Origin of the sequence: Rhizobium sp. CFBP 8762 (genome assembly GCF_014841565.1) — a bacterium.
In the GTDB taxonomy this organism is placed as follows: Bacteria; Pseudomonadota; Alphaproteobacteria; order Rhizobiales; family Rhizobiaceae; genus CFBP-8762.
Genome location: NZ_JACYUD010000007.1, coordinates 57672 through 114328 on the forward strand (window position 1 = coordinate 57672; position 56657 = coordinate 114328).

A 56657-nucleotide genomic window follows, 5' to 3' on the forward strand; every position below is an offset into this window, starting at 1 on the left:
AGTTGCGGGCCACCGCGTTGCCGCCTACGCGCATCCAAACGATCAGCAGTGCGAGGACTAGACCACAGGAGACCGACAGCAGAAACAGCGCCAGCGTCATGGGCAGCGCCGCCAGCAGGGTCTTCATCGTTTGCAGCAGAAAGGGAAAATCCATGATGGTCTCCTCAAGCCTGTCCCATGGACGCGGGCATGCTGCGATTTGCGCGCCGTTCGGCCCGCTGGAACACGCGGTCCGACAGGCTGGTGAGAACCAGGTACAGGCACCCGCCGATGATGAAGAACAGGAAATATTGCCGGGTGGACCCAGCCGCGATCTGTGTTGTGCGCATCAGTTCAGCCAAGCCGGTCACAGACACGAGCGCGGAGTCCTTCAAGCTCAACTGCCAGACATTGCCGATGCCGGGGATAGCAAGGCGCACCACCTGCGGCATGATAATGCGCCGAAAACGCAGCCCCTTTGCCATGCCGATGGCCTGTGCCGCCTCCAGCTCACCACGGGATATGGCCAGAAAAGCACCGCGATAGACCTCTGCCTGATAGGCACCTGAAATCATACCAACAGCAAGCGCGCCCGCCACAAACGAGGGAAGCCCAAGAAACCCGGTGTAGCCGAGAAAGGACCCGACGGCTGTCACCGCCGCTGACCCGCCGAAGTAGATCACGTAGATAATCAGCAGTTCCGGCACGCCGCGAAACACCGTTGTATAGACATGCCCGATCAGGCGCAGACTGCGGCTGCCCGAAAGCTTGGCCGACGCCACCACAGCGCCCAGACACGCACCAATCACCAGCGCCGTAGCTGTCACGCAGATCGTCAGCAGCGCGGCCCCAAGCAACAGACCAGCCCAGCCTTTTTGCCCAAACCCCAGCATTTCAATGAAGGTCATCGATCAATCCCTGAATGGTTCGATTTGCCCTATGCAGGCGCTGCACAAACATATGTGATGCGTTGTGCAGCGCCGATTGTTCAGGGGCTGACGTCTGTCTTGAACCACTTCATGGAAAGCGTCTTGACCGTACCATCGGCCAAAGCAGCCTTGATCGCTTCGTTGAACAGATCACGCAACTCCGGATCGGACTTGCGAATACCCAGTCCTTCACCAATGCCGAACAGGGTTCCGCTGATCTCCGGTCCGGTAAAGCCCAGAGTGCCGCCAGCCGTTTCAAACGCCGTCATCAAATAAACGGCGTCATCGAATGCCAGATCGATACGACCTGTTCCAAGATCCAGATCACGCTCTGCGCCGGTCTTGTACTCGCGAATGGTCGCAACGGAGCCGAAATTGTCATAGATGAACTTGGCGTAGACAGTTGCAGCCTGAATGCCGATTGTCTTGCCGGCGAACGCAGTTTTCAGCGCTTCCAAATCGGCGCCGAGGGCATCGCCGGGCGCAAGCTTGACCACGGTTCCGGTTCCTGCGGCGTTGGCAAGCGGGCTGTCCTTAAGCGTGGCGAAGGCCGCATGGGTGTGTGCGTAAGGAATGGTAAAGTCGATAATCTGCTTGCGTTCTTCGGTAATCGACAGCGCGTCCATGATCACGTCGAACTTACCGGCATTCAGCGCCGGGATCATGCCATCCCAATCGGACGCAACCAGCTTGCACTCCACTTTCATATGCTTGCAGAGATATTCAGTGAGTTCCGGCTCAAAGCCGCCGAGCGTGCCGTCCGGGTTGGTCAGGTTCCATGGTGGGTAGGCACCTTCCAGCGTAATGGTAACCGTTTTCCACTCTTTTGCATGCGCCGCGGGCGCAAGAACGATAGAGGCCGCCATAGCGGCAGTTGCAAGCCAGCTCGATACTTTCATTGTGCTGTTCCTCTCAGTTGAACCCTTGTGACTGCCGCTCTTCGTCGGCTTATGTTGTATAGGGTACCTTATGAAATATTTCTTGTTTTGCAAGCGTAAAGACGATTTAATCAGCAAAATTCTGAGTGCATAAGGTTTGAGCAATGGCATCGCCACGCGCGGGCGCTACAGCCCTGAAATTGTTGATGGATGCGGAGCCGGTCACCTCCTATGCTGCGGTCAAGCACCTGATTCTGGAGCGTATCCGCAGTGGCGAGTGGCCGCCGAAACACCGGGTACCGTCGGAAAACGAAATTGTTAGCGAATTTGGCGTCAGCAAGATGACCGCCAACCGGGCCCTGCGCGAACTGGCGACAGAGGGCGAACTGGTGCGCATTCAGGGCGTTGGTTCCTTCGTTGCCGAACGAAAAGGCTATTCCGCCCTGTTTGAAGTGCGCAACATTGCTGACGAGATCGCAGAGCGCGGCAATGAGCACAGCTGCGAGATTTTCGTTCTGGCGCAGGAGAATTGCTCGCCCGAAATTGCCGATGCGCTGGAAACGGAGATCGGCGCGCCTGTGTTTCACTCGCTGATCGTGCACAAGGAAAACGGCGTGCCGGTGCAGCTCGAAGACCGGTTCGTCAATGTGGCCGCAGCCCCGGATTATCTTGAACAGGATTTTACGGCTTTGACGCCCAATGTCTATCTGACAGCGGCCGCCCCCCTGTCTGGTTCCGAACACATGATCGAGTGCGCCATGCCACAGCCGTGGGAATGCAAGCTGCTGGTGATTCTCCAGACCGAACCCTGCCTGACCATTCGGCGGCGCACATGGTCATCCGCCGGAGTCGTTTCTCTGGCGCGGCTGGTTTACCCCGGCACACGCTACCGTCTGGAAGCCCGTAGCGGGCAGACAAGCCCCTCCTAGATGTATAGGGAAGTGACGTGTCGGTCGATGCGGTGACGTTCTCTCAAGCGGTCAGTGACGACAAACCACGCGCCAGATACTGACCCTGTTCCTCACCACCAACCAGACTACCGTCCTTCATAACTGTTTTGCCGCGAAGCAGGAGTTGAACGGGCCAGCCGCGCACTTGCGTACCCTCGTAAGGGGTATAGTCCGCACCGTGTTGCAGCAGGTCGTTGGTAATGGTCACGCGCCTGTTCGGGTCCCACAAAGCAAGGTCCGCATCGGCCCCGATGGCAATCGTGCCTTTTTGCGGGTAGAGGCCGTACAGCTTCGCGTGGTTGGTGCTGGTCACGGCGACAAACTGGTTGAGGCTGATGCGGCCCGTCATCACGCCTTCAGAAAACAAGATTGGCAACCGCGTAGCGACCCCGGGAATACCGTTGGGTATCCACCGGAAGTGCCGTTTGCCGTTCTCGTTCAGCTTCCCTTCGGGATCATCAAACCGGAACGGGCAGTGGTCGGAAGAAAACAGATCGAACACGCCCTGTTCCAGCCCTTCCCAGCAGGCATCCTGACTGGCCTTGTCGCGGGGCGGCGGGGAGCAGACGTATTTGGCACCCTCCATGGCATCCTGATCGAGATCGTCCGCCGTCAGCATCAGATATTGCGGGCAGGTTTCGCCCGCTATCTTCTGGCCTCGCTGTCGCGCGCGTCGGATTTCCTCCATCGCCTCGCGGTTGGAAACGTGCACGATGACGATGGGCACATCAACGATTTCCGCCAGGGACAAAGCCCGGTGGGTCGCCTCCCGCTCGGCGGCAATAGGCCGGGTCGTCGCATGAAATTTCGGAGCCAGCTGGCCCTCCTCCTCATGGCGACCGATCAGATAGCGGATCGCATCCTCATTTTCACAATGAACCATGACCAGCGCACCGGTGCGCCGCGCCGTGTCGAGCGTTGCCAAAATCTCATCGTCGCGCAGGCGCAGCCCTTCATAGGTCATGAAAACCTTGATGGAAGTGTACCCATCCGCCACCAGGGCTGGAATTTCCTGCCCCAGAACGTCCGCCGTCGGATCGGTTATGACCATGTGGAACGACACGTCCACATGACACTTGCCCTCGGCCTTGGCGTGGTAGATTTTCAGCGCTTCCCGTAGGCTCTGGCCCTTTTCCTGCATGCAAAATGTCATCACTGTGCTGTTGCCGCCCAGTGCGGCAGACCGCGTTCCGCTGTCAAAATCATCCGCCATAACAATGCCTTGGCCGGAGGGCTGATCCAGATGCACATGGCTGTCGATACCGCCGGGCATGACATAGAGGCCAGTTGCATCAATTACCTCGTCAGCGTCGGTCAGTTCTGCCGCAAGTGCGACGATCTTGCCGTTGAGAATACCGACATCGCTGACAAAGGTGTCACTGGCCGTTACCACCGTTCCGTGGCGGATTACCGTATCGAAACGCATCATGCGCCTGCATCCTCCATCACTTTGCCCACATCGGTCGCGAGGATATGGTCAAGTGCGGCTGTGAAGCGGTCCACCTCTTCAACCGTGTTGTAATGCACCATGGACACGCGCAGCATTCCGCCATGGTCCGTCAATCCCAGATATTCCGCAAGCCTGCGCGAGTGGAAGTCTCCGAACCGCATGGCAATCCTGTGCTCATCCATGGCCTTGCAGAGTTCACCGGCCTCGCGCTGGTCGAACCGGAAGGCGATGGTGGGCACGCGTGCGCTGTTGCGGTTGGTGCTTTGCCCGACAATCTGGCAATCATTTCTGGAGCGCAGATAGGTCAGCAGCCGGTCCGTCAGCCGGTTTTCCTGCTCGGTGATCGCGGCAAAGGCAGCCTCGATTTTTTGGCGAACCGAACCGGTTTCACCCGCCTGCTCGCCAAGCGTGGCAAGGTAATCGACAATTCCGCACGTGGAATAGGCAAGCTCGTAGTTTGGATTGCCCGGCTCCAGCTTGCCGGGAACTTTGTCTTTGCCGTAAAAGTAGTGGTAGAGCGTATCCTGTTCCAGCAGCAGATCGTATTTGCCATACATCAGCGCGTAATGGGGGCCGTAGGTCTTATAGAGGCTGAACACGTAGTAATCTGCATCGAGCGCCTGCACATCCACCGCCCGGTGCGGTGCGAACGCCACGGCATCCACACAGAGTTTCGCGCCACGGGCGTGGACAAAGTCAGCGATGTCGCGAACGGGATTGATGGAGCCCAAGATATTGGACGCATGGGTAACGCAGACGAGCTTCGTCCGCTCGCTCATCAGCGGCGCCAGATCGGCAATATCGAGCGTCAGCGTTTCCCGGTTCAAAGGCCAGATTTTCAGAACGATACCAGCCGCCTGCAAGCGATCCCACGGGCCGATATTCGACTCGTGATCGCTGATGGTGATGATAATCTCATCTCCCGCCGTCAACTGGCTCTGCATGGCGCGGGCCAGATTTTGTAGCAGCGCCGTGGTGGAACTGCCGAAGACAATCTCCTCCGGGCGGGAGGCGTTGACGAGGTGCATGGCAGCCGTGCGGGCTTCATACAGAGCGGCCGCGGCGGCCTGCGAGACCGCATAGCTGCCGCCAATCTGCACGTTCTTTTCAATCAAAAACGTATTGATGCGCTCCAGGGCGCTGGACAGAATTTGTGACCCGCCGGCATTGTCGAAAAAGGTCCAGCCGCGTTTGAGACCGGGAAACTGGCTGCGCACATAATCGAGATCCAGCGGCAAAGGGGTATGCATGCGTCTTTCCTCCAAGGCAATGATAATCAGTGGTTGAGAACGGCGCGCAGAAACCCGCGTGTCCGCTCCTCTTTCGGTGTGTCGAAAATGTCTGTAGGCGTGCCGGTTTCCACCAGCCGTCCGCCATCCATGAAGATGACGCGATCGGCGACCTGTCGGGCAAAACCCATTTCGTGGGTAACGATCACCATGGTGACGCCGGTGCCGGCAAGCTTTCGCATCACATCCAGCACTTCGCCCACCATTTCCGGGTCGAGGGCGGATGTCGGCTCATCAAACAACAGCACACGCGGCTCCATGGCCAGTGCGCGCGCGATTGCCACGCGCTGCTGCTGGCCACCGGATAGCTGGCCGGGATACTTGTCCGCCTGTTCGGAAATGCCGACCCGGGCCAGCAGTTCGCGCGCCTTACGCTCGGCGTCGGCCTCCGGGGTCTTGCGCACCCGCATGGGCGCCAACATCACATTCCTAAGCACTGTCATGTGTGGAAACAAATTAAAAGACTGGAACACCATGCCGACTTCGGCGCGCACCTTTGCAAGGGCGGGGCCGGGTTCCACCGCGATGCCATCCACGATAATCCTGCTCTGCGGCTCGAATGCCTCCAGATGATTGATGCAGCGGATCAGCGTTGACTTGCCCGAGCCGGACGGGCCGATGACGCAGACCACCTCCCCTTCCGCGATATCCAGATCGATACCGTGCAGAACGGTAAAAGTACCATAAGCCTTGGTGAGGTTACGGATGGAAATAAACGGCGTTTGCGGTGTCAGCATCAGCGTTTCCCCCGGCCAAAATGCTTTTCCAGCCGCGCAACAACCGCAACCATCGGCCACAGCAACAGCACATAGATGATGGCGGCACCGATCAGCGGCGTGGGGTTGGCGGCCAGCGCCTGCGCCTGCGTGGCCTGCTTCAACAGGTCCGGCATGGCAACGACGGATGCCAGCGCCGTGTCCTTCATCACATTGATGCAGTTGTTGGTCAGCGGCGGAATGACGATGCGCACGGCCTGCGGCAGAATAACGTCCACCATCGTATACCGGTTGGACAGGCCAAGCGCTTCGGACGCCTCGAACTGGCCGTGCGGTATCGCCTCGATGCCGGCACGAAAAATTTCGGCCGTATAGGCGGCAGACACCAGTGACAGCGCTGTCACCGCCGAGAAAAAGGCCGAGAGCCGTATGCCGACAAATGGCAGCGCGTAATACACAACGATCAGCAGCACCAGAAGGGGTATCGACCGGAAGATATCGATGTAAACGCGGATCACGCCTTTGACAAAGGCCGGTGCGTAGAGCCGGGCCACGGCCAGAAACAGCCCACCGGCCAGCCCGATCAGAATGCTGGTGATGCCGATCTGCAGGGTGACAACCAACCCCCACAGAAGCTGTGGCATGCTACCAAGCAGCACCGGCACATTGAAGAATGTATTGATGAGATTCATGCCGTCATGGCTCCCTTGGCAAAGGGATGAGCAGTGGAAAAATCGCTCATCCGTCTGCGCATTGGCGGGCGCGGCCCGGTCTTGACAGGGGCCACGTTTACGCATCGCTGGTGTTACTTGGCCTTTGGCATATCCAGCACCGCAACAGTGGAGGTCGTGTCTTCTGCCTTTGCGCCGAACCATTGCTCGTGCAGCTTGGCAATAAAGCCTTCGCCCTTCAGCGCGGTGATCACCGTATTGACCTCGGTGGCAAGCGGATCGTTCTTGTTAAACATGATCGAGTATTTTTCGCCGGTCGGAATACGCTCGACAACCTTCAGCTCCGGCTTGTCCTTGACGTAATACAGAAGCGCCGGAATATCCGAAATGTAGCCGTCAACGCGGCCAGCGACCAGATCAAGCATGGCCGGTTGAAGGCCCTCGAACCGGCGGATCTCGCCAAACTTGTACTCAGCGTTGTGCGCCTCCGCCCACATATCGCCGGTGGAGCCGGTATCGGCGCTCACCACCTTGCCAGACAGGTCTTTCAGTCCCGTAATGCCGGAGGCGGCGGTCACCGTTAGCGACTGGTCACTATCATAGTACGGCTGCGCAAAGGATACCGACTCCAAACGCTTTTCCGTAATGGTGATGGACGAAATCGCCATGTTGATACGGCCCGACTGCACAGCCGGAAACAACCCGTTGAAAGGCGTATTGACGAACTCGACCGATTTGCCAAGACGCTTGGCAATCTCGTTGACGAGATCAACTTCGAAGCCGGTCACCTTGCCGCTGGCGTCTTCAAACTCCCATGGTACGTTGCCAATATTAGCGCCGACGGTCAGGTCCGCCGCGTAAGCGCCGGTTGCGCCGATAATGGCGAGCAGGCCGGTGACAAAAGCTTTTTTCATCGTCAGTTTCGTATTGATCGCTGCGCGTTTCATGACTGTTCCCCTTGTTTTTTGAACATGACTTGAAATAACTGGTCTAACTGGTCAGACCGGTTGAGCCAGACAATCACGACGGACTGACCTTGGCAAGATGCCCCATGAATATTTATGGTTATCGGGTTCGGTCCAGGCAGTTGGAGACATAGGCCTATGCTAGAAAAAACACTGGTTCCGCAGTCCGTTGCGCGTGAGATCCAGCGCATGATACAGGCCGGAGCGCTGAAAACCGGTGAAAAAATCCCTTCGCAGCGCGAATTCTCCCAAAAACTCGGTGTTAGCCGCGCATCGCTGCGCGAAGCACTCTTAACACTGGAAACTTTGGGCCTGTTGAAAACTGAAGCCGGGCGCGGCACATTTGTGGCAGCGGGGTCCAATGGTGCCGCTGTCAACAGCGGGGCCATGGCGCCGTGGCGCTACTCCCAGACCTATTCCGTGTTTGATGTTTTCCAGACCCGCATTCTGTTGGAGGGCGAAATCGCGCGGCTGTCCGCCGGGCGTCTGACGCAGTTGCAACTCCAAAGGATGGAAGCTGCTACACAGACCATGGAGGACTGCTGGGCACGCCAGGATCTGTTGACCAATGTAGAGGCCGATCTGGAGTTTCACGCAACCATTGTTTCGGCCTGCGCCAACTCCATGCTTCAGGGGCTGTACCAGACCGTCCGGGATCAGATCACCGAAACGCAACGCCAGCCGATCCCGATGACCGACCCCGAACGCATGCGCGATTCGATTGCGGAGCATCGTCGGATTATTGCGGCTCTGAAAGCCAGTAACGGCGCATTGGCGCGCACGGAAATGGAAACCCACATTCGCAACACAGCACGATGCGCCGGTCTGGCACCGTGACAAATAATGACGTATTTTTCAAAAATTATTACCGCGCACCTATATAAAAGTTGACGCGCGCAAAAAATTATGGTCGATCTGTTGCGCCGAGAGGGAAACGGGAGGCCTTCCAGCTTGGCTTGCAAAGGCAATGGCCCGTCCGCGCGATCCCTGGAGGAACTTATGACATTCACATTGAAATCGCTTATCGCATCCGCTGCTTTTACCCTTGCGGCGACGCATGCATTTGCCGATGGCATTGGCGCGTCGCTTCTGACGCAGCAGCACCCATTTTACATTGAACTAGCAGACGCCATGAAGGCGGAAGCCAAGGACAAGAACGTCGCGCTGGAAGTCGCTATCGCGAACCAGGACCTCAACAAGCAACTGGCCGATGTTGAAGACTTCATCGTCAAGGGCGTTGACGTTATCGTCATTTCGCCGGTCGATAGCCAGGGCGTGCGCGCGGCTATTAACAAGGCGGAAAAGGCTGGCATCAAGGTCATTACGGTCGATGTGCCGGCTGCTGACGCAAAGGTTACGTCCCATATCGGCACCGACAACTACACCGGTGGCGTGCAGGCGGGCGAACTGATGGCCAAGCTGCTCGACAACAAGGGCAAGGTTGCCATTATTGATTACCCGACCGTTCAATCCGTGGTCAACCGCGTTGACTGCTTCAAGAAAGCCATTGGCGAGCACAAGGATATCGAAATCGTTGCCCAGCAGACCGGCATTACCCGCGCTGAAGCATTGGCAGCCGCACAGAACATGCTCCAAGCCAACCCGGACATCACCGGCATCTTCGGCTTTGGCGACGATGCGGCACTGGCCGCCGCTGTTGCCGTGAAGGCAGCCGGACTTGACGGCCAGGTCAAGGTTATCGGTTTTGACGGCATGGAAGAAGCCCGCAAGGCTGTGGACAGCAATCCTGTTATGGCTGCCGTGATCCAGCAGTTCCCGGACCAGATGGGCAAGCAGGCTGTCGATACTGCCGTCAAGGTTATTGCCGGTGAAACGGTGCCTGAAGAACAGCCGATCGTACCGGGCGTTTATACCAAGAAGTAACCGACTCCCAAGGCAGCGTCTTTCCGATATTGGGGAAGACCGCCGCGAAGGCCCACTGTTTCGCCATCTCCGAAACAGTGGGCTAAAGCATTTCCAGCAAGGAACCGGGCATGGATCCCTCCGTTCAAAACAGCGTTCTCACCATTCGCAATGTCACCAAGTCGTTTGGCCCGGTTATGGCGCTTCGCGACATGAACCTGACGGTGCGCCCGGGTCGCGTGCACACCCTGCTGGGTGAAAACGGCGCGGGAAAATCCACGCTGATGAAAATTCTGGCCGGTGTCTACCAGCCAACGTCCGGCACCGTTGAGCTGGAAGGCCAGCCCTATGCTCCCACCAGTCCGCAGGACGCGGCTGCACGGGGCCTTACCATCGTCTTTCAGGAACTGAGCCTGTGCAACAATCTCACCGTTGCAGAAAATATTCTGGCAACCCGCGAGCCCTCTTCCATGGGCTTTATCAACGACAAGGCGCTGGTGCGACAGGCCGCCGAAATCGTCCGCGACCTCGGCCTTCCCATTGATGTTACGGAAAAGGTCGGCAACCTCTCGATCGCGCAGCGTCAGCTGGTAGAGATTGCCAAGGGTTTGAGCATCGATGCCAAGATCGTCATTCTGGATGAGCCGACGTCATCGCTGAGTGACAACGAGGCCGATATCTTGTTTGCCATCATCGAGCGGCTGAAACAGCGCGGCGTTGCCGTTATCTACATCTCCCACCGCATGGAAGAGATCATGCGCCTGTCCGATGACATTACCGTCATCCGCGATGGCGAATATATCACCACGCGGGAACGCGAGAGCGTGACCATTGACGCGTTGATCGCGCTCATGGTTGGCCGCCGCATGGATGAAATCTATCCGCCCCGCGATGTGGATGCGCCTGCCACCAGCATTGCGCCGGTGCTGTCGGTCGACAATCTGACCCATTCGGAAGACTTCCGGAACATCTCCTTCGATGTGCGTCCGGGCGAAATTCTTGGCTTCTTCGGCCTGATCGGATCGGGCCGTTCGGAGGTCATGAACGCGCTGTTCGGCATGAAGCCCGCCACCGGCACCATTCGACTGGACGGCGAAACAGTGTCGATCACCTCGCCTGTCGATGCCATTGCCAAGCGGATCGGCTTTGTGACCGAAAACCGCAAGGAAGAGGGACTTGTTCTCAGCCACAGCGTGGAATGGAATATCTCCATGGTGGCGTTGCAGTCCTACGCCAGCCGCCTTGGCTTCATGCGCGGCCGGGCCGAACGTGCCGCCGCCGTGGACGAGGTCAAGCGGTTGTCGATCAAAACCGGTTCGCTGGATACGGTGGCCGGGGCGCTCAGCGGCGGCAACCAGCAAAAGATCGTGCTGGCGAAATGGCTTTTAACCCACCCCAAGGTGCTGATCCTCGATGAGCCAACACGGGGCGTGGATGTGGGCGCAAAATTCGAAATCTACAAAATCATCCGTCAACTGGCAGCACAGGGAACGGCAATACTGCTGGTTTCATCTGAACTGCCGGAGGTTCTGGGCTTGAGCGACCGCGTGGTCGTCATGCATGAGGGGCGCTTGAGCGCCACGCTTGAAGGCGATGACCGCAACCCGGAAACCATAATGACCTTTGCAACAGGTTTTCAATCATGAGTGAGCAGACCGCATCCAACGCCGCCTTCATCAAGATCATGAAGCAATATGGCGGCATTTTCCTGTCCCTGATCATCCTCTGCGTCATCTTTTCGCTGACCAGCGGGCGCTTCCTGTCGGTAGCGAATTTCACCAACATCCTGCAGCAGGTGGCGGTCATCGCCATTGCCGCCTTCGGTATGACCTGGGTCATTTTGCTGGGCGAGATCGATCTGTCCATCGGCTCCATCATCGCGGTGGCGGGGATGGTGGGCGCGCAATGCTTTGCCTTCGGCCTTGGTTTCGCACCAGCGCTGGCCATTACGGTACTCGCGGGCGCGCTGCTGGGCTTCGTCAACGGCGCGCTAACGGCCAAGCTGCTTTTGCCCTCCTTTATCGTGACGGTCGCGACCATGGGTATTTATCGCGGGCTTGTCAGCCTGCCCACCAACGGCGCGCCTGCGATGATCGACAATGAGACCTGGACAGCCATCGGTTCGGACAGCTTCCTCGGCCTGCCGATCATCATCTGGATCGTAGTGGTTCTGTTTTTGATCAACCACATTCTGTTATCCAAGACCACTTTTGGCCGGCGCGCTTACCTGACAGGCGGCAACCGCGAAGCGGCTGTCTATTCGGGCATCAAGGTGGATCGGCTGAAGATTTCCATCTTCATGATTTCCGGCGTCATGGCCGCTATCAGCGGTGTTCTCCTGTCCTCGCGGTTGTTTTCGGCACAGACGAATGCAGGCATGAGCTATGAGCTGGACGCGATTGCGGCGGCCGTTCTGGGCGGCACCAGCCTTGCCGGTGGCGTTGGCACCATGGTCGGCACGCTTATCGGAGCGCTGATCATCGGCGTCATGAACAATGGCATGAACATGATGTCCGTCCCCTATTTCTACCAGTTGATCGTCAAAGGTCTGGTCATCCTGATCGCCGTCTGGCTGGATGTCCGCTCCAAACGGGCGAAAGCGTGAAGACCATGGCCAAAGTTCTGACAATCGGCGAAATTCTCGTTGAAATTATCGCAACCGAGCGCGGCAACGGTTTTCGCGCGCCCGTGCCGCTGATTGGGCCATTCCCCTCCGGTGCGCCTGCCATCTTCATCGATCAGGTGGGAAAGCTGGGTCAGGCCTGTGCCATGATTTCGCGGGTCGGCGACGATGATTTCGGTCACGTCAACCTCGAGCGCCTGAAAGCCGACGGTGTGGATATTTCCGGCATCGAGGTTGATCCGCAGGGGACCACCGGCAGCGCTTTCGTGCGCTACCGGGAAGACGGTAGCCGCGCCTTCGTCTTCAATATACGCCACAGTGCCTGCGGAACGATCGCTCTGCGCGAAGCCACGCAGACGCTTCTCGATGAATGCACGCATATCCACGTCATGGGCTCGTCCCTATACGCGCCGAGCGTGGTGGACAGCATTCTGGCGGCCATTACCGCCATCAAGGCGAAAGGTGGCACGGTCTCTTTCGATCCGAATCTCCGTGCCGAAATTCTCGATAGCCCCGGCATGAGGGAAGCACTGAATACGGTTCTGGCAAAAACCGATGTGTTTCTGCCAAGCGGTGAAGAGCTTTTCCTGTTTGCCGACGCCAAGACGGAAGATGAGGCTGTTGCCAAGCTTCTGGCAACCGGCATCAAGGCCATTGTGCTGAAACGCGGTGCGGCCGGTGCCACCTATTTTGATGCCGACAACCGTATGTCTCACCCCGGTTTCGCAGTGGATGAAGTGGACCCAACGGGTGCCGGAGACAGCTTTGGCGCCACCTTCGTTACATTCTGGTTGAACGGAGCGGCGCCGCTGGACGCGCTGCGCTTTGCCAATGCATCCGGCGCACGCGCCGTCATGATGTCCGGCCCGATGGAGGGCGCATCCACACGCGCCGAACTGGAGGCCTTTATCGCAGAAAAGGAAGCAACCGCATGACGATCAATGTGCTGAAAGACATCGCCGAATGGGCCAAGCGGCCGGGCATTCGCGGTATTCCGTCGATCTGCTCTGCCCATCCGCTGGTGATCGAAGCCTCCATGCTGCGCGCGGCCAAGGAAGGCACGCCGTTGCTGATCGAGGCGACCTGCAATCAGGTCAATCAGGATGGCGGCTATACCGGCATGACGCCCGCCGATTTCCGCCGCTTCGTTGAGGATATTGCCACCAAGGTGTCATTCCCCGTTGAAAAGCTCATTCTGGGCGGCGATCATCTGGGCCCCAATCCCTGGAAAAATCTTGATCCTGAAGCAGCGATGGACAAGGCGAAGGTCATGATCCGCGCTTTCGCCGAAGCAGGCTTCACGAAACTCCACCTTGATACCAGCATGGGCTGCGCGGGCGAACCCGTGGCGCTGGCCGATGCCGTTACCGCGTCACGCGCTGCAAGCCTTGCCGCCGTGGCAGAAGAGGCAACCAAAAACAGCGCCATCAAGCCCGTCTACATTATCGGCACCGAAGTGCCGATCCCCGGCGGGGCCATGGAAGAACTGGAAGAACTGGAACTGACCAAACCGGATGCCGCACTGGAGACCGTGCGGGTCCACGCCGAGGCCTTTGCTGCCCTTGGGCTGAACGACGCCTTCGAGCGGGCCATTGGTGCGGTGGTGCAGCCCGGCGTGGAGTTTGGCAACCACAACGTCATCCTGTTTAATCAGGCCAAGGCAAAGCCGCTGAGCGCGACCTTGGAGCAGATGCCCGGCTTTGTTTTCGAGGCGCATTCAACCGACTATCAGGGCCGCAAGGCGCTGACGGAACTCGTTGCCAGTGGTTTTGCCATTTTGAAGGTTGGCCCCGGCGTGACTTTCGCGTTGCGCGAGGCGCTCTACGGGCTGGATCACATTGCCGACTTCCTCTTCCCCGGCAAGCGCCAGCAGTCGCTGCGCGAAACCATGGAACAGGTCATGCTGGCAAAGCCCGGCAACTGGGATAAGTATTATCATGGCTCGCCCGACGAACAGCGTTTGCAGCGCCATTTCAGCTATAGCGACCGCATTCGCTACTACTGGCCGGAGCCACAGGCGGCCAGTGCTGTGGCTGACTTGTTTGCACTGTTTGATGGCGTGACGATCCCCGAAACGCTGATAAGCCAGTATCTCTTCCAGTCCTACGACGCCGTGCGCCGTGGTGAAGTAAAACCGGAGGCCAAGGCGCTTGCGCTCTCGGCTGTTGATCTGGTGTTGCAAGATTACTTTGCGGCCTGTGCTGCCTGAGCCGATAAAATACCCGCCTTAAGCGGGCATTTTTATGCGGAGGTGCGCAGCATGATTTCCGCGTTGAGCAGGATGCGCTCATTGTCTGGAAATTCCATCTTGCTGCCCGTGCTTTCACCCAGCTTGTGCAGCAGGAGTTCAATGGCGAGACGACCGATCTCGTTGTGGTTCTGCGCCACGGTCGTCAGCGGTGGGCAGGTGTAGCGTGACAATGGCTGATCGTCATGACCTGCCACCCGCAGGTCGCAATCCTCCGTGCGCCCCACTTTCAAGCCAGCCTGATAGGCCGCCGCCAGCACACCGAAGGCAACACGGTCATTGGCACAGAGTACGGTTTTGGTTGGAAAACCACCATTGCCGAGGGTCCGCAGGGTTTCATCAAAGCCGAACTTTTCAAAGTCCCAGGATGGATCGGAGATCGTTTCCACCACATGTGGTTCTTCGCCCAGCGCCTGCATCGAGGAGGTGTAGGCGTCCAGTCGCTCCAGCGCATTGCTGTTGACGGGCGGCATGCGCAAATAGCAGGGCGGCTTGCCCGAGCGGCAGAGATAATCGACAATCAGATGAAAGCTCTGCCGGTTGTTGGTGCCGACAAAGGGAGATTTATCATCCAGAGGCGAATCCACCGAAATCAGCGGTATGGTCTCACCAAGTTTCAGCAGCTTGTCCTGATGGGATTTGACGCCCAGTGGCGCGATGATAGCACCCGCGACATTGAGCGATTTGAACGTTTCAATTGCGTGTTCCTCCCGCTCCGGCTTGCCATCCGAACTCAGCACAAAGGCCAGAAAGCCCGCCTGATCGGCAATGGTTTCGATACGACGCGTCAGCGCCATGTAGAACGGATCGGTGGAGTTGGGAACAATCACGCCGAGAATATTTGTGCGACGGCGATTGAGGTTGACGGCAAACAGGTTTGGGCGGAAACCCGATGTGGCAATGGCTTGCTCGATAATCTGCCGTGTCTTCTGGCGTACCGACGAGGGATCGTTAAAGTACTTGGATACAGTGGGACGGGACAGCCCGACAAACTCGGAGAAATCCTCCATGGTCTTGATTGTTTTCACCCTGCCACCCCCTGCCCCCATGCGTATTTCATGGAACGATTAGTGGAGCGGTATTTTCATCGTGTCAAGTTTAGATTTTCCATGAGAAAAGGTTTGGCAGCGCCCGTTGGGGCGGGCGCTGACCTGTCAGTTCGAACGGAGCCGCAAACCGGTTGCGGGGTCAAACAGGTGTAGGTCGACTGGCTCCACATTCAGGCCAATCGTCTGGCCTTCGCCAAGAGTTGTCGAAGCAGGAACGGCCACATTGAACTCATGCCGACCGCTTCGCACCGTCACCAGTCGCGTTTCGCCATGGAATTCGTTGCGCTCAACCTGACCCCGGATCGCGCCGCCCGTATCCGTCAGCTTTGCAGAGCCGGGCCGGATACCCACAGTTACTTTTCCGGGACGGACGCTGAACGGAGTGGACAGGTGCACATCCGCATCCGTGAGTGTGCCATCAGCGGCGTCGAGGTCCAGAAAGTTCATGTTGGGCGTGCCGATAAAGCCTGCCGCAAACAGCGTGGCGGGCGCCTGATAGATCTCCTCCGGCGTCCCCATCTGCTCGATACGCCCGTCCTTCATCAGAACGATCCGGTCGGCCAAAGTCATAGCTTCCAGCTGGTCATGGGTGACATATACGCTTGTTGTCTTCAAGTCGCGATGGAGGCGGGCAATTTCCACGCGCAGGCTTCCACGCAGTTTTGCATCGAGATTGGAGAGCGGTTCGTCGAACAGAAAAACATCCGGCGTCTTGATCATGGCGCGGGCAATGGCCACGCGCTGCTGCTGACCGCCAGAAAGTTCTGCGGGTTTACGGCCCAGATAAATCTCCAGCCCGAGCGCATCAACCACCGGTGCCAGGCGGGCGTTGATCGCATCCTTGGCCACACCGGCACGTTCCAGCCCGAAAACGATGTTTTCACGCACGCTCATATGCGGGTAAAGTGCGTAGTTCTGGAACACCATGGCAATGCCGCGCTCGCCGGGATCACGATCATTCATGCGTTCGCCGCCGATGAGGAGATCACCGCTGGAGATATCCTCGAGCCCCGCGATCATGCGCAGCATCGTCGATTTTCCACAGCCGGACGGCCCAAGAAACACGACGAACTCATGATCATTCACATGAAGATTGAAGTCGCGCATGACTTCGAGGGCGCCGTACATCTTATGGATGGAGCGGCATTCGACGGTTGCCATCAGCCCGCCTCCTCATCCAGAACGATCTGCAGTTTGACGTCTTCGGCGCGCCCCTCTGCGGCCCGTTCGAATGCGGCAATAGAGTCCTCAAATCGGTAAGTGTCCGATACGAGAGGCGTGAGATCGACCTTTCCGGCGGCAATCAGCGCCAAGGCGCGGTCAAACACGTTGGCATAGCGGAACACGGTCTCGATACGGCACTCGCGCGAGCACGCCGCAGCGATGTCGACAGCCACCGGCTCCGGAGGAAGGCCAACAAGAACCACGGTTCCGCCGGGACGCACGACCTTGAAAATATCGCGGATGGCGGCAGCAGCGCCGGAGCATTCGAACACGATATCAGCGCCCCAGCCGTCCGTGGCGCCCTCAACGGCGGAAACGATATCCGTTTCGCGCAGGTTGATGCCGGTAATGCCCGCATAGGTTTCCGCAAGCTTCAGTTTTGCATCGGACAGGTCCGAAATCAGCACGCGGGAGCAGCCGCCCGCCAGCGCCGCCAGAGCCACCATGATGCCAATTGTGCCGCAGCCGGTAACGACAGCGGTATCGCCGGGGGTGATGCGTGCCCGCGCAGCCGCCTGCATACCAACGGCAAACGGCTCCACCATCGCGCCTTCGGCAAAAGACACGTTATCGGGCATTTTGTAGGTAAAGCTTGCCGGATGGATGGTTTCCGGGGTCAGAATGCCGTGGACCGGAGGGGTCGCCCAGAACGTGACCGCCGGATCGACATTGTAGATACCGAGGCGAGAGGCGCGCGAGCGCGGATCGGGAATGCCCGGCTCCATGCAAACGCGGTCTCCGGCTTTGAGGTTCGTGACATTCGCCCCGGTCTCGATCACCGTGCCAGCGGCCTCATGGCCCAACACCATGGGCTCATTGACGATGAAATCGCCGATACGGCCATGGGTGTAATAGTGCACATCGCTGCCGCAGACGCCGACCGTATGCAGCCGAATGCGGACATCATCGGGACCAAGCTCGGCTGGCAGGTCAATGTCCCGCAGGTTCAACTCGCCGACACGTTCAAGAACAAGTGCTTTCATTTCATCAACCCTGATTGTTTTTCTTGGAGAAAGCGGCATTCAGTCCGCCTGCCAGCAACCCCAGCAGGATCAGCGGTGGCAGGGACAACAGAACAACCGCAGCGTTGAGGATACCCCACGGCACATTCATGCCGAGTTGGGACATTTCAGATGCGATAATAGGCAGTGTCTTGGCGTTTGACGTGGTCAACATCATGGCCAGAAGAAACTCATTCCAGACCAGAACGAAGGAGAATGCAATGGCACCGAAAATCTGGAACCGCGCAATTGGCAGTGCTATGCGGAAGAAGGTGGCGTACAGCCCCAGACCATCCACCCGCGCGGCCTCCTCCACATGCAGGCTGACGCGCTCAAAGGCAGGCACGGACAGCCAGATGGTAATGGATGCGGTGACGATCAGATAGGTCACGATCAGTGAAAAGCGGGTATCGTAGAGGTCCAGCCCCAGCCAGATGACCAGCATGGGAATAGCAATGGCGACGGGCGGAAGGAACCGAAGCGACAGCACGAAGAACTGCGCTTCCGCCGTCAGGCGGTTTTTGAACCGCGCGATAACGTAGGCCGCGGGAACACCGATCAGCGCACCGATCACCACCGCCACGGAGCAGATGATGACCGAATTCGTCAGTGCACGGGCCACAGAGCGGCGGTTCAGCACATAACTCATATTGTCCCAGACCGGCTGAAAGATCAGCTTTGGCGTGCTGACGAGCAGATCCGCATTGGTTTTGAATGCATTCAGCAAGGTCCACAGCAGCGGCAGCACCACCAGAGCACCGGCCACGACCAGCAGTAGACGCAGAAGGAAAGTCGAAATTTTCATCGGTTCAACCTCTTCCACGTGATTGTAAATGTGACCACTGTCAAAACCATCATGATAACAGCCATCGACGATGCGTAGGAGATCTTGCCGGATTCGATAAAGCCCTGCGAATAGGCATACATATCCAGCGTTTCAGTGGAGATGCCAGGCCCGCCGCGCGTCATAACGTAGACGAGATCGAACGATCGCAGGCTCTCAATGGCTTTTACCAGCAGCAGGCTGATCAAAGGAGCCTTCAGCATCGGCAGCGTTACGAAGCGGTGTATTTCCCAACGCGAAGCACGGTCAATTCGGGCGGCTTCGATCGGCTGGACCGGCAGTGATTCAAGCAGTTTCAGAATAATCACCGCGAAGAACAATCCCCATTGCCAGACATCGACAAAGGCAACGGCCAGAAGCGCACCGAGCGGCGTCGAGAGAATATCGGGAGTTGCGCCCGTCAACTCGCGCGCTGGCCATGTCAACGTTCCGTAAAGCGGATGGAAAGCAAACTTCCAGACGAAAGCCGCACAAACGCGTGGCAGCAGAACCGGGATGATAAACAGCAGACACAGGATATTGCGCATCCGGGCGCTTGCTGCCTCGAACATGGCAATGCCCAGCACGACGCCGGTAATCATCGTCATCGTCACACTCAAAACTTCCCATTTCAGCGATACCCACAGGGCATTCAGAAACCGGGGATCGGACAACAGGGCCAGATAATTGGCAAAACCCACATAGTCTGCCGCAGGCTGTGCGAGCGTACGGTTTTGCAGGGAGATATTGATGGCATAGACCGTTGGCACAAGTGCCAGCACGATCAGGATAAACAGCGTCGGCCCCAGAAAAACGTAGGGCAGCGTGCGTCCGCGTCGCATGGAGCAGATCCTTGTTTGAAAAAAAGTGGCGCGCCCGTCATAAGGCGCGCCGGATACACCAAAGGGAGATCAGAGCTTGCGGGCAAATGCCTCAAGTTCGTTCAAAGCGCCCTTGATGTCGGTGCGGCTGCCGGTGATCAACTCTTCCAGCATGATGCCCCACTGGTTGCCCAGTTCCTGCCAACGCGGGTCCTGCCAGAAGGTTACCTGTGTGCGAGCACCGGTGGCGGCCATGGCATCGGCCAGATTCTGACCGAAAGTCTCGGCATATTTCGGGCTCGTGAACGTGCTGGTGCGCGTCAGTTCGCCGGGCTGTCCCGCAGCAAGGCGGCGGGCTTCCTGCTCTTTAGACGTGGCCCAGGCAACGAAGAGACCGGCGCAGGCCTTCTCCTCATCCGTGGCATTGGCCTTGGATGCAATGGCAAAGCCGTGGGCGTAACCGGCACCCGGCAGCGGCGTGGGCGGCACCGAGAAGGCAACCTTGTCGGCCACCTGGCTCTGTGCCTTGTCCACGGACATACCGCCCAGTGGTGCCGATTCCACGAGAATGGCAACCTTGCCCGCGCGGAATGCGCCGGTCGATTCATCCCACGAGCCGGTTTGCGTGCCCGGTGCGGAATACTTGAACAGGTCCAGATAGGCCTGTGTCGCCTTTACGGCCGCATCGGAGTTGAAGGCAGGCTGACCGTCCTTATACCACTCTCCGCCATTGGCCTTGAACAAGGGCATCCAGCGCCAGACATTGGCGCCCGAGCCGCGCTGGCCGCGCAAGGCCGTGCCGTAGACGCCGTTTTCCGGATCATGCAGCTTTTGAACGGCAGCAATATATTCGTCCCAGGTCTTGGGTGGTTGAATTCCGGCCTTTTCCAGAAGATCGGTGCGATAGACGAGCAGATCGCCCCCGCCCTGAATGGGGGCAAACCACTGCTTGCCATCATAGGTGGCTGCGGCGCGCATACCCGCATCAAAGTCGTTGTAATCATATTCAGCCGGGTAGTATCCTTCCAGCGGAACGATCCAGCCAGACGATGCGAACAGGGCCAGATTGGCTTCATCGACATAATAGACGTTGAAGCTGCCAACGGTGGACGCATCGGCCTGCGACTTGGCGCGGCGATCGTTTTCGTTGAGATAGCTGATCTCGAACCCGGCTCCCGACAGTTTCTCGAACTCATCCACGTAGTCTTCGAGCAGCGTGAGGCCATCACGCGGCTGGGCCAGAATACGAAGATCGGCACTGCATTGTGCAGCGGCAAAAGCGTTGGATGCAGCAAGGAGCGCAACAACCGCGCAGCTCGCACGGAACAAATGTTTCATCATGGTAACCTCCCAAAGAGTACAGCATTCCCGTGCTGTATGGCGTCAGTTTCCGCGATGATGCAGCAGAGAACTAGTTGAGGATTTGCTGAAAACTGATATTATTTTGACAATTATTGCCCTGAATGCAGGAGGTTTAACGCGTATGTCACCGGATTTATTGCCGCCGACACCAACAACCCATACGGCGACGCGCGAGCAGATCATTCTACCGGGGGGCAAGTCCTACCTTATTCGACGTGATGATTACCCGAACCCGATCTGCATCTGGAACTATCATCCGGAATGGGAAATCCATTTCATTCCGGCTGCGCAGGGGTTTGCCTATGTCGGGGATTATGTCGGGCCGTTCAAGCCGGGGCATCTCGTTCTCACGGGCACAAACCTGCCGCACAACTGGATAACACCGGGGGCACCCCACCTTCCAGGCCGCGATCTTGTTCTGCAATTCAACGCGGATGCCCTGATGCAGATTCGGGCTGCCTGCCCGGAGTTCGACGTTCTGCACCGGCTGAAGAACGCAGCGCAGCGCGGTATTGAGATACTGGGAAAGTCGGCCGGAAAAATCGGAGATAAAATTCTGCGCCTGCACAGGTTGGATGGTCCGGCGGGCCAAGGTTCGGGCCAAGCGTCGGGCCAAGGGTCGGGCCAAGGGTCGGGCCAAGGGTCGGGACTGGGACTGTTCATCGACATTTTGAACGATATAGAAGCCGCACCGGACAAGCGCTCGCTCGCCAGCGCACATTTCGTGTCGCACTACAGCGAGGTGTCCGACAAGCGCCATCGCCGCATAGACAGGGCCATCCAGATGCTGCAATCCAGCCCGGATATTCAAATGCATGACGTGGCACGAGCGGTTGGGCTGGATGCCTCTGCTTTTTCGCGCGCGTTCAAGACAATGACCGGCATGACATTTTCCAGCTACAGCCGGTCCGTCCGCGTGTGGCGCGCGCGAACCCTGCTGGCAGAAACCGATATTCCCATTACCGATGTGTGCTTTGAAGCAGGCTTCAACAATCTCTCCAACTTCAACCGGTATTTCAAACTGGAGACCAATATGACACCCCGCGCCTACCGCCATTCGGCGCTGATGCGCGCCACCAGCATGCTTTCCTGAAGGAACATAATCGGGGTGGCTTGGTTGTAAAAATCATTCCCAGCCCACCGGCCGAGCCCCTTGGCCCAAGTCCACGAGGATATTATGCTCCCACTCCGCTACACCCCTGATATCGAACAACCGGATGCCGACGAGCAGGCCACCATTGACGGCATTATTCAGGGAATGACGCAACAGAGCGAAACCGTCGAAAAGAGAGAGCAACACGCCGTGCGCGCTAGCCACGCCAAAAGCAGCGCCTGTGCTATTGGTGAATTGACGATCTCGCCCGGCCTTCCGCCAGAGTTGGCTCAAGGTCTCTTTGCAAAACCCGGAACGTTCAGCGTTGCCGTGCGCTTCGCACAGGGTCCGGGCGAAACACTTGGCGACCGGGTGTCCACCCACCGTGGCATGGCGATCAAGATTTTCGGCGTTGAAGGTGAGAAGCTGCCGGGGCACAACGTGGATACGCAAGACTTCGTTCTGGCAACCGGCACAACATTTCCGTCTGGAACAGCCAAGGGTTTCCTGCGGGATGGTACGGTGATTGGAAAGGCCACGTCTCTGCCGGAAGGCGTCAAAAGCGTGGTTTCCTCCACCATGCGCAACTTCAACAAATTGCTTCATGCGGTAGGCACCGAAAGCCCGAAAGCGGATTTTTTTGGCCATCCATTCACTCACCCTCTATCGGAGCCGTATTTCAGTCAGGCCCCCATTCGCTTCGGAGAGTATGTGGCAAAAATTGGCGCCTTCCCGGTTTCCGCTGCACAGCAGACGCTGAAAGACTGGACATTGGATCCCCACGACGATGAAAACGGTTTCCGCCACGCGACGGTCGGTTTCTTTGCCGAAAATGAGGTCGTGTATGAAATCCGGGCCCAGCTTTGGGTCAATGCCGACAGCCAGCCGATCGAGGATGCTTCAGTCGATTGGCCGGTCGAAGAAAGCCCCTACCGCACCGTCGCCACGCTGCGCCTGCCTGCGCAAAACGCCTACAGTGCCGCGCGTCAGCATTACTTCGATGACGTCATGACATTCCGCCCGGCCCATAGTCTGGCGGCACACTGTCCTTTGGGCTCGGTCATGCGAGCCCGCCTGCAAGTGTATCAAGCGCTCTCGGCATTCCGACACACGGAAAACGGCATTGCCGAGAAGGAACCAACCACGATTGACGACATTCCCGCATAACGCAAGCTGAGTTGTCTGCCTGGGGTGAGCGAATAGGCTACCCTAGGCAGGCAGGCTTTTACCTGCCAGAAACCGCGCTGCAAACAAATCAAGATGTCCGCCGCCGACATTTTTGAACACCGTAATCTGTGCCTCATCAGTGCGGCCCGGATGCTTGCCGTCGCAAAGGTCAAACAGATCCGCAATGATATCATCCCGAGTGATCAATCCGCTGGCGAGCGGATCGGCGATGTCGCCGGAGCCTTCGCAGCCGTTGCGTGTATCCACGAATATGTGGCCCGCCCGCGCAATCACATCGTCGTCGGCCTCGCGCATGGTGGGCATGTAGGCACCGATGAGATCGACGTGGGTACCCGACTTCAATAAAGCGCCTTTCACCAGTGGCGAGGTTGCCATGGTGACGCAGGTAACAATATCGGCTTTGGCCAACGCAGCGTCGAGGTCGCCGACCGCTTCCACGCGGTAGGACGAAGGCGGCAGGCTCGAGGCCAAGGCGGTCGCCTTTTCGGGATTGCGGTTCCAGATCAGGACACGCTGAATGGATGGGCGAACACTGGTGTGTGCTTCGATCACGTGCGGCGCAAGGCCGCCTGCACCCAACACGAGCAGAACCTCAGCGTCCTTGCGGGCGAGAAGATCGACTCCAAGGGCAGAGTCCGCAGCCGTCTTGCGAAATGTCAAAGCAGCACCGTCGCAGGTCATAAGCGGCGCACCCGTCTTGCCGCTGATCAGCGTTACCAGCCCTTGCACCGAGGGCTCTGGAGGCGTGAGCGCTGTGTTGCCGGGAAAGACGCCGACGAGCTTGACTGCGATGACATCGCCGGATGCCCATGCCACCAGCGTTACGAATTGATTGTCGGCATTTGCGCTGTCGCTCAAGACCTGCACACGCGCTTGCGGCATGGTGGCACCAGTGTGGGCGTCACGCAAAGCGGCTATGAGGGCGGGATACGGCAGGTGGCTGTGAACCTCATCGGCACTGAAATGTTTCATGGCAAATTTCCGGGTTGGCTTAGAGCACTTGTTTTGTCGCATTGTCCGGGCGTGAAAGTGATTCCGCTTTCTCTGGAAATGCTCTAGAGAACGCGCGCAAGGAACGATTGCGTGCGGGCGTGCTGGGGCCGGGAAAGCACGTCGTTCGGCGCTCCGGCTTCGACAATTACACCGCCATCCATAAAGATCAGATGATCGGCAACGTCGCGGGCAAAGCTCATCTCGTGGGTTACCACCACCATGGTCATGCCTTCCTCCGCCAGTTGCCGCATGACAGACAAGACCTCGCCAACCAGTTCCGGATCAAGCGCAGATGTTGGCTCATCAAATAGCATCAGGGTTGGTTGCATGGCAAGCGAACGCGCAATTGCCACGCGCTGCTGTTGCCCGCCCGAAAGCTGGCGCGGATAATAATGCGCCCGCTCCTTAAGGCCCACCTTGTCGAGAAGCGCCATGCCTTCTTCAGCCGCCTGCGCTTTGCCGATGCCCTTGACGATGACCGGTGCCTCGATCACGTTTTCCAACGCGGTTTTGTGCGGAAACAAATTGAAGCCCTGAAAGACCATGCCCATTTTCTGCCTCTGAACGGATAGTTCGTTAAACGACATGCGATAGAGCTTTTCGCCGCGCCAGCGCATGCCAACAGGCTCGCCTTGCAGAAAAATGGCGCCGGAATCCGGCACTTCCAGATAATTGAGGCAGCGCAGCAGGGTACTTTTGCCAGAGCCGGACGGGCCGACGATACAGGTGACATCGCCAGCCGCTACGCTCATATCAATGCCCTTGAGGACGTGGTGGCTGCCATAGCTTTTCGACAGTCGCTCGACATTGAGCAGCGGCATTGGGTTGGGGTTGGCGATACTCACAATGATGCCTCCGCACGACGTGATGTCCAGAACCGGCTTTTGAACAACGAAGCGACAATCCTGCTGATGGAGATCGGCTTACCGTCCGACAGCCGATGCTCGATATAATGCTCGATCAGCGTGAGAATTGTGGACATCAGAAGGTACCAGATGGTGGCGACAATCAGCAGCGGAATGGTCTGATAGGTGCGCGCGTAAATCATCTGGGCCGAGTACAACAAATCCGGCAGCGCCAGAACGCTGACAAGCGACGTGAATTTCAGCATGGAAATGGTGTCGTTGCCAATTGGCGGAATGATAATGCGCAGTGCCTGCGGCAACACGATCCGCCGTAGCGTTTGGCTCTTGGACATGCCGAGCGTTGCGGCAGCTTCGGTCTGCCCACCGCTGACGGCCTGAATGCCGGCGCGGATCATTTCCGCCGCATAGGCGCTTTCGGTAAACGAAAGGCCAAGCAGGGCCGCGCTGAACGGGGTAATGAGATCGTTCATATTGGCGGACCAGAATTGCGGACCAAACGGTATGCCGATCGACAGAACCGGGATCAGCAGCGCCAGATTGTACCAGAATATCAATTGCACAAGCGGCGGAACGCCGCGGAAAAACCAGATCCAGGCCCAGCTGACCGTTTGGAACACCGGGTTGTGCGACAGACGCATGATGGCAAGCACAATGCCGATGGCGAGGCCCCCGATCATCGCAAGACAGGTGAGCAGCAGTGTGCGGCCCAGGCCAGCCAGAATCTCCTTGTCGAACATATACTGCCAGACGACGGACCATTTCAGATTGTCGTTGGTTGCCAGAAGGTGAATGAACATGGCCGCCAGAACCAGAAGAATGGCGCCGCCGATCCACCGGGAGGGATGGCGGACTGGAACGGGCGTAACGGCATGAATATCCGGGCGCTGGGGCTGTGGGGTATGGTCTGTCATCTCTGCTCCGGCTGACTGCTTTGGCCGATACGGCGGGCAAAGCTCCCGCCATATCCAGTATCATGCGCTGCGCTTATTGCAGAACGGGGTTTTCTTTGGTGATCAGAACGGATTTGTCGATCCGACCCGCCGTGATGCCCCACTTGTCCATAATTTTGGTATAGGTGCCATCGGCGATGATTGCATCGATAGCATCGCGAATGACTGCACCCAGAGGATCGCCCCGCTTGACGCCGATGCAGCTATAAACGGCGTTGCTGATGAGGGGCGACACCTCGAATGTACCGATCTGCTTGGCAAAATAGCCCATTTTGGCCGAGCCTGCCGCAACGATCTCAGCGCGGCCGGAAGACACCGCAAGCTCTGCCGCGTTCTGCGTTGCAAACTGCTGCAGATCGATAGGCTTGAGCCCTGCCGCAACGCATTTTTCCTCGTTGATTTTGACCAGGCTCTGGTAATCCCAGGAACCATTGAGGATAGCGACGCTATGGCCGCACAGGTCCTTCTCTTCCTTGATGTCGAGCGGTTTGGTCTTGAGATAGGCGTAGCCGGACCCTTCACGCCGTTGCGCGATAAAGTCGACAATTTCCATACGCTCCATCGTTGCGCCGAAGGAGGAGAAAGCGGCATCGAAGCGTTTGCTGGCAAGGCCGGGAATCAGCGCATCGAACGTCGTGCCAGTGTATTTGAACTCAGCGCCGATACGATCGGAAATCTCCTTGGCGAGATCAACGCTCCAACCCTTCAGCTCTCCATTTTCCATAAATTCATCCGGTGCCCAGTCATTGAACACAGCCACATTCACGCCATTGGTGCGATAGGCCTCCGGCAACGCATCATGCAGAGCCGGAATGACATCCGCATAGGCGCTCGGCGCGAATGCAGTCATCAGCCCGCAGACGAAAGACAGACACCGCAGTTTTGTTTTGAACGTTGAGTAAACTTTCATGACCATTCCCCTTTTGCTTTTCGTCAAAACGAAGACCCACAAACATGGCTCCGTCGATCAATTGTGCGAACGTTCTCATATTTAGGCATTGCATTTTGTTTTCCGTCAAGTGAGAAAGTGACAGAAACCGAATTTGTCGGTCGGTTCGGACAAGAAATTGCTGTTTACAGTGCAGGATACAGGCAAGAGTGCCTGTAATCCGTTGCCAGCACACATAAGGAGCCCACCATGGCGGAAAAAAGAACGTCGAAAGTGACGATCACCGAAGTCGCCAAGCTGGCTGGTGTCAGTACTGCGACAGCCGGCCGGGTTCTTGGGGGGTATGGATATACCAGCGAGGATAACAAGGAGCGCGTGCGCGCCAGCGCCGAAAAGCTCGGCTATCGCCCCAACCTGCTGGCGCGCAGCCTGATCACCGGCAAAACAAAGACAATCGGCGTGGTGGCGGGCGATATACAAAGCCCGTTTTACGCCAGCATTCTGCGCGGCATTGCCGACGTCGCCCGTGCCCAAGGCTTTGGTGTGCTTCTGACCAACAGCGATGAATTGCTGGAACGCGAACTGGAGGCGGTGCAGCTTCTCCTTGAAAAACAGATCGACGGCCTGATCATTGCGCCATGCGACATCTATGATTCGGCACATCTCCATGCGGCGGTCAGAGCAGGATGTCCCATCGTGCAGATCGACCGCATCGTCAACGGTCTTGCAGGTGATTCGGTCACGGTGGACAACCGCGCGGCTTCTCGCAACTGTATCTCGCAGTTGCTGGCAGCCGGGCACCACCGCATCGGCATGATTGCAGAACTTGAGCGGTGGGCCTCCGGCAACGTCGAAACCTTTTTAGACCGCGTACTGGACAGTTCGCTAGACCCCGCCACTCTGTTTCCAAGCTGGCAGCGTCTGTTTGGTTATATAGAGGCCCATGCTGCTGCCGGTATTCCCATTGATCGCGACTTGATCGGCCGTGTTGGCGCCTACTCCGCCGAGGCCGCAAAAACGCGCACCATGGCGCTTCTGTCCCGCCCGGACCGGCCAACGGCCTTGTTTACCGTGGATGGATTGACATCTGCCGTGGCAATGGATGCCATTACGGCGCTCAATTTGCGCATTCCTGATGACCTGTCCCTGATCTGCTTTGATGATCTGGACTGGATGACGTTTATCAAGCCCGGCATCACAGCGGTCGCGCAGCCACTCACCGCCATGGGCGAAGCGGCCGCGCAACTCATGCTGGCGCGCATCAAAGGGGACGATGGCCCCATGCAACATTTGTCGCTGGAGCCGACATTCGCACAGCGCGGCTCGGTGGCCGCACCCATGTTCGCCACAACGGCATAGTCAGTTGGTGAAGTCTCTCAATTCCGGCACATCGCCTGTCAGAACAATGGGCGCTGGGTAGCCGATAGCCCCGTAATACCGGCAGGTTTGTGATGCTGCCTTCGCAGCTTCAGTGAGCAGGACGGAGGGCGTCTCGCCCTGCAACAATCCGTACAGGGTGCGGGCGATAAACGTATCCCCAGCCCCCAGCGTATCGGTCAATTCTGCCGGTGCGGCGGGCACGGAAAGCACCTGCCCCTCCCCCGCCAGAATCGCACCCTCCTCGCCGCGGGTCACAAGTGCCCATGTCGCTCCGGCGGTACGCAACTCTTCCAGAAGCGCCAGGGCGTCGTTGTTCGAAAGCCCGCCCCCAGAAACAGACGCCAGAAAGCACAAAGGCGCGATTGACTGGCGATGATCGGCATCCCGACGGGTGGAAAAATCGTAGGACAGACGAGTTTTGGACGCAGCCTCCGCGACAATAGCGTCCAGTCCGCTCGATTGTCCAATATGGACCGCATCGAAACCGCTGAGGAACGTAAGTTCGGTTGAGGTCGGTTCAATCATCGATACGCCGAGATCAGCCCGTAGAAAAATGCGATCGGCATCCCGATGCCCAATGATGCAATAGGCAGTCGGCCCGCGCTCCACCATGCGCAGATGGCTGACATCCACGCCCTCTTCCACCAGTGCATCGCGGATGAGATAGCCTGCCGTGTCATCTCCGACAGCGCCAATATAGGCGGACTCGCCGCCAAAACGGCGCACAAACACCGACACGTTCAGACAGTTTCCTCCAGGAAGCATGGTCTCCATGGACATATAACAATCAACGACATTGTCGCCCATCGCAGCAATTTTCACCATCTCAATTCTTTCCGATTGACAAGTTGTGAGAACGTTCGCACATTGCACGAAAGCTGTCAATCCGAATGGCGGCCTTGCCCATTTCCGAAACCCGCAGAGGGTTTCCAAACACGAGGACGATATGAAAACTGCCCTGAATGCGGACATTGCCAGCGCGTTGGACGCGCTTGCCTCCACCTCCATCAAACATGTTTTTCTGGTTGCCTGCGGCGGTTCGCTGTCCATCATGCATCCGGGAAAATACTTCCTGGACCGCCACTCCGACGCACTGACATCAGACGTTTACAACGGGGACGAGTTCGTTTGCCGTGATCCGCGTCACCTCAACGCCAACGCGCTTGTCATTTTATGCTCGCAGACCGGCACGACGAAGGAAACAGTGCGCGCCGCGCAGCACGCCAAGTCCAACGGCGCGATCACCATTGGTATGACGCTTGATTCGGCCTCACCGCTGGCACAAGCTGTGGATTATGTGGTCAATTATCAGGCGTCCTACACCACTGGCGTGCCAATTGACGCAGCCGAAAGCAATTACGGCGTGCTTTACATGCTTCTGGCCGGCGTTGTGCGGCTGGCCGACAAGATCGACCATGTTCCATCCTTGCTGAAAAGCCTCAGTCATCTTCAGCCAGCCATCGACAAGGCGCACGCCCAGTTCGCAGACATGTTCGAACAATATGCGCATCGTTTTTACGATAAAAACGTGATCTACACGACCGCCAGTGGCGCTGATTATGGGGCAGCCTATTCCTTTTCCATTTGCGTGCTGATGGAAATGCAGTGGATCAACTCACAAGCGATCCATGCCAACGAGTTCTTTCATGGCCCGTTTGAAGTCGTCGATGAAAACGCGTGCTTCATTTCCTTTGTCGGGCTGGATGAAACCCGGCGTCTGGAAGAGCGTACGGTTGAGTTCCTGAAGCGCTACGGCTCCGCCGAAAACATCATGGTTCTGGATGCCAAAACGCTGGATCTCTCCGGTATCGACGCGGCGTTTCAGGGCTATCTGGTGCCGCTGATCTTCTTCGATACCCTTTGGAAATTCGCCTACAAGCTGGCTGCCCTGCGCGACCAGCCGATGCTGTTAGCCCGCCGGTACATGAAAAAGCTGACCGACTATTGAGCTTGAACGCGGCGGGCGCTGTCTGCCCGCCGCGTATGGTCATAAAATTTAGCCCCGGAATTTGTAGCTGCGGTTCACGGTTTCGCGATAGGCCATGATCTGCAACCCTGCTTCGACTTTTGACCACCCTGCGGTTTCGCGCACCGCCTCGGCGACGTCTTCCACGACATCCGTGCCAAGATGCTCGTTCCAGCCGAAACTGGCACGACGAAACATCACATCTTCCAGCGTCATGACGCTTTCCCTCGCCACCATATCATTGAGTGCCGACACTGGAACGGAAACCCCATCGACGGAGGTGATCACCCCGCGCTGGTCCGTCGCTGCCAATGGTCTCGGTCCGACCTTAACCGCCTGGGGCTCCCTGCTTGGTGAAAACGCCTGCGTTACCGCAGTTGCGATTTCGCGGCCAATCTGCCCGTGCATCATCAACAACCCGCCGGTATACACATAATAGCCGGGAAGACCCGTCATCGCTGGCGTGTGAAGTTGCAGGCCGGATCCGCCTGACGGGGCAGACGGGGCATAGGTACGTGGGCGTACCCCGGCCCAACTGTAAACGATATCCTCATGGCCAAGGTTGAGGTCCGGAAACAGATCGTTCAGTTCGTCAATAAGGGAGGTGATCTCGTTATCCTGCGCGACGAAACCCTTTGCATCTGCCTCGGCACTGCTGTTCACCGGTCCTGCGTAATGCAGCGCACCCCACGGAATCAGGTAGAACGGCGCACCGCTGCGTGACAGGGTTTGCAAACCCTGCCCGCGGAACTCTGCGGGCAACCGCAGGGCAATATTCGTGCCTTTTTCTCCCTGGTTGAGTTGGGCCACGCTTATGCCCGCCGCTCGCGCAATGGTATCCACCCAAGGCCCGGCTGCATTGACGATTGCGCGGGCAGTGGCGCTGAACGGAGCCTTCGTCCGCTTGTCGAAGCAGGTCACACGCCAGCCATCCCCCTCACGCTCAATATGTTGAACCGGGCAATAGTTGCGCACCTCCGCGCCCGCCTCAGCCGCATTCATGACCGTATCAACACAGATGCGCTCCGGCCAATTATACTGGTATTCTACATAGTGGATGGCCCCCACCAACGCGCCTCGTGAACTTGCGCCAGTCAGCATGGGAATGGCACGGGCCGCATTGGCATCCAGAAACGTGTAGGTCAGTCCCTCACCGCCGGTATCCATCATATCCAGAAGGCGAAAACCCGCTTTCATCTTCCAGGGGGAAGCCGCGTCGCGCGCATAGATCGGCAGATAAAAGTCGACCGTCTGCAACCGTTCGGGACTCTGACGAACAAACGCGGAGCGCTCCCGCATCGACCGGCGCGCCAAACCCAGCCGCTGCGCGAATGCCTGCGGTTGGGTTGCGATCGTTGAGAAACTCTCAAAGCCGTTCAGGTAGGCCAAGCCGCAGTACTGCAGTCTGCTTGTACGGCTGGTGGTGACGGCGCCGAAATCACCGGCTTCAACCAGCAGCGTGCTGTGGCCTGCGGCTATCAAATGATTAGCCGCAGCCGCCCCCGTAATACCGCCACCAATGACGATAACATCGAAAATCTGCATGCGCTCAACCCCGAGAAACATTGGAGTGAGAACGTTATCACAAGTCGATGTTGTGCGGCTAGAGCATTTCCAGGTAAAGCGGTATCGCTTTACCGTTCGGACAATGCGACAAAACAAAAGGTTAGAGCATTGCCGGCGAACACGTGTTCGCCGGCAATGCTCCAGTGCCTGTATCCGTGTTTGGCTTAATGAACGTCTGTCATCATGGACAGTGCGTTGGCACAGGCGGCACCGGAGGCGGTATTGTCAAACACGCACCAGCCGTCGTCCGCAACGTAACGGGCGAAAGCACGGATATCCTCGTCGGTATAGGACGAGTAGTAGACCCTGGGACTGCCATGCAGGCGCACATAAGGTGCTGGACCTGAAAAGCTGCGGGCGAGCCATACGCGTTCAGGATCGGCCAGCACCCGGCCTATGTCATAGCGCTCGAGCAAAGCCAAGGCCTGATCAGACGCCCAACTCTTGTGCCGCACTTCGATGACTATGGGCTTGGCGTGGACGTCGCGCATTGTCTCGAAGGCATGCTTTGCCTCATCCTGTTCAAACGCCAAAGACGGTGGCAACTGGCAAAGCAAAGGACCCAGCTTGTGCCCGAGTGGAGCAAGCGCGTCGACAAAGGACGAGAACATTTCATCAATGTCGATCAACCGACGGACATGGGTAATATCCTTCGGTATTTTCACCGCAAATCGGAAGTCCTCAGGCACGCTGTCAGACCATCGCGCAAACGTTGATGCTTTGTGGTGGCGATAAAAGGTGGAGTTGATCTCTACACCCCGAAACACGGCAGCGTAACGGGCGAGCCCGCTTCCTTCCGCAAGAAATCTGTCCGCCACATCCTTGGGTATCGCCCACGCCGCCGTCGCAATGATCGCCAAAACCGTCTCCTACCTGACATGCCTCCCCTTATACCGCATCCAGAATCTGGCGCTGCAACTCAACGGCGCTCGGGTCTGCCAGTTCCTGCCGGGGGCGCTCCAGATTAACGGCGATATCGAGCGCGATTGTGCCTTCCCGAAGCACGATGACCCGATCTGCCAGTGCAACTGCTTCGGCCACGTCATGGGTGATTAGCACGGTGGTAAAGCGTCGTTCGATCCAGATGCGCTCCAGCAGGCGGTGCATTTCTATCCGCGTAAGCGCATCGAGCGCGCCGAACGGTTCGTCCAGCAACAGGATCTGCGGGTGGCTGACCAGCGCCCGGGCCAGCGCCACGCGCTGACGCTGCCCGCCAGACAGAACACTGGGCCAGGCCGCCTCGCGGCCCTCCAGACCAACATCGGCCAGTGTCCGGCGCGCGGTTTCCTGCCAGTCTGGTCCGCGCGCTATGCCGACATTTTCCAGCGTGCTTTGCCAGGGCACCAGCCGCGCTTCCTGAAACAGCAGCCGCACCGAAGGGTGGAGACGGTCAATCGTGTGCCCGTCGATGGCAACACGCCCGGCGGTTGCGGCGTCCAGACCTGCAATCAACCGCATGAGCGTTGACTTGCCGCCGCCGGAGCGTCCAACAACTGCCAGAAACTGGCCAGCGGGCACCTCCAGATTGAAATGCTCAAGCACCGAGATCTGGCCGAAGGATTTGCCCACATGCGACAGGGAGATTGGCAGTCCGCCAGCGAGCGTTTCCGGGTGACGGGCGGTCGCAGTCACGATCGCGCTCATTGGGTCACACCCTCTCCCGTCTGGTAGGCCGGATGCCAGACAAGCACACGCCGCTCGATAGCGCGGGTCGCAACATCTGCCCCTTTGCCGAGCAAAGCGTACACAATAATCCCGAGCAGCATGACGTCGGTTTGGAGAAATTCGCGTGCGTTCATGGTCATATATCCAATCCCGCTTGGAGCCGAGATCGTTTCGGCAACAATCAATGTCAGCCACATAAAGCCCAACGCATAGCGCAAGCCCACGAGAATGGAAGGCAGCGCACCCGGCAGAATAATGCGCCGGATCAGCGCCTTGCGGTCCAACCCGTAAACCGAGGCCATTTCCACCAGCTGCGGGTCAATCGTGCGAACGCCGTAAAACGTGTTGATGTAAATCGGGAAAAACACGCCGATGGCAACCAGAAAAATCTTCGGCGTTTCGCCGATCCCGAACCAGAGAATGACCAACGGTATCAGCGCCAGATGCGGAATGTTGCGCACCATTTGCAGGGTGCTGTCGAGCAGCGTTTCCGCAGGCTTCCACAGACCGTTCGCAATGCCAATGATAAAACCGAGACCGCCGCCAATCACCAGCCCGATCAGCGCCCGCTGGGTGGAGGCCAGCGTGTGGTAAATCAACGAGCCGTCCACCAGCGCGCGCCAAAAGGCGACCGCCACGGTGGATGGCGCGGGCATCAGCCGTGCATTGACCAGACCGGTGCGGGTGGCAAGTTCCCAGAGGATTAGCAGCACGATGGGAAGAGCCCAGGGCGCAAGGGCCTTTTTCAGCCCGGTCACGCTGAGTCTGCGACCCTTATCGGCAGTAAACCCCGCCACCGACACATCCGCCATCAGCCACCGCCTTTGCGCACGACATCCGCAATGACGATCTTTTTCGGAATCAGACCGATTGCCAGAAACGCGTCCGCAACAGCCTGTTGCTGGGCAATCACGCTGTCATCCAGCGGCTTGATCCCAAAGGACTGGCGTTCCAATGCTTTTGTCAGCACATCGGCTGGAATACCGACCGAGGGTGAGAGTTCGGCAGCAGCGGCAGCGGTGTTATTCTTGGCCCAGTCATCGGTTTCCGAAATGGCTTCCACCACAACATCGACGGCTTCCGCATTGTTATCCACAAAGGGCTTGGCACCCAGATAGAACTGATGGTTGGGCACAATGCCTTCACCATTGCGCAGTTCGCGGGCCTCGATAGATACCTCGGCAGCGGCCTGGAAGGGGTCCCAGATGGCCCACGCGTCCACAGCCCCTTGCTCAAAAGCGGCTCGGGCGTCGGCCGGAGGCAGGAAGGACGTTTTGATATCGGTATATTTCAAGCCAGCCTCTTCCAGTGCCTTGACCAGCAGGAAATGAACGTTTGAGCCCTTGTTCAGCACAACATTCTTGCCCTTAAGGTCTGCCACCGTTTTGATCGGGCTGTCCTTGGGGACCAGAATAGCTTCTCCACGGGGCGCTGGCGGCTCATGCGCCACATAGACCAGCGGGGCACCAGCGGCTTGCGCAAAAATCGGTGGTGTTTCACCCGTCGTGCCAAAATCGACCGCGCCGACATTCAGTGCTTCCAGCAGTTGCGGACCGGCAGGAAACTCCGTCCAGGTGACGGTATAGCCAATCTTTTCCAGCTTCTGCTCCAAAAGACCCTTGCCTTTCAACAGCACCAGCGTTCCGTACTTCTGATAGCCGATGCGCACCACCTTATCGGCAGCAGACGCTGGCCCTGGCGCCCATAACGGCAAGGCTAACGCTGCTACAGCCAGAGCGGCAAACAGTCTGCGAGACATCATCATATGTTCCCCTATCCTTTTGTTTTGATGAGACAATCGGTCACGAACCGGATGCAACCTTGACATTGCCACCATGGCCACCGCCGCCAAAAACCTGACGATCCCCGAACGAGGAGCGGATCTGGTTGCGTGGTCCGTCAATCCCGATTTCCGGAAACAGCAGTTCGGAAACCCTGTAAGCCTCTTCCAGATGCGGATAGCCGGATGCAATAACCGTATCGATGCCCAGATCCTGATATTCTCTCAAGCGCGCGGCAACGGTTTGCGGAGAGCCGACGAGGGCAGTGCCCGCACCCGTGCGCACGAGGCCGATGCCCGCCCACAAATTGGGGGAAACCTCCAGTTTGTCCCTGCGGCCATTGTGCAAGGCAACCATGCGTGCCTGCCCTACGGAGTCGGATGCCTTGGCAAACACCTCCTGTGCCGCAGCAATCGTTTCATCCGAAAGTTTGGAGATCAACCGGTCGGCTGCCTCCCACGCCTCCTCGTCCGTCTCGCGCACGATGAAGTGAAGCCGAATGCCAAATGTGACCTCGCGCCCGACTTTTGCAGCCGCTTTGCGTACCCCGGCGATTTTTTCGGCAACTTGCGCTGGTGGCTCGCCCCAGGTCAGATATTTGTCGATGATGCCAGCCGAGAAGTCCACCGCAGCATCGGACGATCCGCCAAAGTAAATCGGCGGCCTCGGCTCCTGCACGGGCGGAAGACCCAGCTTGGCATGGTGTGCCTGAATATATTTGCCTTCCAGATGCGCCGTGCCGGTTTCGATCAGCGAATTGAACACCTGAAAGAATTCGTCCGCATGGGCGTAGCGCTCATCATGCGGCAGGAAAATTCCATCGCCCGCCAGTTCCTGTGCGCTGCCGCCAACAACGATATTCAGCAGCAGCCGTCCTTGCGTCACCCGGTCCAGCGTGGAGGCGAGACGCGCGTAATAGGCGGGCGACGCCACGCCGGGACGGATTGCCACCAGAAACTTCAGCTTCTCCGTATGGGCAGCGAGATCGGCTGCCAGAATGAACGATTCCTCGCAAGCCGCCCCTGTTGGAATGAGAACGCCGGAATAACCCAACCGGTCTGCCGCCTTGGCAATTTCGCGGAAGTAGCCGGGGTCCGCCGGACGGCTGAGATCATCCGACCCCAGATAGGAACCATCCCCGGACGAGGGAATGAACCAGAGAAAATCAAGGGGCTGGCGGGCCGTGGTCATGGGGCTTATCCTTGGGTCTTGGCACTGTTGCCGGGCGGGGAACATGCCGTGCGGAAACAGCAAGATGTCTGCTCGCAGCATCTTAGTTTTTTGAGAGGGCGGGATAAGGAATTTTATTCCAAAGTTTGACGGTTGGCGAAAGTATATCAACGTCGGGGACGCCTACCGGGGTTGGAATACACCCCTTATGATAACCCATCAAATTTAGGGATCACTTCGCTCATCCTAACCGATTGTTAAGCATAAACTGGTTACGTCCGGGATAACGCGGGACCAAGAGGGTCCGTTCTTTCGCGAGGATTGAAAAATGACGCAGCGCATTCTGACGGTGACACTTGCAGCATTCAGTGTATTGGCACTGTCGGAAACACTTGTCGCTGCGGACCTTGTTCCGCCCCCGATCATTGAAGAAGCCACGCCTGTGCTCAACACGTCCGGCTGGTATATTCGTGGCGATATCGGTTACGCTGCCAAATCAAAGACGGATGGGCGCTGGAACTTCTGGAACCAGGAAGCGGCCCCCTATCGCGGTGTGGACGACACCTTCCATTATGACCGGTTTTCGCTCAAGCCCGGTGTTACCTATGGCGCGGGTGTGGGTTATCGTTTCAACGACTGGCTGCGCACGGATGTGACGCTTGACTACTTCCGCGCAGGAATTAACGGGCGCACCAACTGCCCGAGTTATGTCAAGGCCAGCAAGGGCTTCAACCTTGTAGAAGACAATTGTCACTACGACGATTCCTCGGACGCTGGCATTCTGACAGCTATGGCAAACGCCTATGTCGATCTGCCGAGCGTGGGTGCGCTGACACCATATCTCGGAGCAGGCATCGGCGCCGCGCACGTCAAGTACGACCGCTGGAACACGCTCGAAACCTGCGAAGGCTGCACCTATCAGAGCTACAAAGACGGGCTGAACAGCACCCGCTTTGCCATGGCGCTGATGGCCGGAACCAGCTACGATCTTTCCGACCGGCTGAAGCTGGATATCGGCTACCGCTACCTCCGGATCAACGGTGGCAAGGCCTATGGCTATGATGCCGCCGATCAGGCGTCGCAGACAGGATATGGTTTCGGTCCCGGTGCAACAGGTGCACAGGCGCGCGATCACGGTTTTGATATTCACTCGGTCAGAGCGGGTCTGCGCTACGGCTTTTAAAGCATTTCCAGTGAAAGTGGAAACACTTTCACGCAAGGACACTGCGACGAAACAAGAGGTTAAAGCATTTCCGGCGAACGTATGTTCGCTGGAAATGCTTTAGTCGTCTGATGAAGCACATCACCATTGATGGAAACCGTTTTGACGATATCGTCGGTTTCTACGCCGAGATCAATCGGGTTTTCATGGCGGGCGAAGAGTGGCAACTGGGCCAAAGCCTGGATGCGTTCAACGATCTGCTGTACGGAAGCTACGGCGCATTGAAAGGAGCCGATTGCGTTCGGCTCCACTGGATCGCTATAGGCAAAAGCCGCGACGATCTGGGTGTTCAGTGCACCCTGAACTGGCTCGCCGCCAAACTCAACAGTCCCGGCCCCTTCAATCTCGATCTGATCAACGCGCAGATGGACGCGCTGAAACGTGGCGAGGGTGAAACGTTCTATCAGATCGTTCTGAGCATCCTCGCCGATCATCCCAAAATTGAGCTTGTGGCCTCCTGACGCGTACCCTCAGTTTAAGTCTTGCGCGCTTCATTTGCGAAGCTGTTTAACGCGCTTAAAGTATGATCAAAGCGCTTCTCTGCCTCGGCGAAACGGAGGAAGCCGACCTTTTCGACGAGGATTTCTGGCGGGGTTGGCTGTTGCGCAAACAGCGTCATGACCTCCTCCATAAAATCATTCAGCGGCAGATAGCCCGGGCGGGTCGATTGGCCCGGCGTCAGTTCTGTTTGTACCGCTGGCGGGGCAAGTTCGATGACGTCAACCTTGCCCTTCAAGGCATCACGCAGGCTGACCGTGTAAGAATGAATTGCCGCCTTTGTCGCCGAGTAGGTTGGCGTGGCGACCAGCGGCACATAGGCCAGCCCCGAAGATACGTTGACGATTGCAGCATCCGGTTTGCTCACAAGGTGGTCGATCAAGGCGTTCGTCAGGCGGATCGGTCCCAGAAGATTGGTGGTGATCGTCGCTTCGGCATCGGCCAGATCTCGCGATTGCGTGAGATCTTCAAACATCATAATTCCGGCATTGTTGATAAGAACATTCAAATCCGGGTGCTCTTCGATCACTTTGGCAGCAAACGCTTGAATGGCGTCGTTGCTGTCAATGTCCAGCACATAGCCGGTAATGCCATCGTGCGCTGCTGCAACATCATCAAGGCGGTCTTTCCGCCGTCCGGCTATAATCACCGTATTGCCTTGCGCGTGGAAGCGTTCGGCCAGTTCACGGCCAATGCCAGATGCGCCGCCGGTAATCAGAATGGTGTTTCCGCTCATTTTCATGGGAGTGCCTCGCTTGCTTTCTTATTGTAGAACCAAGCTAAGGCGCTTACTCTCTGTAGAACAGAAGGCACCCGAAAGATTTATAGGCACCAAAAGGAGAGCGTGGAATGCCCCCAGTCTTGCATCTGGCGAATGACCGGCTATCAGAGGCAAACGTTGCCCCGGTTGACCCGCGCGTCGAAGCGTTGGTTCATGACCTGATCGGTCGCGTGGCCGACAAGTGGACCATGTTGATTCTGGAAATTCTTGAGGAGAAGGGTGAGCTTCGCTTCACCCAATTGAGTAAATTGATCGGCACAATCAGCCAGAAAATGCTGACACAGACCCTCCGTCACATGGAGCGCGATGGGTTGGTGACGCGCACGGTCCATGCGGTTGTTCCGCCCAAGGTAGAGTACCGCCTGACGGAACTTGGCAGAAGCCTCGGTGCGGCGTTCTGTGGTGTATGGATTTGGGCGGAGCAGAACCTTTCGCAGGTGCAGGAGGCGCGCGACGCTTTCGAGCAGTCTGTGAAAGGCTGAACCTACACGGCTATGGAGCATTTCCAGTGAAAACGGGGTAGTTTTCACGTCCGGACAATGCGACAAAACAAGGAGTTAGAGCATTACCGGTGAACACGTGTTCACCGGTAATGCTCTAGGGTCTGTTCAGCGCTTGGCCGTCCTTATCGAACAGATGACTATGCTCTGCGGGGAAACGCACGCCGATGTCGCCGCCAGCCTGCAGATACGCGCGGTTAAGCGTGAAGGCTTTGAACGATACTGTGCCCAGCGTCAGATGCAGAATCATGCCAAAGCCCGTCGGTTCAATCAAGTCTATCCGGGCGCGTATGTCACCGGCTGCCGCCGGCTCCAGCACCACATGTTCCGGGCGGATGCCCAGTGTTGCACGCTCACCGCTTTGCAAAGCTGTGGCTGCGGGCAGCGGCAGCACGATGCCATCGGCGAGCGTAAGACTGCTGCGTTCGCCCACGACACTAACGCGGCCCTCAAAGAAGTTCATGCCGGGCGAACCAATAAAGCCCGCTACAAACAGATTGGCGGGACGATCATACAAATCCAGCGGGCGACCGACCTGCTGAATGGACCCGCCATGCATGGCGACAATGCGATCCGCAAGCGTCATCGCCTCAATCTGATCATGCGTAACGTAGATGGACGTTGCGCCTAAGTCCTTGTGTAACTTCTTGATTTCGGCACGCATCTGCTCGCGCAGACGCGCATCCAGATTGGAGAGCGGCTCATCAAACAGGAAGGCTTTCGGCTCCCGCACAATGGCCCGGCCCATGGCCACGCGCTGGCGCTGTCCTCCGGACAGGGCCTTCGGACGCCGCTCCATCAGCGGACCCAGTCCCAGCTTGGTAGCAGCACCTGCAATGATGGTCGCGATCTTGTCCGATGCGACCTTGCGCAGCCGCAGGCTGTAGCTCATGTTTTTGGCCACGCTCATATGCGGGTAGAGCGCATAGGACTGGAACACCATGGCGATATCGCGGTCCTTTGGCGCCAACTCGTTGACGCGCCGTCCGTCAATGCGGATTTCGCCATCCGTCACATGCTCCAGCCCGGCAATCATCCGCAGCAGAGTGGACTTTCCACAGCCGGACGGCCCGACAAGAACCACAAATTCACCATCCTGAATTTCAAGATCGATCCCCTGAAGTACCGGCATGATACCATAGGACTTCTGGATGTTGGAAATGTCGATGGAAGCCATGGGTCAGCCTTTCACAGCGCCGGCCGTCAGGCCCTGCACAAGATATCGTTGGATCAACAGGAAGAACAGGCAGGCAGGAACCAGCGCCATGACGCCTGCCGCCATCATCTGCCCGAAATCGACAGAGAATTTGGAGACGAACGACAGAAGACCGACCGGGAACGTTGCGGCCTGATTGCCGGAAATTAGCATAAGTGAAAACAGCAGTTCGCTCCACGCGGCGGTAAACACGAAACCGAGCGTAGCGGCAATGCCCGGCAGTGTCAGCGGCAGAATGATCTGGCGGAAGGCAACGAACTGCGTCGCTCCATCAATCATCGCGGCCTCTTCAAGGTCTTTGGGAATGCCATCAAAGAACGATTGCATGAGGAAGGTTGCAAACGGTACGTTGAAGGCCGTGTAGACGATGACAAGGCCCGTGAGGCTGTTGGTCAGCCCCAGCGGTGACAGGATCTTGAAGATAGGAGCGACCAGCATCACCAGAGGAAACATCTGGGTCAGAAGCATCAACGCGACAATCCAGTATTTGCCACGAAAATTAAAGCGCGACAGCGCGTAACCGGCCGTTGACGCAAACACCGTCACGATAATGGCGGTGGAGCCAGACACGATCAGGCTATTTTTAAAGAAAATCGGGAAGTCACTGTGTTTCAGCACGAAGGCGAAGTGCTCCAGGCTCATCCGCGATGGCCAGAGCCGTACCCCCTCTGAATACAGCAATTTGTTGGGCGTAACCGAAACCTTGACCAGCCAGTAGAGCGGAAACAGCGCGAAGACGAGATAGCCGAGAATGGCCAGACGGTGCGCAAGAATTCCGAAGATGCGTTTTGCGGTCATCCCATCAATCCTTGTTCAGCAGCCATTGGCGCAACACCACGATCAGCATCGAATAGACAATCAGCAGACCCAGAAGCACCAGCGCAATAGCTGAGGCATAGCCAAAGTCCAGCCGCTTGAACGCCTGTGTGAAAATGTAGCTTGCTACGATCTGGGTCCGGTCTGCCGGTCCGCCATTGGTCATCACGATGATCAGATCGGCAAAGTTGGAGACCCAGACCGTGCGCAACAGCACGGTAATGGCAATCGTCGGCGCAAGAAACGGCAGCGTGATCGATAGGAACCGGCGTACGGGTCCGGCACCATCGATGCTTGCGGCTTCATAGAGATCACGCGGAATGGCTTGCAGTGCGGCCAGCAATGTAATGGCAAAAAACGGAATGCCCCACCAGACATTGGCGATAATCGGCCCCCACATCGCCAGTTGCGGGTCTGAGAGAATATTGGTGGGTTCCGCCATGATACCCATTGCAAACAACCAGTGCGGCAATGGGCCGACGACCGGGTTGAACAGCCAAGCCCAGTTCAACCCCGCCAGAAAGCTCGGCACCGCCCAGGGCAGAAACACCAGCGCCTGCACGATAGCCCGGCCCCAAAACGGCTTGTCCAGCAGCAGCGCAAGAATGAGGCCGAAGACAAATTGCAGCGACACCGATGCGCCGGTCCACCACAATGTATTGCGAAAGGCGCGGTAGAAATTCTGATCCTGCGACAGCGTTTTAAAGTGTTCCAACCCAATGAACCCGCCGGAAAACGGGTTCAACAACTGGATGTCGCGGAACGCGTAGGATATGCCCAGAATGAGCGGCACCAGCATGACCGTAACGATCAGGATCAAAGCGGGAGCGCTGTAGAGATAGGGGGCGCTGGCATCGGCGAGACGCTGCCGGAAAGGGCGTCGGTCACCGTGATGCCCGCCTTGATACGTGTCAGGGCCGCCTGCGTGTAAAGCCATGGGAACATCCGTTTTTGGCCGCGTTTAGAGATCGACGGCACATGCTGAAGATGCCGCAGGCAAAATGCCTGCGGCAGTTCGAGCTTATTTGGAGGCGAGGAACTTTTGCTGCGCCTTCGTCATATACTCGGCCCACTGCCTGGCCATGTCCTCGGGCGTAATGTCGCCCAGCAAGGCTTCCTGACTGGTTTTGATGGCCAGAGAATCCTTGAAGAAGGCAAACTCTTCCAGATAGGTCGGCATGACCGTCGGCTTGGCGTCGGGATCGGCGAGTTCGGCAAACCAGCCCTTGAACTGCTCGCTGGTATAGAACGGATCCTTTTCAGCCGCCTTCAGTGCGGGCAACGCACCGATGCGCTTGTTCCATTCAATGTTGCCTTCCGGCCCTTCCAGCGTTGCAATCAGCTTCCAGGCCAGATCCTTGTTCTCACTGGCTGACAGCATGGACCATCCGGCAAACCCGATGGTCGGGAAGGTTTTGCCCGCTGGCCCCTTGGGCATGGTTGCAACACCGTAATCAGCGGCGTCCATCCGCTCGGCAATGGCAATCAGCGCATCCGGGTCCTGATCAAGCATGGCGCAAGTGCCGGTATAGAAGCCCGCGACAATTTCGTTGAAACCCCAGTTGACGCTGTCCTTGGGCGCATAACCGTTCTTGTAGAGATCAATCAGCCATGTGAAGCCCTTAACCCAGCCTTCTTCGCTGAACTTGGATGTGCCATCGGCATTAAAGTAGGTGTTGTCACCTGCCATGCTGGCACCAAACATCATCCAGCCATTCAGCCCGCCCGGCCCGCCGCGCAGGCAGTAGGCGTATTTGCCCGGCAGCTTCTTGATCTTTTCGGCAGCGGCGACAAAGTCATCCATGGTCTTCGGCGGGCCATCGACGCCAGCCTCCGCAAAGATCTTCTTGTTGTAGAACATGGCCCTCAAATAAAAGCCATAGGGCAGCATATAAGCGGTGTTTTTCACATCGCGACCAAGCTGCAAGGTGCGCTCGCCTAGACCTGCGGTGTGTTCCCAGTCTCTCAGATAGGGCTCCAGACTTTCCAGCATGCCGTTATTGGCATAGAGCGACAGCCAGTTATCGGGCATTTCCATCACATCGGGAATTTCGCCTGCCGATACCATGGTGGCGAATTTCTGGAAGGCTTCGCCCCACGGCAACGAGATGATTTCCACTGTGGTGCCCGGATTGGCAGCCTCGAACTTGCCGACGATGGATTTGAGCGTTTCCGTGCGCTCCGGGCTGGTGATGACCTCCACCAGCTTCAGCTTCGTATCGGCAAGAGCCGTTCCCGCCATCAATGTGGCAAGCAGTGTTGCAGCAATGATTGTCCTCATGGTCTTCCCCTTTTGCTTGTTGTTTTCCGTTACACTGCGGCGTTGATTGCCGCTTCGAGATCGTTCCAGAGGGCCTCCGTTCCCTCCAGACCGACATGCAGCCGTACCGACCGCGGACTGATACCGAAGGCGACCGCGGAATTGGGTTGTGCTTTTTGCGCCAGAACCACCTCGCCTGGCACCACCAGACTTTCATGGCCGCCCCAACTCACACCAAGCTTGAACAGCTTGAGATGTTCACAGAACGCCCGCACATTGACGCCCTCATGAAAAATGAAGGAAAACAGGCCCGATGTGCCCGACAGGCCCGGCGCAAGCTGGTTGGCCAAACCGGGATAGCAGACCGTTTCCACCGCTTCATGGGCCTGCAAGCGGCGGGTAATGGCGGTGGCGGAAGCCTCATGCGCCTTCATGCGGATCGGCAGCGTGCGCATGCCCCGGATCAGCAACCACGCATCGAAGGGCGAAAGCTTGCCGCCGAGATAGGGATAGGCTTCGCTGCGAATGCGACCGATCAGCGTTTTGGAGCCTGCAACCACGCCGGCCACCACATCGCTGTGCCCACCCAGATATTTGGATGCGGAATGGATGACAATATCCACGCCGAGCGACAGAGGGCGCTGAAAAATCGGACTCGCCCAACTGTTGTCGATGACCGACAGCACGCCGTGCGCTCTGGCAAGCGCGGCCAGCGCTTCTACATCATGGGTTTCCATCACCCAGCTTGTCGGGCTTTCCATGTAGAATAGCTTGGCCCCCGGCAGCGCCTTGGCCACTGCATCCTCATCGCGCCCGTCCACATAGGTAACGTCTACCTTCATGCGGGCCAGCAGCGTGCCAAACAGGCGGAACGCATCCGGGTACAGATGGCGCACTGCAACGATACGATCACCCGGCTCCACGAAAGACAAAACGGTGGATGAAATGGCCGACATGCCGCTGGCAAAGCCGATGGCATCTTCCGCCCCTTCGAGATTTGCCAGCATATCTTCGAACATACGCACGGTCGGGTTCAGGCCGCGCGTATAGATTGGCCGGACCTTTTCACCCTTGTAGGAGGCGACCATGTCGTCATAATCGGTGAAGGTGAACAGCGATGTCTGCACGATGGGCGGCACCACGGCATCATAAGCATTGCTGATATCGTGCGCGACAATCAGGGAGGCGTCAGCGAGCGGATCGAACACGGTGTTCATTTGGACATTTCCTTGATGTCTTCCTCGACGATAGCGAGAATTTCCAGAGTGGCAGCACGCGCCGCCTCCGGGTCTTCAGCCACAATGGCATTGAACAGAATACGGTGAAACGGGAAGGACCGCCGGGCAAAATCCGGCCTGTCAAAGGGCTTGGCGAAAAAATGTTCAAAAGCATCGCGCATCTGCTCCAGCAACTGCCGAAACAGCGGATTGTGCGTGGCATCGTAGATGGCGAGGTGGAACTCCAGATCCTCCGGGCCTGCGGTACCCTTGGCCACATGAACCCGCTCCATCACCTCAAGCTTTTGCGACATGTTGGCAATGTCAGCATCGGTGCGCCTGCGCGCCGCCACCATGCTGGCCTCGGCCTCAATACCACGACGCACTTCAAGGGATTTTAACAGTGCGTCCCGCAGATGGGTGGTTTCCAGTGACAGCGGCATATGCACGGTGGCGCTGGAGATTGCCCTGAGCAGATAGGTGCCGCTGCCTTTGCGGGCTTCCACCACACCCAGCGCCTGAAAGTGGCGGATGACCTCACGGATGGTCGAGCGGCCCACGGCCAACGTCGCCATCAGCTCCCGCTCTGCGGGCAGCCGGTCACCGGGAGACAGCTTCGAGTACTGAATATAATCTGCCAGAGCGACCATAACCTGCCGTGCCCGGTCCGCGGGGGGCAAAGGTAACAAAGGCGCTCTTTGAGGCAACAGCTTCATGCAGGATCCAGCACAATTGGTCTGACATCTTACCGATAAAGGCCGATGGGGTGAGCGTCAACTGTTCTTTTCGCCATTAGACGTTAGTCCTGATTGCGATGAGCATTCCCACAGAACGGAAAATGCTGTCGTCTTCCTGGTCCAGTGATGGATTTGGCCATCGCGCTGATATAGTAAGCTTGCTTACCGATTATCGTGCCCGGAAGTCAGCCTTTGAAAAACACGCCCGAACCCGCAGCCATACCGGCATCGTCGCTGACTGAAAGTGCACGCGCTGTATTGCGGATGGTATCGCGCACAGGGCCGTTAACCCGGCCACAACTCAGTTCCGCTCTGGCCTTTTCCAAACCCACCATGTCGGCGGCGGTAGGAGAATTGGAGGCGCAGGGACTACTGGCCTCCAGTGGGGTGGCTAAAGGCGCTGTCGGCCGCACCGCAATTACCTATGGCCTGGGTGTGGGTGCTGGCTGTGTGGTTGGTGTGGACTGCGGCACGACGCAGGTTCGCGCCATGCTGTCGAAACTGGATGGAACTGAACGGCGTGAACTCAAACAGGCCGTGGACGACAGAGAACCAGAGGCATTGGACGGGGACGACGGTCGCTTCAGCGCGGTCCTCACCATACTGCGCGCCCTGATGAACGAGCGCAGCATCACGATGGGGCCGTTGCGTGCAATCGCCGTCGCACTGCCCAACATCATCTCCAGTTCATTGGATAAGCTTCCCGCACGCGAGCCCTTTCTGCGGATGCTGAACGCCCTCCAGGCGGAATTTCGTGTTCCGATCCTTGTGGAAAACAATGTGAATTGCGCAGCGCTTGCCGAGTTTCACGAGGGCGCCGCGCGCGATCATTCCTTCGCAATTTACATGCAGATCGGCGTCAAGGTGGGTGTCGGCATCGTGCTGGACGGCAAGTTGTTTCGCGGCTTTCGCGGCGCCGCTGGTGAGATTGGCCATCTGCCCTTTCCCTGGTCGGAGACCGAACGGCCGCGGTGGCAATATGTGGAGTCCTATCTCGGCTCCAATGCCCTGCTGAAGCGCTGCACGGCAGAATGGCCAACGGGTGAGGGAAACCCGCCCTCAACAGCGGCCGATCTGTTTCTTCTCGCGGAAACATCACAGCACGCACGCGCCTGCGTGGAGCGGCATGCAGCCAATATCGGCAACCTCGCAGCCGCCTGTGTCAGTGTGCTGGATCCGGAACTGATCGTGCTTGGCGGTGGTGTCGGGCAGAACGCTCTTTTGCTGACGGGCGTCAAAGCGGTTATTCAGGATCTTTGCTGGCCTGTTGAGATTGCCGTCAGCCAGCTCGCAAATCAGGCAACAGTACTGGGTGCCATGCGGTTGGCGATCGACTACACCATGGCAAGCCTGCTACAGGAAGACAGCAGCGCTGCCTTCCTGCTTCCGGTTAATGGCTAGATCACACCTTCAAAAACGTTTTGCTTCACGTTCCGAAGGCGTGAATACATAAGGCGCGATCAGGAAACGGTATCGAGTTTCGTATCTGTTTGCCGGTAGCGGAACTCGCACACGGGCAGTCCCGCCTCTTCCGAAAGGGTGGCGATGAGCAATTGCGCTGGCACCGATTGCAGTATCGCATCGGCCACGCCTGGTGCAAACGGTGGAACGTGAATAACGACCAGGTTGTCGGCGTCCCGCACATCGGCGTTGCCGGTAACCAGAACCGTTGGAATACCGAATTTGGCAAGGTCCTTTGCCAGCGTTACCTCACGGCCGTTGCCAAACAACAGAACGCCGGACTGTCCATCATTGGGCTCCATTGGGCCGTGAAGGAAGTTCAGCGTGTCCCATTCCTGCGCGGAGACGCGCGCCGCCTCACGAATCAGCAACGCAGCATAACCCGCCGTTCCATACGCCGCACTTGCGCCGACGCAATCGATGGCCACTTTGCCAGCCAGAAGTCTGGCGGCCTTGTCAGCCTGCGGGCGAACTGTGTGAAGCAACGTCTGAACCGCTGACGACAGCTTGGACCAATCGGTACCCGAAGGGTTTCCAGCCTTGTCGGTGAGAAGTGCGGCCGTGAGCAAAGAACCGATATAGCTCGTGACATTCGGACCGCTATCATCACCACTGTCCGTTGGCAGCATGGTTCCGGCTACGGTTGCAATGGGCGACTGGGCGGTTTTCGCAATGGCATACCGGTGCGCCGAAGGACGCAACTGTAATGCCTTGATTGGCTCCGCGCTTCGACCGGAGGCGGAAAAGGCGATGTAAGCGTCGCCGGCGTTGATGTTGGGGTCGTAAAGATCTGTTGCAGGCAACGCAAATGCGCGCAGGCCATGGCTGCGCATATGTGCAGCGGACACATAGGCAGCGTTCAAACTCGCGCCAATTCCGGCAAGCACAATGGTGCCTGTCTTTAATGGTGCAATATCCAGTGCATCCAAGGTTTCCGTCACCGCTTTCAGGCAGGATTCAAGGGCGGCGGGCTGAAGCGCAATGGCATCGCGGTATGGAATTCTGTCAGTCATTGTGGGTCTTTCTACGGGGCGTATGGTGGTGGCCCGGGGGCGCTAGCCCCCGGACTGGTGGTGGTATCTGCAAAACAGGCAGGACTTATTCGTCCAGCTTCATGTAGTCGGCAAAGCGGGCCGCATCGTTGATGGTGACTTTTTCCAGCTTGTTTTCCCCAAGACCCCATTTGTCGAAGATCTTGCCGTAGCTGCCGTCGTCAATCATGGCCTGCATGGTGGCAGCCAAGGCCTCGCGTAACTGCGTGCTTTGCTTGGCGACCAGCATGGCCTGATAGCCAACCGCGTACTGAGCACCGGTAACAAGTTCCAGCTTGCGTGATCCGGCAGGCTGGTGTTGAAGCGAGTAGGCAGCAACGCCGGTTGTATCCATCGACAGATCGACACGCCCGCTCTGCAGCGCGATCTTGATCTGATCGTTGGACGGAAACTGCATAACCTCGAGCGGCTTGTCCGCCGGGCAAAGCGTTTTCTGCTTGTCCAGCAATTGTAGAGGAATGGAACCCTGCACTGCACCGGCGCGCTTGCCACAGCTATCGGCGAGCTTCTTGATGCCTTTCGGATTGCCCTCCAGCACGATGATGCTGGTGCCTTCCAGCATGTAGTTGATCACGTCGAGTATCTTTTCCCGCTCGGCGAAATCGCCGAATGCGGACATACCCATGTCGAAACGTCCCGCCTGGATACCCGGAATAATGCTGGCGAACTGAGCCGGCTTGTCGGTAAACTTCACGCCCAGCCGCTCACCCATTGCATCGCGCAGTTCGCGCTCCAATCCGATGATGGTCTTGTTGTCCTCGCCATAGAAATCGTAGGGCGGTGTCTGCGGCTCCGTGCCGACGACGATTTCGCCTGCTGTCTTGATCTTTTCAGGTAACAGGGCATTCAGCTTCGGGTCCATATCGGCCCCGAAGCTGGCGCTCGCGAACATCAACCCCAGAGCCGTTGCAGCAAGACTGGTCTTCAATAGTTTCTTCATGACATTCCCCTTTTTGTGGCACGACGTGTGCGGCTGTATCAGGCGGTGCGCAGACCGGGCCCGGTCAGTGCATTCGCCTGAGAAATGTTTGTGTTCGTTCGTGTTGTGGCGTGTCGATAACGCTTCGGGCTGGCCCCTCCTCCACCACCACGCCTTGATCCATGAAGATCACGCGGTCGGCGACTTCGCGGGCAAAGGATAGTTCGTGTGTGACGACCAGCATGGTCATGCCGTCCTGGGCAAGCTTGCGCATGACGGACAAAACTTCTCCTACAAGCTCCGGATCAAGCGCCGATGTCGGCTCGTCAAACAGCATGAGCTTGGGTTTCATGGCCAATGCGCGCGCGATGGCAACGCGCTGCTGTTGGCCGCCGGACAACTGGTGCGGATAGGCCGTTTCGCGCCCTTCCAGATCAACCATCTGCAAAAGACGGCGGGCGTCGGCCTCTGCTTCCTTGCGCGCCACACCCCGGTTGAGGATAGGAGCGAGCGAAATGTTCTCCAGCACGTTATGGTTCGCAAACAGATTGAACCGCTGAAACACCATGCCGATATCGCGACGCTGAACCGCCAGTTCGCTGCCGCTCATTTCATACAGGGCGTCGGCGCGTTGGTGGTAGCCAATCAGTTCGCCGTCCACCAGCAGCTTGCCGCTGGTCATGCGTTCCAGATGATTGACACATCGTAGAAACGTGGACTTGCCGCTGCCAGAGGGTCCAAGGAGGCAGACGACCTCACCCTTCTGGATAGAAAGCGTTATGCCTTTCAGAACATCCAGCAGACCAAATGATTTGCGGACATCAATTGCTTCGACCATGGGGGTTACTGGCATAGACATTATCCCTTGCTCCCTTCGGAACGCAGTATCCTCATAGCCGCACGCCAAACGGCGGGCGCCTCGTAAGTTGCACGGCCCAATCGTCTTTCGATCAGATATTGGAGGCCAGACGCCACCGTCGTCATCAGCAGGTACCAAATGCTGGCGACTATCAGCAGTTCGATGATCAGGAAGTTGCGCGCATAGATGTTCTGCACCCGCGTCAGCAAATCTTGCGCCGCGACGACGGATACGAGTGATGTCGTCTTCAACATGGAAATGGTCTGATTGCCGATGGGCGGGATGATAACCCGCAGAGCCTGCGGAAAGATGATCCGGAGCATGGCCTGCACCGGCGTATAGCCAAGTGCCTTTGCGGCCTCCCCCTGCCCGCTGTCCACCGCCATCAGGCCGCCACGCATGATTTCAGCCATGTAAGCAGCCTCATTCAGGCTGAGTGCCAGCAAAGCCGCGACGAATGCAGTCACCACAGAGTTGGTATCCAGCACAACAAAGCCAAGATTGATGCTGGGTATGAACAACTGGATATTGAACCAGAAGATGATCTGCACCAACAGCGGTGTGCCGCGGAAAAACCAGATATACAGCCCAGCGAAATTAACCAGAACCGGATTACTGGCCAGTCGCATCATGGCCAGCAAAGCCCCAGCCACAATGCTGATGACCATGGCCAGAACGGTAAACAGAATCGTGAGTTTGATACCGTCCACCACTGTTTCGTCCAGGATGAACTGTGGAATCGCCGCCCAGGTGATAAACGGACTGGAGATGACCAGATAGATCAGCAAGCCAACGCCGAACAGCAGAACAATTGCTATTGCGACTTGCCCGGGATTGCGGGCGGGAATGATTTTCTGTTCGCTCATTCGGCCCTCCAGTCGGCTTCATGGGAGATCGTATTGCCAATATGCGGCAGCGGCAGGTTTTTGGGCCAGTGGCCTGCCTGCAACGTTCGCGCCAGAGCCAGAGCGCCAGAAACCGGCGGCTCAGTCAGAAGCGTTAAGGTGCAGTCTGGCGATTGATCCGCCAGCGCCGCGCGGAAAGCTTTGAAAAGCGCAGGCTGCTTGGTAATTACCCCGCCAGCCGCCACGACCTCGCGGGTGGTCGCACCGCGCGCAATCAGGCGTGCAACCAATCGCGCAAGAGAGACGCCCCCGGCAACAATCACGTCGTTTGCGATATCCGACCCTGCGGTGGCGGCTTCGAAAACCAAGGGGGCATGCTGGCCAATCTGCGCAGCACTTCCCAGATCGCTCAGGGCGCGCCCGAGCTCCACGGGATTGTCGATAGCCAGTGCATTCAACAACCGTGTACCCAGACAATCCAGTGGTCTACCCAAGTCCAGAGCACGGCGCACGCAGCGAGCTGCATCGCGAACAAGCCCTGCGGCACTGGCTTCGTCGCCGAGAAACCAGCCCCACCCACCGGCAGCAATCATGCGGCGATCGCTGTCGCGTGTCACAGCGATGGAACCGGTACCGCAAATCACGGATATGCCGGTTTCCTTTCCAGCGGCTGCCGGAAGGACTTCGGAATCGTTGATAACGGACACGGTGCACTGAAGATGAGTGGCGATCAAGGCTTGCAGCGCCTGACAATCTCTATCGGTGTCACACCCATGGGCACCAACAACCAGCACCTCAGGAGAGTTTCCACCTGCGAACTTGCAAATGAGGTCCACCAACGCGGTAACGTCAGCGTTGGGGTCCCGACGATAACGCCACTGTGCCGTCAGCATTTTTGTTTCCGAGCGCACTTTGTCTGCTGACAACGCTGCAATATGCGTCTTGGTGCCTCCGATATCCACGCCAACAATCATACTTGCTTCCCTATTTGTTAGGAAGCTTACCTAACTATATAGGATTGGCAAGTGGCTTTCTGTGTATCTGTTCCGTTTTTTGAAGCTTCGCTGTCGGGGTGTCGCGTCAAGCCTCGTTTTTGATTTCTGACGAGGCGGACGGTTGGCACGGTATCAGTGCCAACCACAATCTGATTGTGCTCGAACAACCAGAGACTTCAGTTCAGGCGCAAACCGCTGTCTTCATCAAAGAAGTGCGTCGCACCCTGTGCGAGTGACAGATGTTGCGTGCTGCCGACGTCAAACGTGGAGCGGTCGCGGAGAATGACCGAGATTATCTTTCCGTCCACAGACATTTCCACGTAGGTTTCTGATCCCGTCGGTTCGATGTTTTGAACAACCGCTTCCATGCCGTTTTCGGGGATTACACTGATTTCCTCGGGACGTTTGCCCACCAGAATTCGCTGCCCTTCACGAGCGCCAGCGGGTGCCGGAACGTGGATGGCCTTACCGGAGGGCAGCCACAACTCGCCTTTCATCGAAATGGTTGGAAACAGGTTCATGGCCGGAGAGCCGATGAATTGCGCAACGAAGGCGTTGGCCGGGCGGTCATACAGTTCCAGCGGTGTGCCGACCTGCTCGATATGGCCGTTCTGCATGACGACAATTCTGTCTGCCATCGTCATCGCTTCGATCTGGTCGTGGGTGACGTAGACCATGGTCGTGCCCAGACGGCGGTGCAGCGACTTGATTTCACCGCGCATCTGCACGCGCAATTTGGCATCAAGGTTGGACAGAGGTTCGTCGAACAGGAAAACCTGCGGGTTGCGGACGATGGAGCGCCCCATGGCCACGCGCTGGCGCTGGCCGCCTGAAAGCGCTTTCGGCTTCCGCTCCAGCAAGGGAACGAGCCCCAGAATTTCCGCTGCTTCGCGGACCTTGCGGGTCTTTTCCTCCTTGCTGGCCCCGGCCAGCGTCATGGAAAACGCCATATTTTCCTCCACCGTCATATGCGGATAGAGCGCGTAGTTCTGGAACACCATGGAGATATCGCGGCTCTTTGGGGGCAGATCGTTCACCACCCGGTCGCCAATGGAAATTGTGCCGCCGGAAATGTCTTCAAGACCGGCGATCATGCGCAGCAGCGTGGACTTTCCACAGCCGGATGGTCCAACAAGCACGACAAACTCGCCATCGGCAATCCTGACATCGATGCCGTGAACCACCTCGAGCTTGCCGTAATTCTTGACGACCTTGTCAATTGTAACACTTGCCATGATCGTTCCTTACGCTGCACGAATACGGATACGGGTGGAGGACAGAGCGCCTTCATGGATTTCCATTCCCGCCGCTCCGCCACCAAAGGCCGTATCATGGGCCGCAATTGCCACATCGCCGATCTGCGCGGAGATCACATCGCCCTTTGCAGAGGCCACCATCGTGAAGGCTGTCTCAAACGGGATGGTCAGTGCAGCGGAGGCAAGCACCTGTTCTTCCCCATCATGGCGCTTGACGATCTGAAGCTTGCCATCGCGGGTCAAACGGGCGGCGTAGTAGCGGCGCTGGCCTTCGGCCCGCAGCACCAGACCACCATAATCGCCGAGATGCAAAATGAGGTCCGCCTCGACGGCGTAGTCGGTCCAGTCGCGCGTTCCCTGAAGAATGACGCCGGAGCCCCGGTTCTGGCTGATACGGATATCCTGCGGAAAATGTTTGGAGAAGAAGTGAACATTCGACACCCAGGCCCTGCGCCAGAAATCCCCCGCACCCTGATCGCCAATTCCGGGTTCACTGACCTTTGCGGGACGTTTGAAGGTTACATCCGGGCATCCGTCCCATGTGAGCGTATCCAGGAGAACACGACCGTTTGCCCGACCATCGGCGGCGGAAAGGACAAGACCCACTTCTGCAATCGGTTGATAGCCGGTTTCCGGCACCACCCATTCCAGGCTGGCGGTTTCTCCGGCGCTCAGGAGTTTCCCGTCCGGCATATCCACATCGACAAGCCTGTCTTCACCGTCATAGTGGCGGATGCGAAGGGAAGCAACGACTGAGCCTGTATTACCCGCATCCGCTTTGACCTGCGCGCGCAGCGTCTGGCCCGCATGAATGCGGGGGCTCGCCATCAGGTCATAGGTGCGCATCTTCAACACATCGAGCGGTGTGAAAACCGGTGTTGTGGCGGCGGCTTCGCGCCCCTCAGCCAGTGCCGTAAAGTCGATTGCCAGTGCCTCACCGTTGCCGTGCACCTTCACGCCATCGAGCGCAATCTGGCCGGGCTGAGGGCGGAACCCCTGTACGGAGCCAGGCAGCGTGAAATGAAACTTGGCACCCTGCTTGGGTGCAGGCTCGGCTTCAACGCCTGCCAGCTTGCGCCCAAGATTGGCAAGCCACAGGGAAATGTCCACCGCGTCTGTGATGGAACGGCCCCCGTCCGCGGTGGAGATATACAGGCGGTCAGCCACTGGCCCACGCCAATCCGGCCCTGCGTCCAGCCCCTCCAGACCCAGCATAATACCGTGAAGGCAACCGAGGTTACCGGCATTGCAGTCGGTATCCCAACCGGAGGTGTTCACAATCATCTGGCCACGCTGAAAATCATGCGGCGCGTGCAGCAGCGCCATGATCATCAACGCGTGGTTGGGCACGACATGGCAATTGCCCGGATATTTGTCGTAGCCGTAATTGTCCTCGATTTTCTGCCGCGTGGCCTCCCAATCCTCGTTGCCGGAGGCCCACTGGCGGATGTCGGCAATCAGCCGGGCAATCAGGCAGTCTTTGGGGACGAAGGAAAGCCCGGTATCCAGCAGATGATTGACATCGTTGCTGACGAAGGCTTCGGCCTCCATCGCCGCCCACAACACTGCCGCATGGACGGACTCGCCATCATGGCTGACGCTGCCAGCGGCCCGCGCAAGCTTGGCCGCCTGGGCGGGGTTGCCGGGGGATACCAGTGCCCAGCCATCGATGAAGATCTGCGCACCGATCTGTTCAGCGACCGTGGTGCCGTTGGTTTCGATGGAGCCGGAGGCCGGCGCGGGAATACCCTTGCTGAGATTGAGCCATGCAGTGTGTTCGGTGGAGTTGCCAGCGCCGCCCCACCACAGAATGGAACGTTCCTCGATGATGTAGTTCAGCCAAGCCTTGCCGATATCCTCTGCCGAAAGATCCGGTGAAATTCCGTAGTCGTCCAGAGCGCGGGGAAAGGCAAATGTACCGGCGATATCGTCGTCCGTCACGATCAGGGGATCACCGAGACGGTCGTGGACATAATAGGTAATCGGCCCGAGTCTTTCGAGAATATCCTTGTAGCGCCAGTTTTCGAAAGGGCGCCCCAGATAAACGCCGATGAGTTTGCCGAGAACACCGGCATAAACGCGGTTGGTATAATCAGATGGGATAGACATATGATGCTCCTTATCAGCCCTTCACCGAGCCACCGGCCATGCCTTCAATGAAGCGGCGCTGTAGCAGGACGAAGAGTACGACGATGGGAAGAATGATGATGAGAGCTGCGGCCATGATCACGCCCCAGTCGGACGAGTATTGACCAGACAGCAGAAAGAAGGACACGACAGCAGTGAGTTGCTCCTGCCCCTGCAGGAACGTGGTGGCAATCAGAAACTCGTTCCACGAGTAGAGCCCGATAATCAGGGCAACGGTGAGGATTCCGGGCGATACAATCGGCAGGAAAACCCTTGAAAAAACCTGCCAGTGGCTTGCCCCGTCGATCAGGGCGGCTTCTTCCAGTTCTTTGGGAACCGCCAGGAAATACGTGCGAAGCAGCATGATGGCGAAGGGCGAATAGACCGCCGTGTAGATGAAAGCGACGGCGATCGGATTGTTGATCAGCCCAAGGCGCGCAAACCCGAAATACAATGGAAAAAGAAAGAGCTGGATCGGCGCGGTGGTGCTGGCCAGCAGATAAAAGGTCAGCAGTTTCCACGTTTTGATCTTGCGTCGCGCCAGAACATAGGCGGTCAACGAGCCGGTCGTGCAAACCAGCACAATGGTCATGGCGGTCAGCACGGCAGAGTTCAGCAATGTGCGGCCAAAATTTGCATCGCTCCACGCGCGGGTAAAGTTGTCCCACCGCAGTTCTGATGGCCATGCCAGCGGGTTCTGCACGATTTCCGCCGATGGTTTGATGGCATTCAGAACCATCAGCGCGATGGGAAACAACGTGATAAACAGGAGAACTGCCAGCGTGATATGGACAATCCAGCGCGTCAGGCGACTTTCGGACATGGTCATTGGTCGAACTCCTTGGCCTGAACGCGAATGTAGAGAACCGTGGCGGCGAGGCCGAACAGGCTGATGACCACGGAAATCGCTGCGGCCTTGCCGACCGCCAGATCGTAAAACGCCGAACGATAGGCAAATGTGGACAGAACCTCCGAGGAGTAGGCCGGTCCCCCCTGGGTCAGAATGTAGACGAAGTCGAACACGAGGAACGACCAGATGACCGTCATGATCATCATCAGGGTAATCGTCGGCATGATGCCCGGCAGCAGCACGTAGCGCATGGTCTGGAAAAACGACGCACCTTCGACGCGGGCCGCCTCGATCTGTTCGGATGGCACCTGCCTGAGCGCGGCAAAAAAGATCACGCAGAGAAAGCCCCACCAATGCCAGAGGTCGACGACTGCGATGCCATACAGGGCCGTCGACGTTTCCGTCAGCGGATTGGCAATATCCATGCCATAGCGTTGAAGAAGCCCGGTCACCCCGGTTACCGGGGAATAGATCATTCCCTGCCAGACACGGCCGGTAATGGCGGTCGCGATGATGACGGGCAGAAAATAGATGACCTGAAAAAAGCTGGAACTACGGCGGGCAACCAGCATCATGGTGGCTGCCAGCAGGCCCATGGCGATCGGAACGATCAAAAAGATGACGGTCCAGATAATGTTGTTGGTCAGGGCTGTCCAGAAAACGCTGTCGTCCCAAAGCGCACGGAAATTGTCGAGGCC

The 56657-nt window shown here is 57.8% G+C and carries 56 protein-coding genes (2 of these 56 cut by a window edge); 15 read left to right on the top strand and 41 right to left on the bottom strand.

Features of this window, described 5'->3' with window-relative positions; genetic code table 11:
* The 3 genes from IFT84_RS15760 to IFT84_RS15770 all read right to left on the bottom strand — a co-directional run.
* Window positions 1-154: the 5' portion of an ABC transporter permease gene (locus tag IFT84_RS15760; RefSeq protein WP_192121064.1), read on the bottom strand. Its footprint begins 569 nt before the window's first position; only the first 154 of its 723 coding nucleotides appear in the window; the start codon lies at window positions 152-154; the stop codon falls past the left edge of the window.
* Between the two features lie 10 nt (window positions 155-164).
* Window positions 165-887: an ABC transporter permease gene (locus IFT84_RS15765; RefSeq protein ID WP_192121066.1), complete on the bottom strand. Its 723-nt coding sequence runs from the start codon at window positions 885-887 to the stop codon at window positions 165-167.
* Between the two features lie 80 nt (window positions 888-967).
* A complete protein-coding gene (locus IFT84_RS15770; protein ID WP_192121068.1) occupies window positions 968-1807 on the bottom strand; it encodes a transporter substrate-binding domain-containing protein in 840 nt (279 codons plus the stop codon).
* Window positions 1808-1992: 185 nt separating this feature from the next.
* Here IFT84_RS15770 and hutC point away from each other — a divergent pair, with 185 nt between their 5' ends.
* Window positions 1993-2715, top strand: coding sequence for a histidine utilization repressor (gene hutC / locus IFT84_RS15775; RefSeq protein WP_244651252.1), 723 nt, complete (start codon window positions 1993-1995; stop codon window positions 2713-2715).
* A 43-nt stretch (window positions 2716-2758) separates the two neighbouring features.
* On the opposite strand, the gene hydA is transcribed toward hutC, so the two are convergent.
* The 5 genes from hydA to IFT84_RS15800 form a co-directional block, all read right to left on the bottom strand.
* Window positions 2759-4162 carry a dihydropyrimidinase gene (hydA, locus tag IFT84_RS15780; protein ID WP_192121454.1) on the bottom strand — a complete coding sequence of 468 codons (1404 nt, stop codon included), beginning with the start codon at window positions 4160-4162 and terminating at the stop codon, window positions 2759-2761.
* Window positions 4162-5436 (bottom strand): cysteine desulfurase-like protein, encoded by a 1275-nt coding sequence (locus IFT84_RS15785; RefSeq protein ID WP_192121072.1) that lies wholly within the window; start codon window positions 5434-5436, stop codon window positions 4162-4164. The genes hydA and IFT84_RS15785 overlap by 1 nt, the downstream gene beginning before the upstream one ends.
* 26 nt (window positions 5437-5462) lie before the next feature.
* On the bottom strand, window positions 5463-6212 hold the full coding sequence (locus tag IFT84_RS15790; protein ID WP_192121074.1) for an amino acid ABC transporter ATP-binding protein: 750 nt from the start codon (window positions 6210-6212) through the stop codon (window positions 5463-5465).
* Entirely contained in the window at window positions 6212-6883 is a 672-nt protein-coding gene (locus IFT84_RS15795; RefSeq protein ID WP_192121076.1) for an amino acid ABC transporter permease, read from the bottom strand. The genes IFT84_RS15790 and IFT84_RS15795 overlap by 1 nt, the downstream gene beginning before the upstream one ends.
* Window positions 6884-6996: 113 nt before the next feature.
* Entirely contained in the window at window positions 6997-7776 is a 780-nt protein-coding gene (locus IFT84_RS15800) for an ABC transporter substrate-binding protein (protein WP_192121455.1), read from the bottom strand.
* 189 nt (window positions 7777-7965) lie between these two features.
* Between IFT84_RS15800 and IFT84_RS15805 the strand changes: the two genes are divergently transcribed.
* The 6 genes from IFT84_RS15805 (at window position 7966) to IFT84_RS15830 (ending at window position 14522) form a co-directional block, all read left to right on the top strand.
* Window positions 7966-8664 carry a FadR/GntR family transcriptional regulator gene (locus IFT84_RS15805; protein ID WP_192121079.1) on the top strand — a complete coding sequence of 233 codons (699 nt, stop codon included), beginning with the start codon at window positions 7966-7968 and terminating at the stop codon, window positions 8662-8664.
* A 162-nt stretch (window positions 8665-8826) separates the two neighbouring features.
* Window positions 8827-9711: a substrate-binding domain-containing protein gene (locus tag IFT84_RS15810; protein WP_192121081.1), complete on the top strand. Its 885-nt coding sequence runs from the start codon at window positions 8827-8829 to the stop codon at window positions 9709-9711.
* A gap of 110 nt (window positions 9712-9821) precedes the next feature.
* Window positions 9822-11336 (top strand): sugar ABC transporter ATP-binding protein, encoded by a 1515-nt coding sequence (locus tag IFT84_RS15815; RefSeq protein WP_192121083.1) that lies wholly within the window; start codon window positions 9822-9824, stop codon window positions 11334-11336.
* The gene (locus tag IFT84_RS15820; RefSeq protein ID WP_192121085.1) at window positions 11333-12295 is read left to right on the top strand and encodes an ABC transporter permease; all 963 of its coding nucleotides are present in this window, start codon (window positions 11333-11335) and stop codon (window positions 12293-12295) included. The genes IFT84_RS15815 and IFT84_RS15820 overlap by 4 nt, the downstream gene beginning before the upstream one ends.
* 5 nt (window positions 12296-12300) lie before the next feature.
* A complete protein-coding gene (locus IFT84_RS15825) occupies window positions 12301-13248 on the top strand; it encodes a tagatose kinase (protein ID WP_192121087.1) in 948 nt (315 codons plus the stop codon).
* Window positions 13245-14522 carry a D-tagatose-bisphosphate aldolase, class II, non-catalytic subunit gene (locus IFT84_RS15830; protein WP_192121089.1) on the top strand — a complete coding sequence of 426 codons (1278 nt, stop codon included), beginning with the start codon at window positions 13245-13247 and terminating at the stop codon, window positions 14520-14522. The genes IFT84_RS15825 and IFT84_RS15830 overlap by 4 nt, the downstream gene beginning before the upstream one ends.
* Before the next feature lie 32 nt (window positions 14523-14554).
* Here the strand turns inward: IFT84_RS15830 and IFT84_RS15835 are convergent, their stop codons facing one another.
* The 6 genes from IFT84_RS15835 to IFT84_RS15860 all read right to left on the bottom strand — a co-directional run bounded on the left by IFT84_RS15835 (window position 14555) and on the right by IFT84_RS15860 (window position 20820).
* Window positions 14555-15571, bottom strand: a complete 1017-nt coding sequence (locus tag IFT84_RS15835) for a LacI family DNA-binding transcriptional regulator (protein ID WP_192121457.1) — start codon at window positions 15569-15571, stop codon at window positions 14555-14557.
* A gap of 144 nt (window positions 15572-15715) precedes the next feature.
* Entirely contained in the window at window positions 15716-16771 is a 1056-nt protein-coding gene (locus tag IFT84_RS15840) for an ABC transporter ATP-binding protein (protein WP_192121091.1), read from the bottom strand.
* On the bottom strand, window positions 16771-17817 hold the full coding sequence (locus IFT84_RS15845) for an NAD(P)-dependent alcohol dehydrogenase (protein ID WP_192121093.1): 1047 nt from the start codon (window positions 17815-17817) through the stop codon (window positions 16771-16773). The genes IFT84_RS15840 and IFT84_RS15845 overlap by 1 nt, the downstream gene beginning before the upstream one ends.
* A 4-nt stretch (window positions 17818-17821) precedes the next feature.
* Window positions 17822-18640, bottom strand: coding sequence for a carbohydrate ABC transporter permease (locus IFT84_RS15850; protein WP_192121096.1), 819 nt, complete (start codon window positions 18638-18640; stop codon window positions 17822-17824).
* Window positions 18637-19500: a carbohydrate ABC transporter permease gene (locus IFT84_RS15855; protein WP_192121097.1), complete on the bottom strand. Its 864-nt coding sequence runs from the start codon at window positions 19498-19500 to the stop codon at window positions 18637-18639. Before IFT84_RS15855 ends, IFT84_RS15850 begins: the two co-directional genes overlap by 4 nt.
* A gap of 69 nt (window positions 19501-19569) precedes the next feature.
* A complete protein-coding gene (locus tag IFT84_RS15860) occupies window positions 19570-20820 on the bottom strand; it encodes an ABC transporter substrate-binding protein (protein WP_197975576.1) in 1251 nt (416 codons plus the stop codon).
* Between the two features lie 142 nt (window positions 20821-20962).
* On the opposite strand from IFT84_RS15860, the gene IFT84_RS15865 reads away from it, so the two are divergent.
* Complete coding sequence (locus IFT84_RS15865) at window positions 20963-21934, top strand: AraC family transcriptional regulator (RefSeq protein WP_192121099.1); 972 nt, start codon at window positions 20963-20965, stop codon at window positions 21932-21934.
* An 84-nt stretch (window positions 21935-22018) separates the two neighbouring features.
* A complete protein-coding gene (locus IFT84_RS15870; RefSeq protein ID WP_192121101.1) occupies window positions 22019-23101 on the top strand; it encodes a catalase family protein in 1083 nt (360 codons plus the stop codon).
* A 42-nt stretch (window positions 23102-23143) separates the two neighbouring features.
* On the opposite strand, the gene IFT84_RS15875 is transcribed toward IFT84_RS15870, so the two are convergent.
* The 4 genes from IFT84_RS15875 to IFT84_RS15890 form a co-directional block, all read right to left on the bottom strand.
* Window positions 23144-24094, bottom strand: coding sequence for an ornithine cyclodeaminase family protein (locus IFT84_RS15875; RefSeq protein WP_192121103.1), 951 nt, complete (start codon window positions 24092-24094; stop codon window positions 23144-23146).
* An 83-nt stretch (window positions 24095-24177) separates the two neighbouring features.
* Window positions 24178-24936 carry an amino acid ABC transporter ATP-binding protein gene (locus IFT84_RS15880; protein ID WP_244651253.1) on the bottom strand — a complete coding sequence of 253 codons (759 nt, stop codon included), beginning with the start codon at window positions 24934-24936 and terminating at the stop codon, window positions 24178-24180.
* Between the two features lie 20 nt (window positions 24937-24956).
* Entirely contained in the window at window positions 24957-25892 is a 936-nt protein-coding gene (locus tag IFT84_RS15885) for an amino acid ABC transporter permease (RefSeq protein ID WP_192121105.1), read from the bottom strand.
* 73 nt (window positions 25893-25965) lie between these two features.
* On the bottom strand, window positions 25966-26841 hold the full coding sequence (locus tag IFT84_RS15890) for an ABC transporter substrate-binding protein (protein WP_244651244.1): 876 nt from the start codon (window positions 26839-26841) through the stop codon (window positions 25966-25968).
* A gap of 228 nt (window positions 26842-27069) precedes the next feature.
* Here IFT84_RS15890 and IFT84_RS15895 point away from each other — a divergent pair, with 228 nt between their 5' ends.
* Entirely contained in the window at window positions 27070-28179 is a 1110-nt protein-coding gene (locus IFT84_RS15895; RefSeq protein ID WP_192121107.1) for a LacI family DNA-binding transcriptional regulator, read from the top strand.
* Here IFT84_RS15895 and IFT84_RS15900 read toward each other — a convergent pair whose 3' ends face one another.
* A complete protein-coding gene (locus tag IFT84_RS15900) occupies window positions 28180-29025 on the bottom strand; it encodes a PfkB family carbohydrate kinase (protein ID WP_192121109.1) in 846 nt (281 codons plus the stop codon). It abuts the gene before it with no gap.
* Window positions 29026-29146: 121 nt separating this feature from the next.
* Between IFT84_RS15900 and IFT84_RS15905 the strand changes: the two genes are divergently transcribed.
* Window positions 29147-30148 (top strand): SIS domain-containing protein, encoded by a 1002-nt coding sequence (locus IFT84_RS15905; protein ID WP_192121111.1) that lies wholly within the window; start codon window positions 29147-29149, stop codon window positions 30146-30148.
* A gap of 48 nt (window positions 30149-30196) precedes the next feature.
* On the opposite strand, the gene IFT84_RS15910 is transcribed toward IFT84_RS15905, so the two are convergent.
* The 6 genes from IFT84_RS15910 to ssuD form a co-directional block, all read right to left on the bottom strand.
* Complete coding sequence (locus IFT84_RS15910; RefSeq protein WP_192121113.1) at window positions 30197-31711, bottom strand: FAD-dependent oxidoreductase; 1515 nt, start codon at window positions 31709-31711, stop codon at window positions 30197-30199.
* Between the two features lie 185 nt (window positions 31712-31896).
* Window positions 31897-32592, bottom strand: coding sequence for a DUF72 domain-containing protein (locus IFT84_RS15915; RefSeq protein WP_192121115.1), 696 nt, complete (start codon window positions 32590-32592; stop codon window positions 31897-31899).
* 28 nt (window positions 32593-32620) lie between these two features.
* Window positions 32621-33376 (bottom strand): ABC transporter ATP-binding protein, encoded by a 756-nt coding sequence (locus IFT84_RS15920; RefSeq protein ID WP_192121117.1) that lies wholly within the window; start codon window positions 33374-33376, stop codon window positions 32621-32623.
* Window positions 33373-34209, bottom strand: coding sequence for an ABC transporter permease subunit (locus IFT84_RS15925; protein ID WP_192121119.1), 837 nt, complete (start codon window positions 34207-34209; stop codon window positions 33373-33375). Before IFT84_RS15925 ends, IFT84_RS15920 begins: the two co-directional genes overlap by 4 nt.
* Window positions 34209-35162, bottom strand: coding sequence for a sulfonate ABC transporter substrate-binding protein (locus tag IFT84_RS15930; protein WP_192121121.1), 954 nt, complete (start codon window positions 35160-35162; stop codon window positions 34209-34211). The genes IFT84_RS15925 and IFT84_RS15930 overlap by 1 nt, the downstream gene beginning before the upstream one ends.
* 37 nt (window positions 35163-35199) lie before the next feature.
* Window positions 35200-36369, bottom strand: coding sequence for an FMNH2-dependent alkanesulfonate monooxygenase (gene ssuD / locus IFT84_RS15935; protein WP_192121123.1), 1170 nt, complete (start codon window positions 36367-36369; stop codon window positions 35200-35202).
* 307 nt (window positions 36370-36676) lie between these two features.
* Between ssuD and IFT84_RS15940 the strand changes: the two genes are divergently transcribed.
* Together IFT84_RS15940 and IFT84_RS15945 are read left to right on the top strand one after the other, a co-directional pair.
* Window positions 36677-37531 (top strand): outer membrane protein, encoded by an 855-nt coding sequence (locus tag IFT84_RS15940; RefSeq protein ID WP_192121125.1) that lies wholly within the window; start codon window positions 36677-36679, stop codon window positions 37529-37531.
* A gap of 110 nt (window positions 37532-37641) precedes the next feature.
* The gene (locus IFT84_RS15945) at window positions 37642-38031 is read left to right on the top strand and encodes a ribonuclease inhibitor (RefSeq protein WP_197975577.1); all 390 of its coding nucleotides are present in this window, start codon (window positions 37642-37644) and stop codon (window positions 38029-38031) included.
* 14 nt (window positions 38032-38045) lie between these two features.
* On the opposite strand, the gene IFT84_RS15950 is transcribed toward IFT84_RS15945, so the two are convergent.
* Window positions 38046-38810 (bottom strand): SDR family oxidoreductase, encoded by a 765-nt coding sequence (locus IFT84_RS15950; protein WP_192121127.1) that lies wholly within the window; start codon window positions 38808-38810, stop codon window positions 38046-38048.
* Between the two features lie 107 nt (window positions 38811-38917).
* On the opposite strand from IFT84_RS15950, the gene IFT84_RS15955 reads away from it, so the two are divergent.
* Entirely contained in the window at window positions 38918-39331 is a 414-nt protein-coding gene (locus tag IFT84_RS15955; protein ID WP_192121129.1) for a winged helix-turn-helix transcriptional regulator, read from the top strand.
* Between the two features lie 115 nt (window positions 39332-39446).
* On the opposite strand, the gene IFT84_RS15960 is transcribed toward IFT84_RS15955, so the two are convergent.
* The 6 genes from IFT84_RS15960 to IFT84_RS15985 form a co-directional block, all read right to left on the bottom strand.
* Window positions 39447-40526: an ABC transporter ATP-binding protein gene (locus tag IFT84_RS15960; protein ID WP_192121131.1), complete on the bottom strand. Its 1080-nt coding sequence runs from the start codon at window positions 40524-40526 to the stop codon at window positions 39447-39449.
* 3 nt (window positions 40527-40529) lie between these two features.
* Window positions 40530-41363, bottom strand: a complete 834-nt coding sequence (locus tag IFT84_RS15965) for a carbohydrate ABC transporter permease (protein ID WP_192121133.1) — start codon at window positions 41361-41363, stop codon at window positions 40530-40532.
* Window positions 41364-41367: 4 nt separating this feature from the next.
* On the bottom strand, window positions 41368-42318 hold the full coding sequence (locus IFT84_RS15970; protein ID WP_192121135.1) for a carbohydrate ABC transporter permease: 951 nt from the start codon (window positions 42316-42318) through the stop codon (window positions 41368-41370).
* 84 nt (window positions 42319-42402) lie between these two features.
* On the bottom strand, window positions 42403-43662 hold the full coding sequence (locus IFT84_RS15975; protein ID WP_192121137.1) for an ABC transporter substrate-binding protein: 1260 nt from the start codon (window positions 43660-43662) through the stop codon (window positions 42403-42405).
* 29 nt (window positions 43663-43691) lie between these two features.
* Window positions 43692-44858 (bottom strand): PLP-dependent transferase, encoded by a 1167-nt coding sequence (locus IFT84_RS15980; protein ID WP_192121139.1) that lies wholly within the window; start codon window positions 44856-44858, stop codon window positions 43692-43694.
* The gene (locus tag IFT84_RS15985) at window positions 44855-45574 is read right to left on the bottom strand and encodes a FadR/GntR family transcriptional regulator (RefSeq protein ID WP_192121141.1); all 720 of its coding nucleotides are present in this window, start codon (window positions 45572-45574) and stop codon (window positions 44855-44857) included. Before IFT84_RS15985 ends, IFT84_RS15980 begins: the two co-directional genes overlap by 4 nt.
* 213 nt (window positions 45575-45787) lie before the next feature.
* Between IFT84_RS15985 and IFT84_RS15990 the strand changes: the two genes are divergently transcribed.
* The gene (locus IFT84_RS15990) at window positions 45788-46996 is read left to right on the top strand and encodes an ROK family transcriptional regulator (RefSeq protein WP_244651245.1); all 1209 of its coding nucleotides are present in this window, start codon (window positions 45788-45790) and stop codon (window positions 46994-46996) included.
* A gap of 59 nt (window positions 46997-47055) precedes the next feature.
* Here the strand turns inward: IFT84_RS15990 and IFT84_RS15995 are convergent, their stop codons facing one another.
* The 9 genes from IFT84_RS15995 to IFT84_RS16035 all read right to left on the bottom strand — a co-directional run.
* Window positions 47056-48069: an SIS domain-containing protein gene (locus IFT84_RS15995; RefSeq protein ID WP_192121143.1), complete on the bottom strand. Its 1014-nt coding sequence runs from the start codon at window positions 48067-48069 to the stop codon at window positions 47056-47058.
* A gap of 85 nt (window positions 48070-48154) precedes the next feature.
* Window positions 48155-49048, bottom strand: a complete 894-nt coding sequence (locus IFT84_RS16000; protein ID WP_192121144.1) for an ABC transporter substrate-binding protein — start codon at window positions 49046-49048, stop codon at window positions 48155-48157.
* A 64-nt stretch (window positions 49049-49112) separates the two neighbouring features.
* Complete coding sequence (locus tag IFT84_RS16005) at window positions 49113-49880, bottom strand: amino acid ABC transporter ATP-binding protein (protein ID WP_446737611.1); 768 nt, start codon at window positions 49878-49880, stop codon at window positions 49113-49115.
* Window positions 49881-49885: 5 nt separating this feature from the next.
* Complete coding sequence (locus IFT84_RS16010; protein ID WP_192121146.1) at window positions 49886-50752, bottom strand: amino acid ABC transporter permease; 867 nt, start codon at window positions 50750-50752, stop codon at window positions 49886-49888.
* Window positions 50749-51705: an N-acetylglucosamine kinase gene (locus tag IFT84_RS16015; protein WP_192121148.1), complete on the bottom strand. Its 957-nt coding sequence runs from the start codon at window positions 51703-51705 to the stop codon at window positions 50749-50751. Before IFT84_RS16015 ends, IFT84_RS16010 begins: the two co-directional genes overlap by 4 nt.
* Before the next feature lie 197 nt (window positions 51706-51902).
* A complete protein-coding gene (locus IFT84_RS16020; protein ID WP_192121150.1) occupies window positions 51903-52961 on the bottom strand; it encodes an ABC transporter ATP-binding protein in 1059 nt (352 codons plus the stop codon).
* 9 nt (window positions 52962-52970) lie between these two features.
* Window positions 52971-55091, bottom strand: a complete 2121-nt coding sequence (locus IFT84_RS16025) for an ADP-ribosylglycohydrolase family protein (protein ID WP_192121152.1) — start codon at window positions 55089-55091, stop codon at window positions 52971-52973.
* A gap of 13 nt (window positions 55092-55104) precedes the next feature.
* Complete coding sequence (locus IFT84_RS16030) at window positions 55105-55938, bottom strand: carbohydrate ABC transporter permease (RefSeq protein WP_192121154.1); 834 nt, start codon at window positions 55936-55938, stop codon at window positions 55105-55107.
* On the bottom strand, window positions 55935-56657 hold the 3' portion of the coding sequence (locus IFT84_RS16035; RefSeq protein ID WP_192121156.1) for a carbohydrate ABC transporter permease. The gene runs 123 nt beyond the window's last position; only the last 723 of its 846 coding nucleotides appear in the window; the start codon falls outside the window, past its right edge; its stop codon occupies window positions 55935-55937. The genes IFT84_RS16030 and IFT84_RS16035 overlap by 4 nt, the downstream gene beginning before the upstream one ends.

Coding starts and splice junctions, on each gene's coding strand:
- IFT84_RS15795 (WP_192121076.1), bottom strand. CDS start 6,883: ATGAATCTCATCAATACATTCTTCAATGTGCCGGTGCTGCTTGGTAGC.
- IFT84_RS15770 (WP_192121068.1), bottom strand. CDS start 1,807: ATGAAAGTATCGAGCTGGCTTGCAACTGCCGCTATGGCGGCCTCTATC.
- IFT84_RS15925 (WP_192121119.1), bottom strand. CDS start 34,209: ATGGCGGATGTGTCGGTGGCGGGGTTTACTGCCGATAAGGGTCGCAGA.
- hydA (WP_192121454.1), bottom strand. CDS start 4,162: ATGCGTTTCGATACGGTAATCCGCCACGGAACGGTGGTAACGGCCAGT.
- IFT84_RS15850 (WP_192121096.1), bottom strand. CDS start 18,640: ATGAAAATTTCGACTTTCCTTCTGCGTCTACTGCTGGTCGTGGCCGGT.
- IFT84_RS16025 (WP_192121152.1), bottom strand. CDS start 55,091: ATGTCTATCCCATCTGATTATACCAACCGCGTTTATGCCGGTGTTCTC.
- IFT84_RS15885 (WP_192121105.1), bottom strand. CDS start 25,892: ATGACAGACCATACCCCACAGCCCCAGCGCCCGGATATTCATGCCGTT.
- IFT84_RS15930 (WP_192121121.1), bottom strand. CDS start 35,162: ATGATGATGTCTCGCAGACTGTTTGCCGCTCTGGCTGTAGCAGCGTTA.
- ssuD (WP_192121123.1), bottom strand. CDS start 36,369: ATGACCACGGCCCGCCAGCCCCTTGATTTTCTCTGGTTCATTCCCTCG.
- IFT84_RS15860 (WP_197975576.1), bottom strand. CDS start 20,820: ATGATGAAACATTTGTTCCGTGCGAGCTGCGCGGTTGTTGCGCTCCTT.
- IFT84_RS15965 (WP_192121133.1), bottom strand. CDS start 41,363: ATGACCGCAAAACGCATCTTCGGAATTCTTGCGCACCGTCTGGCCATT.
- IFT84_RS15900 (WP_192121109.1), bottom strand. CDS start 29,025: ATGGTGAAAATTGCTGCGATGGGCGACAATGTCGTTGATTGTTATATG.
- IFT84_RS16000 (WP_192121144.1), bottom strand. CDS start 49,048: ATGAAGAAACTATTGAAGACCAGTCTTGCTGCAACGGCTCTGGGGTTG.
- IFT84_RS15840 (WP_192121091.1), bottom strand. CDS start 16,771: ATGGCAACCGTCGAATGCCGCTCCATCCATAAGATGTACGGCGCCCTC.
- IFT84_RS16005 (WP_446737611.1), bottom strand. CDS start 49,880: ATGCCAGTAACCCCCATGGTCGAAGCAATTGATGTCCGCAAATCATTT.
- IFT84_RS15955 (WP_192121129.1), top strand. CDS start 38,918: ATGCCCCCAGTCTTGCATCTGGCGAATGACCGGCTATCAGAGGCAAAC.
- IFT84_RS16015 (WP_192121148.1), bottom strand. CDS start 51,705: ATGATTGTTGGCGTGGATATCGGAGGCACCAAGACGCATATTGCAGCG.
- IFT84_RS15920 (WP_192121117.1), bottom strand. CDS start 33,376: ATGAGCGCGATCGTGACTGCGACCGCCCGTCACCCGGAAACGCTCGCT.
- IFT84_RS16030 (WP_192121154.1), bottom strand. CDS start 55,938: ATGACCATGTCCGAAAGTCGCCTGACGCGCTGGATTGTCCATATCACG.
- IFT84_RS15800 (WP_192121455.1), bottom strand. CDS start 7,776: ATGAAAAAAGCTTTTGTCACCGGCCTGCTCGCCATTATCGGCGCAACC.
- IFT84_RS15810 (WP_192121081.1), top strand. CDS start 8,827: ATGACATTCACATTGAAATCGCTTATCGCATCCGCTGCTTTTACCCTT.
- IFT84_RS15975 (WP_192121137.1), bottom strand. CDS start 43,662: ATGAGGACAATCATTGCTGCAACACTGCTTGCCACATTGATGGCGGGA.
- IFT84_RS16010 (WP_192121146.1), bottom strand. CDS start 50,752: ATGAGCGAACAGAAAATCATTCCCGCCCGCAATCCCGGGCAAGTCGCA.
- IFT84_RS15940 (WP_192121125.1), top strand. CDS start 36,677: ATGACGCAGCGCATTCTGACGGTGACACTTGCAGCATTCAGTGTATTG.
- IFT84_RS15815 (WP_192121083.1), top strand. CDS start 9,822: ATGGATCCCTCCGTTCAAAACAGCGTTCTCACCATTCGCAATGTCACC.
- IFT84_RS15855 (WP_192121097.1), bottom strand. CDS start 19,500: ATGCGACGCGGACGCACGCTGCCCTACGTTTTTCTGGGGCCGACGCTG.
- IFT84_RS15910 (WP_192121113.1), bottom strand. CDS start 31,711: ATGCAGATTTTCGATGTTATCGTCATTGGTGGCGGTATTACGGGGGCG.
- IFT84_RS15765 (WP_192121066.1), bottom strand. CDS start 887: ATGACCTTCATTGAAATGCTGGGGTTTGGGCAAAAAGGCTGGGCTGGT.
- IFT84_RS15805 (WP_192121079.1), top strand. CDS start 7,966: ATGCTAGAAAAAACACTGGTTCCGCAGTCCGTTGCGCGTGAGATCCAG.
- IFT84_RS15835 (WP_192121457.1), bottom strand. CDS start 15,571: ATGGAGGATTTCTCCGAGTTTGTCGGGCTGTCCCGTCCCACTGTATCC.
- IFT84_RS15895 (WP_192121107.1), top strand. CDS start 27,070: ATGGCGGAAAAAAGAACGTCGAAAGTGACGATCACCGAAGTCGCCAAG.
- IFT84_RS15870 (WP_192121101.1), top strand. CDS start 22,019: ATGCTCCCACTCCGCTACACCCCTGATATCGAACAACCGGATGCCGAC.
- IFT84_RS15985 (WP_192121141.1), bottom strand. CDS start 45,574: ATGAAGCTGTTGCCTCAAAGAGCGCCTTTGTTACCTTTGCCCCCCGCG.
- IFT84_RS15820 (WP_192121085.1), top strand. CDS start 11,333: ATGAGTGAGCAGACCGCATCCAACGCCGCCTTCATCAAGATCATGAAG.
- IFT84_RS15995 (WP_192121143.1), bottom strand. CDS start 48,069: ATGACTGACAGAATTCCATACCGCGATGCCATTGCGCTTCAGCCCGCC.
- IFT84_RS15880 (WP_244651253.1), bottom strand. CDS start 24,936: ATGCCGCTGCTCAATGTCGAGCGACTGTCGAAAAGCTATGGCAGCCAC.
- IFT84_RS15875 (WP_192121103.1), bottom strand. CDS start 24,094: ATGAAACATTTCAGTGCCGATGAGGTTCACAGCCACCTGCCGTATCCC.
- IFT84_RS15960 (WP_192121131.1), bottom strand. CDS start 40,526: ATGGCTTCCATCGACATTTCCAACATCCAGAAGTCCTATGGTATCATG.
- IFT84_RS15970 (WP_192121135.1), bottom strand. CDS start 42,318: ATGGCTTTACACGCAGGCGGCCCTGACACGTATCAAGGCGGGCATCAC.
- IFT84_RS15980 (WP_192121139.1), bottom strand. CDS start 44,858: ATGAACACCGTGTTCGATCCGCTCGCTGACGCCTCCCTGATTGTCGCG.
- IFT84_RS15865 (WP_192121099.1), top strand. CDS start 20,963: ATGTCACCGGATTTATTGCCGCCGACACCAACAACCCATACGGCGACG.
- IFT84_RS16020 (WP_192121150.1), bottom strand. CDS start 52,961: ATGGCAAGTGTTACAATTGACAAGGTCGTCAAGAATTACGGCAAGCTC.
- IFT84_RS15825 (WP_192121087.1), top strand. CDS start 12,301: ATGGCCAAAGTTCTGACAATCGGCGAAATTCTCGTTGAAATTATCGCA.
- IFT84_RS15905 (WP_192121111.1), top strand. CDS start 29,147: ATGAAAACTGCCCTGAATGCGGACATTGCCAGCGCGTTGGACGCGCTT.
- hutC (WP_244651252.1), top strand. CDS start 1,993: ATGGATGCGGAGCCGGTCACCTCCTATGCTGCGGTCAAGCACCTGATT.
- IFT84_RS15890 (WP_244651244.1), bottom strand. CDS start 26,841: ATGAAAGTTTACTCAACGTTCAAAACAAAACTGCGGTGTCTGTCTTTC.
- IFT84_RS15830 (WP_192121089.1), top strand. CDS start 13,245: ATGACGATCAATGTGCTGAAAGACATCGCCGAATGGGCCAAGCGGCCG.
- IFT84_RS15845 (WP_192121093.1), bottom strand. CDS start 17,817: ATGAAAGCACTTGTTCTTGAACGTGTCGGCGAGTTGAACCTGCGGGAC.
- IFT84_RS15945 (WP_197975577.1), top strand. CDS start 37,642: ATGAAGCACATCACCATTGATGGAAACCGTTTTGACGATATCGTCGGT.
- IFT84_RS15790 (WP_192121074.1), bottom strand. CDS start 6,212: ATGCTGACACCGCAAACGCCGTTTATTTCCATCCGTAACCTCACCAAG.
- IFT84_RS15785 (WP_192121072.1), bottom strand. CDS start 5,436: ATGCATACCCCTTTGCCGCTGGATCTCGATTATGTGCGCAGCCAGTTT.
- IFT84_RS15950 (WP_192121127.1), bottom strand. CDS start 38,810: ATGAAAATGAGCGGAAACACCATTCTGATTACCGGCGGCGCATCTGGC.